Origin of the sequence: Nocardia flavorosea NBRC 108225, from assembly GCF_001613385.1 — a bacterium.
GTDB classification, from domain to species: domain Bacteria; phylum Actinomycetota; class Actinomycetes; order Mycobacteriales; family Mycobacteriaceae; genus Nocardia; species Nocardia flavorosea.
Map to the genome: position 1 here is coordinate 1 of NZ_BDCG01000002.1, position 57,671 is coordinate 57,671.

The window sequence follows — 57,671 nt, forward strand, 5'->3', positions numbered from 1 at the left end:
CGACCACCGAGAACGATATCGCCGTTCTACAGCTGACCTCCGGCACGACTGGAGTGCCGAAGGCAGTGGCGATCTCCTATGGAAACCTGTACCAGAATCACGCCGCCCTGGCTGCCCGGATGGGCTTCACCTCCGATGACGTGGGTATCGGCTGGTTGCCGCTGTACCATGACATGGGCATGATCGGTCTACTCGTGACCCCGATGCTTGCGCAGGCAACGACGGTTATCACCTCACCGGTCGCTTTTCTGAAGAATCCGCTGTCCTGGGCCGAGATGATCAGTCGATTCGGTGGAAACTTCACCGCGGCGCCCAACTTCGCCTATGCGGTGCTCGCCCGGCGACTGCGCCGCGCGCCGGAAGGCGCTTACGATTTGTCGTCCGTGCGGATCGCTGTCAACGGCGCGGAGGTCGTCGACGAAGCAGCCTTGCTTGAATTCCTTGATGTGGCGGGTCGATTCGGCTTCCGGGCGGAGGCTCTGATGCCTGCGTACGGGATGGCCGAGGCCACTCTCGCGGTGGCGTTCGCCGACGCCGACGCGCATTATTCGGTGGATGTCATCGACTCCGAGCGCGCCGAAGGTGAGGGCGTGGTAGACCGAGCTTCGGTGGAGAAGTCGTGGACGCTGATGCGATTGGGTACGCCCGTTCCCGGTATCGAGCTGAAGGTAGTTGATGGTGCCGGGGTGCGACTGCCTGCTGACCATATCGGCGAAATACTGATTCGCGGGGATGCGGTCGCTCGGCGGTATCTGCTTCCCGACGGTTATGTCACGGCTGTGGACAGTGAAGGCTGGCTCGCCACTGGCGACCTGGGGTATCTCACGGAAGCCGATGAGACCGTGGTGACCGGACGTAAGAAAGACATCATCATTGTTTCTGGTCGCAATATTGCGCCGACGACAGTGGAACGGGCGGCGGCGAATGTTGCTGGTGTGCGTTCCGGCGGCGTGGCGGCCTTGGCCGTGCGCTTGCCCGGGATGGCACGCGAGGGTATTGCTGTGATTGCGGAGTCTGATCACGCCGAGGATGCCGAGCAGTGTGAGCAGGTCCGTAAGGAAGTTGCGAGGGCGGTCTACGACGATATCGGAATCGCCCCAGTAGTCGTCACGATCGTGCACAAGGGTGCTCTGCCCAAGACTCCGTCGGGCAAGTTGCGCCGTTCGACGGCCGCAAGCCTTATTCCGTCTTGACCGAATGTCGCACAAGTTAGGATTGACTTGCCTAACTTGTGCGGCCTATTGTTGGACCGCCCGGAGGCCCGGGTTGGTTCGTTGTTTGGCTCGAAGGGACAGCCCATGCCGAAACTCATCAGGATCGTTTCCGCCTTAGTCTTCGCCGCTCTGCTCGGCCTCGGCCTGGCCCAGCCGGCCGCCGCCGATGTGTCGATCCGCGACGGTAAGGTCGGCGACCTCTACGTTCGCGACGAGGTCCCGAACCTCGGCCGGCTCGAGCGGCAGTTCGCTGCCTTCTGGAACCCGAATATCGGTGTCGAGCCCAAGCTCGAGGTCAGCTACAACGGCCCGCAGGCGCGTGGCGCGCTCGAACAGGTCATGGCGAACAGTCAGACCATGGACTTCTTCTCGATCCAGGGCCGTGCCGTCGGCGATATCAATATCTCCGGCAACACGATGTCGGTGCGAGTCGAGGGTGTGATGGCGGGCTTCCCGGCCACCTCCATCAACTACCACTTCATCCGTGAAGACGGTCTGTGGAAGTACGACTGGAAGGCGATCTGCGCCGAAATGCAGTGCGCGGGTGACCCGGACTTCGGGTACTGACAGCCGCAGGGACTTCCGGAGCGACTCCCCGCCGACGCCACGGCCGAACGGGGAGTCGTTCTGCGTCCGTGCCCGCTCACCAGCCACCCAGTCGTTCAGGAATGTATCGATGATCAGTATTCGCGGCGTGTCCAAACACTTCGGCGATATCCTCGCCGTAGACGATGTCAGCTTCGAGGCCGAACCCGGCTCGATCACCTATCTGCTCGGGCCCAACGGCGCCGGCAAAACCACCGTGATGCGGATGATCGCCGGCCTCACACGGCCCACCGGCGGCACACTCACCATCAACGGCAAAGGCCTACTGGAATTCCGCGACACCCTCCGCGAAATCGGTTTCGGTCTCGGCGCGTTCACTCGCAATCCCCAGCACACTGCGACGCAGCACCTCCTGTGGCAAGCCCGCCTGGGCGGACTGCCGTCGGCCGCCGTAGGCCGGGCCCTGGAGCGGGTCGGGCTGGACAAGGTCGCCAAGCGCCCGGTCGGCAAATTCTCCTACGGCATGCTGCAACGGCTCGGTATCGCCGCAGCGCTGCTGGGCGATCCGCGAACCCTGGTGCTCGACGAACCGGCCAACGGGCTCGACGTCGAAGGCACGCTGTGGCTGCGCGAACTCGTCACCGGGCTCGCCGCCGACGGGAAATGCCTGCTGGTGGCATCACACAACCTCACCGAGGTCGAGATCACCGGCGACCGGATCGTCGTCATGGGCAAGGGGAAGGTGTTGTCCGATACGAGCAAGGGCGAGTTGGTCGCCCGCGGCTCCGGCCCACGCCCACTGGAGTCCGCCTACCTCGAGATCACCGCGAACAGCGTCGAATACACCACTGATGGAGGGAAAGACTGATGCTCGCCCGCTATCTGGTCCGCGCAGTCCGCAGCGAACTCGCGAAGCTGTCGTGGCGTAACCCCCTGTGGTACACGGTCGTCCCGCTCGCGATACTGATCCCGGTGGCGCTCAACGTCGGAATCGCCAAGGCCTCCCAGGCCGAAGCCATCAACGGTTACGGCGGAATGGAGACCAGCAATGCCACCTACTGGGTGCTGATCTTCTCGACGTTCATCCTGATGTCGGGCGCGGTGTCCTCCCTCAGCAACGAATTCAAGGACAAGACCGTCGAGACCGTCGCCGGCATCCAGGCCCGCCGCTGGCTGCTGCCCGTCGCGAAGTTGCTCGTGTACGGCGTGCTCTCCGGCGCGGTCGCCGGTGCGACCACGTTCCTTCTGCTGGGTGGCTTTCCGCATCTGTTCCCGGATGTATGGGGTGACGTCGACGCCTTTTCCGGCGCCGGTATCCGCCTGCTGATCTGCGTGCCGATCTTCACCGTGCTGGTCTGTGCCCTCGGCCTCGGCCTGGCCGCACTGCTGCCGAAGCCGGGCCTGGTGGTGATGATCGTGCTGCTGTGGAAGTTCGGCATCGAGGTGTTCGTCACGTTCGTCAACAACGATGTCGGTCGTATGCTGCAACGGTTGTCGCCGTTCAAGAACGGTGAGCTCGGCGTCGGCCAGCTCTCCACCATCGAGACCTACTTCGGCGGCCCGAACGGATCATTGCTGTACTTTGCGGTCCCGTGCCTGGTCGTTTTCGTACTCGGAACCCTGCGCCTGGCCACGGGGGATATGAAGAGCGAATGATCGACGCAGGGGGAGCGGCCGGCGTTCTCAGCGGCGTTCCGCGGCATGGCGGTAGCCGCGGAACGCCACCGGGCCGAATACGACGACCAGCCCGATCGTCCAGAGCACCGTGGCGGCCAGTGGCGCCGCCACCGGACCACCCTCGGTCAGGCCACGCACAGTATCGATCGCCGGTGTCATCGGCTGATGCCGGACCACCGGCTGGAGCCAGCCGGGATATTCGCTGACGGGTGCGAACCCTCCGTTGAAGAACAGCAGCAGCAGGAAGAATCCATTGAGTTGCTGGATGGCCTGCCGGCCGGAGGCGACCGTTGCCATGGCGATCACCGGTACCGCGATACCGACGGCGAAGACCATGGCTACCAGCACCGCGCCGATTCCGGCAGCGATCCCCTGCTCGAACCGGAACCCGAGGGGAATCGCGACCGCGAACAGTACAAGGGTGGCGATCCCGGTGCGGACCGCTTCGGCGAGTAGTCGTCCGGCGAGAAAACCCGCGCGTGGCACCGGCAGCGTCCACATCCGGGCCAGCAGCCCGGTATCGCGTTCATGGATGAGGCTGATCGCTGTGGCCAGAGTGCCGAACAGTGCCCCCACCAGCGCCACCAGACCGGTGTTGCCGAAGATGCTGTCACCGCCACCCATGGAGGTCACGGTCTTGCCGAGGACCAATTGGAACATCAGCAGCAGGAAGGCGGGAAAGACTATCGACTGCACCACGATCCCCGGATCGCGCGACCAGGAACGCAGTAGCGCGCCTGCCTGGACGATCGATTGGCGCAGTACCGGCACGCTCTGCCGGTGTGGCCACGTTGCTGTGTAGGTCATCGTCTCCGTCATCGTTTCACCTGCGCTCGACCTGCGGCCACAATTGCCGCGCCACCGATGACGAGCAGCGCCACCGACCAGACTGTTACGGCAGTCAGTTCCGCCTCGGCACCCGTGGCCAGCGCACGGAGCGCATCGGCGTAGACCGACATCGGTTGATTACGTACGAACGGCTGCACCCAGTCGGGGAATGCCTGCGCCACGACCAGTCCGGTGGAGGCCATCACCAGGATCAGCTGCGGGATCATGAGAACGCTCGCAATCGACACCGAATTTCGCGCGACGGTGCCGATCGCATCGGTGATCAGGCTCATCGCCAGCCCGAAGACGATGACGAGAACGATGAAGCCGAGGGTTTCCACGGCTGTGCCCTGGAGCCGGAACCCCAGGGCACAGCCGATGGCGAGACCGCCACCGAGCGCCAGGGTCATCCGCACGACAACCCAGGCCATGCGACCGAGGAACGGGGCGATGCGCGGTATCGGCAGCGACATCATCCGCTCGTGCACACCGGCTCGCGCGTCGTGTCCGGCAGTCTCGGTTGCGGTGATGGCGGTGAAGAGACCGGCCTGCAAAAGTATTATCGGCGTGAGGAATTGCGCATAGTCGCCACCGCCGAGTTCGAACTGGCGGTGCAGCGGCGTATAGAAGCAGAGGAAGAATACGACCGGCCCGAAGACGGCGAAGACGACATCTCCCGAGCGGACCGCCGCGAGAATCTTCTGGCGGGCGAGGGTAGCGGTGGCCGGTACGAGCCCGACCGAACTCCGGGGGACGGTGCCCGGGAAGTTCGTGGCGGGCACGGGCCGGACAGTGGTCGCACTCATCAGCTCGTCTCTGTCAGTTGGAGGAACACCTCGTCCAGTGAGGGCTGCCGGAGACCGATATCGACCACATCAATTCCCGCGGAGTCCAATCGGTCGATAACGCCGGACACCGTTGCCATTCCGTTCGGTGCCCGGACCACCAGGCGCGGATGGGCCTGCGCCCCGGCGGCCGTGCCGTCCGCCGGTGATTCGACGAGTTCCAGTCCCTCGAGCAGTCCGACGACCCGGGTGGTATCGGCTCGATCCACGAGGGTTACCTCGCAAACAGCCGCGCCGGCCTGCTTCTTCAGCTGACCGGGGGTGCCGGCGGCAACCACCGAGCCCCGGTCGAGCATCACGATGCGATCGGCGAGGCGGTCGGCCTCCTCCAGATATTGGGTGGTCAGCAGAACCGTGATCCCTGCCTCCCGCAGGCCGGCGACGGTGTCCCACACCGAGGCGCGGCTGCGTGGATCCAAGCCGGTGGTCGGTTCGTCGAGGAACAGCACCTCGGGCCGGGTGACCAGGGCGCCGGCGATATCGACCCGGCGTCGCATCCCACCGGAAAGGGCACCGACCCGCCGGTTGCGCACCGCGGCGAGGTCGAACTGCTCGACGAGTTCGTCGATGCGGACGCGAAGACCCGGGCCACGTAAACCGGTGAGCCGGCCGAATACGGACAGGTTCTCCACGGCGGTCAGGCCCTCGTCCAGCGCGGCGTATTGCCCGGTGAGCGAGAGTGTTTCGCGTACCCGGGCCGCCTCGGTGACTACATCGTGACCGCAGATCCGGGCGCTACCGGAAGTCGGTCGTTGCAGGGTGGACAGCAGGGTGACCGTTGTGGTCTTACCGCTGCCGTTGGGGCCGAGGAGGCCGAGTACCTCTCCGCGGGCAACCTCGAACGAGATCCCGCTGAGGGCCGTCACCTCGCCGTATTTCTTGACGAGATCGACGACCTGGATCGCTGCCACATGTGCTCCTTCTATGGAGGTCATCGGATCGGCACCGGGTTCTGCGGCAGACCGGACGATTCTCCGGCCGGCCTCTCGGCGCGCGGTAGCCACTCGATCCGTGGTGACATGGATTTCTGCCTCCCCTCGGAGGGCCCGCCGGGACCTTTCCGGTACTTAGGGGAGGCTACACTACCTTTCGGTGGTGTGGTGGCAGCATCTCTTGCGTAGCGGTGGCGCCGGTACGGGCGGCTTTGCGGCTCTCCGCTCACCGGCAAGGTGGTGTCCATGAACGGGGACGAGGCCGGGCCGGGATTTCAGCGGCGGCCGCAACCGACGATTCGGAACAACGCACCGATGGAGCCGATCCGGACGACGCATAGCGATCCGGGCCGAGCACGCGGAAAGGTTCGACAGTTCTGAGAACCGGCACGGACCCGGCAATGAGTGTCCGATTGCGCGCGCTCTCGCGGTTCATTCGAATCGGGCTGATCCCAATCGGCCCGGCCGCACCGCGGGTGGCGCAATAGCCGCGAGTTCGCGTGTCCACGCTGGTCGCGCCCATCATCCATCCGGCGCATTCGCCAGCTCCCGTACCTACCATGACGCCGGTCGTCCGGGACCGTCGCGAAACGCCACTATCGTCACCGTTCATGCAGGTCAGTGAGACGAACACCGGGCGGTCGGGCGGCGGCGCGACCGCCCGCCGAACGCGTGCGGACCAGGCGAGACGGGTTGCCGATATCCTGCGCCACCAGATCCACGACGGCACCGTCGGTGACACCCTGCCCGGCGAACAGCAACTGGCCACGGAACACCGGACCTCACGTAACACCATCCGCGATGCGCTGGCTCTGCTGCGCGACGAAGGGCTGATCGACCGCGCCCCCCGGGTCGGAACCCGGGTGGCCGTACAGAAATTCGACCACGGGCTGGACGCGCTGCTGGGCCTGCAGGAAACCCTGGAGGGGCACGGAACAGTACGTAACGAAGTCCGGGTCGGCCAGCGCATCACCGCTCCGCCGGTGGTCGCTCGCCGGCTCGGCCTCGAACCGGGCAAGCAGGTGGTCTACCTGGAACGTCTGCGCTATCTCGGCGACCGGCCGTTGAGCCTCGACCTCACCTATCTCGCTCCCGATATCGGCGCCCGCGTCCTCGACCACGATCTCGCCCACACCGATGTGTTCGTCCTCCTCGAACAGCTCAGCGGACAACCCCTCGGTTCGGCGGACCTGGCCGTCGAGGCGATACCCGCCGACCGGCACACCGCCGCCAACCTCGACGTCCCCGCCGGCGCACCGTTGCTGATGCTCGAACGGCTCACCCGTCTCGACGACGGAACACCGGTCGACCTCGAGTACATCCGGATGCGCGGTGACCGGATCACCCTGCGCAGCAGTCTGTCCCGCACGAACCCCGAATGGAAGGTCCTGTAGATGGCCCTGGCGAACCAGCGCACCGATATCCCCGTGACCATCGACGAATCCCTGTGTATCGAAGGCTGCACCCTGTGCGTCGAAATCTGCCCGCTCGATTCCCTCGCGATCGACCCCGACAACGGTAAAGCGTTCATGCACGTGGACGAATGCTGGTACTGCGGCCCCTGCGCGGCCCGCTGTCCTACGGGCGCCGTCACCGTCAACATGCCGTATCTCCTGAGGTAGACCCGCCATGCCCACACTGAAACGCCTGGCCGCGTTGCTCGCGGCCGGGGCGCTCGCCCTCACCGGGTGCTCGCTGGAAGACGCGGCCACCGGCGATACGGTGCGCGTCGTCATCGGATACCAGTCCAAAACGATCAACACCGTCACCGCCGGCACCCTGCTGCGCGCCCAGGGATATCTGGAGCAGCGGCTGGCCCGGCTCACCGAGGACGGTGGACCGGCCTACGAGGTCGAATGGCAGGATTACGACACCGGCGCCCCGATCACCGCGCAGATGGTGGCGGAGAAGATCGATATCGGTTCGATGGGTGATTACCCCCTGCTGATCAACGGGTCACGCACACAGGCCAACGAGCGATCTCGCACCGCTTTCCTTTCGGTCACCGGATACAACGCCAGAGGTGCACTGAACATGGTGGTAGTGCCGCCGGATTCGCCGGCCACGGGCCTGCCGGACCTGGCGGGCAAGAAGATCTCGGCCAGCGTCGGATCCGCCGGCCACGGCACACTGGTGCAGGCGCTGACCCGTGCGGGTATCGACCCGGTCACCGGTGTCGAGGTGCTGAACCAGCAGCCGCAGGTAGGGGCGTCGGCATTGGAGTCGGGGCAGGTCAGCGGGCTGTCACAGTTCGTGGCGTGGCCTGGACTGCTCGTTTTCCAGGACAAGGCGAAGCTTCTCTACGACGGTGCCGAGCTGAATGTTCCGACGTTCCACGGGGTCGTCGCCCGGCAGAACTACACCGCGCAGCATCCCGAAGTGGTCGACGCCTTCCTGCAGGCGCAACTGGACGCCACCGAATTCCTGTGGCGGGAACCGCTGGAGGCGGCGCGGATCGTGGCGGAGGGTTCGCAACTGCCGCAGGAAGTGGTCTACCTCTACAACGGCCCCGGCGGTACCTCCTTCGACGCCACGCTCAAACCGGGCCTGCTCGCCGCGTTCGCAGACGATATGCGGTACCTGAAGTCGATCGGCGATTTCGCCGACCTCGACACTGCCGTTTTCGCCGACGACCGTCTGATCCGTGCGGCGTTCGCCGCCCGCGGCCGGGACTACGACGCGGCGCTGGCCGACACCACGAACCGCACCAGCGGTTCCGGTAACGAACTCTGGGTCGACGGGCAGGACACCACCCAGCCGGCCGGCAACCCCACCGACCTGCTGCGGGCAGTGAAATCGACTCGCGCACAGGGGAAGACGATCCGGGCCGCCTACGTGGTCGATTCCGAACTGGGCACCCGGTGGTTCGCCGACAAGGCCGTGTGGTTGCGTGACGGCGACACCTACTTCGCCTTCACCACCCCGGCGGCCGCCGGCCGCTACCAACAGGCGCACCCCGCCGCCCGCGCCATCGGCTACGACCAGGCCGTCGCGGAGGTGCGATCGTGACCGTCGCCGCCCCTGCCGATTCCGGCGCCGCGCTGCACGGCGACCGCCCCCGGTCCCGACGGGGAGCCCGTTCACCGTGGCCGGACCGGGCGCTACGGGTGGGATCGGTGGCCGGTGCCGTGCTGATCTGGCAGCTGCTGACTGCCGCCGATATCCGGCTGTGGCTGCGATTCGACACCCTGCCCACCGTCACCGAGGTACTCGCGGCCTTCGGGCGCCAGCTCGGTACCGAGGTCTACTACCTGGATCTCGCCCAATCGCTGATCCGGATCCTCACCGGGTTCGCCGTCGCGACCGTGCTCGGTGTCGCGAGCGGGATCGCGCTGGGCCGGTCCCGGGTGTTCGCCGGAATCCTCGGCCCGCTCACCGAACTCGCCCGGCCCATCCCCGCGATCGCGGTGGTGCCGATCGCGATCCTGCTGTTCCCCGACGACGAAGCGGGCATCGTATTCATCACCGGCCTCGCCGCCTACTTCCCGATCATGGTCAGCACCCGGCACGCGGTGCGCGCCCTGCCCACCTTGTGGGAGGACTCGGTGCGCACCCTCGGCGGCGACCGCTGGGATGTTCTGGTGCGCGTGGTGTTCCCCGGCGCGCTGCCCGGTATCTTCGGCGGGCTCTCCGTCGGACTCGGTGTCGCCTGGATCTGCCTGATCTCCGCGGAGATGATCTCGGGCCGTCTCGGTGTCGGCTACCGCACCTGGCAGGCCTACACCATCGTCGACTATCCCGGAGTGTTCGTCGGGATCATCACGATCGGCGCCCTCGGATTCGGCACCTCCGCGGCGATCGAACTGCTCGGCCGCCGCGTCACCCGCTGGCTGCCCAGAGGAGAGGAGAACACCCGATGACAAGCACCCTCACCGCCCGGGGCTCTCGTACGGACACCGGCCAACACGGGATGGCACTACTATTGGACGCTGTATCGCTGTCCTATACCGGTGATCCGGTGATCCACGATCTCACCCTGGATGTCCGGCCCGGCGAAATCCTGGTCCTCACCGGGCCGTCCGGCTGTGGGAAATCCACGGTCCTGCGGGCACTGGCCGGCCTGCTGACACCGGACTCCGGCCGGGTTCTTGCCGACGGCAGCCCGGTCACCACCACCTCCCGCGACCGCGCGGTCGTCTTCCAGGACAATGCGCTGCTGCCGTGGCGTACTGTGCGCGCGAATATCGAGCTGGCGCTGCGGTTACGGGGCGAACCGAAGCCCGGGTGCCGGACCGGCGCCGACCGCTGGATCGAGGAGGTGGGTCTCACCGGGTTCGGCGATTTCCTGCCCAAGAGCCTGTCCGGCGGTATGCGCCAGCGTGTGCAGCTGGCGCGCGGCCTGGCAGGTGCGCCGCGTGCGGTGATGATGGACGAACCCTTCGGCGCGCTGGACAGCCAGACCCGCGCCACCATGCAGCGACTGCTCGTCGAAACCTGGCAAACCCACCCGACCACCGTCGTATTCGTCACCCACGACGTGGACGAGGCGTTGGTGCTCGGTGACCGGGTCGCGGTGCTCGGCCGGGCCGGGCAGCCGCTGCGCGGCCTCGTCGATATTCCGAATCCGCGCGAAACCGCCGACCGGCGCGACGCTCGCGCCCGCATCATGGAGGCCCTGTCGTGACCGCTCCCGCCCTGTTCACGGCGCCGGACCTCGCCGATACCGTCCGCCTCGACTGCGATGTCCTCGTCATCGGCGGCGGCACCGCCGGCACGATGGCCGCGCTGACCGCCGCCGAACACGGCGCGAATGTGCTGCTGCTGGAGAAGGCCCACGTCCGGCACTCCGGCGCGCTCGCCATGGGAATGGACGGTGTGAACAACGCGGTGATCCCGGGCAAAGCCGAACCGGAGGATTACGTCGCCGAGATCACCCGCGCCAACGATGGAATCGTCGACCAGCGCACCGTCTACCAGACCGCGACGCGCGGTTTCGCCATGGTGCAGCGGCTGGAACGCTACGGCGTCAAGTTCGAGAAGGACGAATACGGGGAGTACGCGGTGCGCCGGGTACACCGGTCGGGCTCGTATGTACTGCCTATGCCCGAGGGCAAGGATGTGAAGAAGGCGCTGTACCGGGTGCTGCGGCAGCGCAAGAACCGGGAGCGGATCCGGATCGAGAACCGGTTGATGCCGGTGCGGGTTCTCACCGCCGGCGGCCGGGCGGTCGGTGCGGCCGCGCTGAACACCCGGACGGGCGAATTCGTCACGGTCGGAGCCAAGGCCGTTGTCCTGGCGACCGGCCCCTGCGGCCGCCTCGGATTACCGGCCTCCGGGTATCTGTACGGCACCTACGAGAACCCGACCAACGCCGGCGACGGCTATTCGATGGCGTATCACGCCGGCGCGGAGCTGAGCGGGATCGAATGTTTCCAGATCAACCCGCTGATCAAGGATTACAACGGACCCGCATGTGCGTATGTGGCGAACCCGTTCGGCGGTTACCAGGTGAACGCCCAAGGGGAGCGGTTCGTGGACTCCGACTACTGGTCGGGGCAGATGATCGCGGAGGTGAAACGTGAGATCGATTCCGCGCGTGGGCCCATCTACCTGAAGGTGTCACATCTGCCCGGCGAAACCCTGCGCACCCTCGAAGGAATTCTGCACACCACCGAACGCCCCACTCGGGGCACCTTCCACGCCAATCGCGGCCACGACTATCGCACCCACGATATCGAAATGCATATCTCCGAGATCGGTTTGTGTGGTGGTCATTCCGCGTCCGGAGTGTGGGTGGACGAGAATGCCCGGACCACCGTGCCGGGCCTGTACGCCGCCGGTGATCTGGCGTGCGTTCCGCACAATTACATGATCGGCGCCTTCGTCTTCGGCGAACTGGCCGGCGCCCACGCCGCCGGAACCCTCGCCGAGGTGCCCGCCCCGGAAACGCTGCCCACCGACCAGATCGCCGCCGCGCACGACCTCGTCTACCAGCCGTTGCGTAATCCCGACGGGCCGCCGCAACCGCAGGTCGAATACAAGTTGCGACGCTTCGTCAACGACTATGTGGCGCCCCCGAAAACCGCCGCCAAACTCTCGCTGGCGGTGGAAACTTTCGAACGGATGCGTGGCGATCTTGCCGATATGGGGGCGCGTACCCCACACGAACTCATGCGCGCCGTCGAGGTGTCGTTCATCCGCGACTGCGCGGAAATGGCCGCCCGCAGTTCGCTGACCCGGACCGAATCCCGGTGGGGTCTCTACCATGAACGCGCCGACCTCCCGGAACGCGACGACCGGCAGTGGCGCTACCATCTCAACCTCCGCAAACGCGCCGACGGTGCGATGGAGTTCCTGAAACGCCCGGTCGCACCCTATCTGGTGCCGGTACCCGGACTCGACGAGCTCCCCTCCTCGGACGAACCGGTCGTCATCGCCCAACCCGAACTCGTCGGGCATCGCCGCGCCCCGGAAACCACTGAGCCCGGACCGAACGGTGCCGCCGCACCCGCCTCCGCCGCCTCGCCACGGATCGTCGCCTTGCTCGCCCTGGACGCGCCCACTGCCACGCAACTCGTGGAATACCTGGACGACTCCGACGACCGGGTGCGGGTCGCGGCGATCGCGGTATTGACGGAGAACACCCCCGACGGCTACGCACCGCTCCTGGTGCAGGCCCTCGACGACGGGTCGGCCACTGTCCGCGCGGCCGCCGCGGCCGCACTGCGTGAACTCGTGGAAGTCCTGCCCTCCCCGGCGGGCCTCGCCGGCCGGCTCGGTTCCGGGGATCCGGTCGTCCGCGCGGCCGTGGTCGACCTGCTGCGCGCGCTCCGGGCGGGCGTGGTGGCGGACTACCGTGCGGCGCTGGCCGATCCCGATCACCGCGTCCGGATCGAAGGCGTGCGAGCGCTGGTCTCGCTCGACGAACGCGACGCGATCGCGGCCGCGGCCACCGACCCCAACCGCGAAGTACGCATCGTGGCCGCGCAGGGTCTGGCCACGATCGGGAACGGCGGCGCCGAAATCGTGCGCGCGCTGTCCGGTGACAGTGACCCACTGGTGCGGGCCGCCGCACTGGCCGCGTTCGCCGGCACCGGCGCCACGCCGGCCGATATCGATACCTGTATCGACGCGCTGCGGGACACCGCCTGGCAGGTCAGAGTCGGTGCCGCCCGAGGTTTGGCGGCGGCCGACTCCGGCTCGGCAACTTCCGCGCTGACCGGCGCGCTCGCGGACCCACACCTGGATGTACGCAAGGCAGCGGTGCTGACTCTGGCGACCTGGCCCGGGTTCGAACCGGCTCGCCTGGCATTGCAAGGTGCGGTGGACGATACCGACGCGGATGTCCGCGCTTACGCGCGCCGGGCCCTCATGGCGTGAGTTCGTCGCCGGTGATTTCGGTGGGGGAGACGCAGTACCGGAACCGGATCCGCTTGTGCCCGCCGCGTATTCGCCGGCGGCGGCGACCTTCAGCCCGAGCTCGTAGGGTGCTTCCGCGCTGTGCAGGAACGCGTGCCCGGCCTCGTCGAGATCCGCATCCGCCGGGTCCACGACGATATCGACGCCGGTCAACCTTCCCAGTGCCCGGAATTCAGGGGCACTGTAGGCCACCTGCAGCAGCCCGCGCCTGCCGAGGATCACGACCTCCCGGATCTCGCAGTCGATACAGGTGTCCGGGTCGATGTAGAGCATTTCGGCGGTCGCGAACTGCGGGTCCTCGGGGCCTGGCCGGATGCAGTCCACCGGGCATTCGGCCACGCAGCTCGCATCGTTGCAGCAGCGCTGCGTGATGACGCCATCAGTTCTCCCGGCGCCTGCGCCGATATCGCACCGTGCACGGCTGCTGCAACTGCACCACCATCTTGGAGTGGTCGTTGCGGTAGCTCTCCGAGGGCTGAACCATCTCGAATTCCCAGTCCCGCAGCAGCACCGAGAAGATGGCCTTCAACTGCATCAGCGCGAACGCGGCGCCCACGCAACGGTGCCGGCCGGCACCGAACGGGATCCAGGTCCAGCGGTTGACCAGATCTTCCTGGTTGGGGTCGATATAGCGGCCGGGGTCGAAACTGTCCGGGTTCGGGAAATCCTCCGGCAGCCGGTTGGAGATCGCGGGGGTCGCCGCGACATGGTCGCCTTCGGCGATGGTGTGCCCGCATACCTCGAATTCGCCCTGCGCCACCCGCATCAGGATGATCAGCGGTGGATGCAGCCGCAGTGTTTCCTTCAGCACCGCCTCCAGTTGGGGGATCTGGCGCAGCGCGTGGAAACTCACCTCCTGGCCGTCGGCGTAGAGCTCGTCGAGTTCCTTCACCACCCCCGACAGCACCTCCGGATGGCGCAGCAGTTCGATCACCGACCACGCGGCGGTACCGGAGGTGGTGTGATGGCCGGCGAACATCATCGAGATGAAGATGCCGGTGACTTCGCTGGCGCTGAAGTGCGGTGTGCCGTCTTCCTTCTTCACCGATACCAGCACATCGAGCAGATCGCGATCCTCCTTGTCGGCGGGCGGGTGCGCGATCCGGGTGTGCATGATCTCCTGGACCAGTTCCACCAGTTGCGCCCGGGATTCGTCGCGGATCCGGAAACTTTCGATCGGCATATACGGGTCCACGTAGGCCAGGGCATCGGTGCCGCGTTCCAGGTTGTGATATAGGTGCGCGAACCGGCTGTCGAGTTCTTCGCGGAACTTTGTGCCGATGAGACAGGCCGAGGACGTGTAGATGGTGAGTTCGGCGAAGAAATCGAGGAGGTCGATCTCGCCTTCGTCGCCCCAGTTCGCCAGCATCCGGTCGACTTCGCGTTCGATGGTGGCGGCGTGACCGCGCATCTGATCGCCGCGCAGCGCGGAGTTGTGCAGCATCTCTTTGCGGCGTTCCGGGCTTGCGTCGAAGACCACGCCTTCACCGAAGATCGGTTTCATGAACGGGTAGGCGGCGGCCTGGTCGAGGTCCTCGTCGGCGGCACGGAAGAAGAATTCGTTCGCCTCGGCTCCCGTGAGCAGGATGACGTGGCGGCCGGCGAGCTCGAACTGGCCGACGTCGCCGCATTCCTCCCGTACCCGGCGCATGAGCGCGATCGGGTCGGTGCGGAATTCCTCCAGATGGCCGTGTTCGTGTTCGCCTCCGGACACCCGCGGCGGTTTCACCGAAGTCATGTGGAAATCCTTCCCCAGATTACTGTCCAGGATCTATGGTAGACACCTGTCCAGACAGTACTACGGCACGCGGGCCGCAATCAAGGTGTGCACGGGCCGGGTTCGCGAACCGCCGCCCGGAATCACGCCAGGATGCCATACTGTCCGGACACCTGTACGGAATAGTGTTCGGTCGCGGTCGGTCGCCGGCCCCGGAAGTGAGAGCAGGTCCATGAGCGGTCAGCAATCCCTGTGGGGCCGCGGCGCCGTGGTCGTCGGCGCCACGAGCGGTATCGGTCACGCCGTCGCCCACGCCCTGGCGCGGCACGGCGCGGGAGTGGTCGTCAACGGTCGCAACGAATCCGCTGTCGAACGCACGGTCGACTCCCTCGTCCTCGGCGGGCGGCGCGCTATCGGTATCGCGGGAAGTGCCGCCGACGAAACGGTGGCCACCGAACTCGTCGACGCCTGCGTTCGCACCTTCGGCACCGTCGATATCCTCGTCAACTGCGCCGGAACCGCCGAACCCGCCGAATCCTCGATTTTGAACGTCACCACGCGCGAGTGGCGCGAACTGCTCGATTCCCACCTCACCACCACCTTCAACACCTGCCGCGCCGCCGTCCCGAAAATGGTGGCGCAACGCCGCGGCAGCATCATCAACACCAGCTCCTTCGCCTACCTCGGTGATTACGGTGGCACCGGCTACGCCGCCGGCAAAGGCGCGGTCAACAGTCTCACCCTCGCCATCGCCGCCGAACTCGCCGAACACGAAGTCCGTGCCAATGTCGTCTGCCCGGGCGCGAAAACCAGGCTCTCCAGTGGTTTCGCATACGAGGCCAAGATCATGGAGCTGTATCGCCGCGGCATGCTCGACGAAATGAGCAAGGACGCTGCCCTCGACGCGCCACCCGCCGAATACGTAGCCCAGCTCTACCTCTACCTCGCCGCCGCGGAAGCCCGGAACGTCACCGGTCAGATCTTCGTCGCCGCCGGCGGGTTCGTCGGCCGCTACGACCGGCCCACTCCGAGCATTCTCGGTTTCCGCGACCACAACGACACCCCGCCGTGGACACCGGAGGAACTGCACACAATGATCAGCGGCGACGGCGAACAGGCCGGGCAGGCATGAGCAGGCCGGTGCCGGACGTGCGTAACCAGGGAGAATCACCGGGTAGCCACGGTCCGGGCGAATTCCCGGAACTCGGCTGTTACGGGCTTGCCGGGCACGCCACCGACCCGCAGGCGCTGCTCGACGAAGCCCGTACCGCCGAACACCTCGGCCTGGGCACCTTGTTCCTGTCGGAACGTTTCAACACCAAGGAAGCCTTCGCTCTCGCGGGCGCCGCGGGCGCGGTCACCACCGGCCTGCGGATCTGCACCGCCGCCACCAACCACAACACCCGCCACCCGCTGGTCACCGCGGCCGGCGCCGTCACCCTGCACCGCCTCACCCGCGGCCGCTACAGTCTGGGTCTCGGGCGTGGTTTCGACGCCCTGTTCGATGTGATCGGCCTACCCCGTATCACCTCCGCGCAATTACGCGACGCCGTCGATATCTATCGTCGCCTCTGGCGCGGCGAGACCGTTCTCGGCCACGACGGCCCTGCCGGAAAATATCCGCTGCTGCAACTGGACCCGTCCTACGACGAGAACATCCCGGTCACCCTCACCGCCATCGGCCCCGCCACCCTGCGGCTCGCCGGGGAGATCGCGGACTCCGTCGTCCTGCACACCTTCTTCACCGACGACACCACCGCCCGCGCGGTGCACACCATCCGTACCGCCGCCGCAACCGCCGGCCGCGACCCTGCCGCTCTCCGGATCTGGTCCGTTCTGGCCGTCGTGGACGAATCGCAGGGCGAACTCGCGCGGCTGCGCAAGCTCGTCGGCCGCCTCGGTACCTACTTGCAGGGGTACGGCGATATCCTCGTCCGGGTCAACGGCTGGGAGCAGCGAGTACTCGACGACTTCCGCGCACACCCTCTGGTCACCGGTGCCGGTGGGGCGCTGGACGCGGTCGCGAGCCCGGAAACCCTGACCGCAGTCGAGGACCTGCTTCCCGAGGAATGGCTCGCCGCCTCGGCGACCGGCACCGCCACGCACTGCGCCGCAAGGATCGCCGATCAGTTCCGAGCCGGGGTCGACGGCGTCATCCTGCACGGCAACACACCTGCCGAGCTGAACCCCGTGCTCACCGCGTGGCAGGAGTACCGCAGGAACGAGGAGTCCGCGGGCCCGGCGGACCGATTCCCGGAGAAGTGATCGATGACCATCCCCACCACCGTCGCAGCGCTCACCCCCGAATGGCTCAGCACGGTGCTACGCCGACCGGTCGAGGAAGTTGTCGCGGAACCCGTCGGCACCGGCCAGATCGGGTCGGTCTACCGGCTGCGGCTCACCGGCGCCGGCGTTCCGGAACAGCTGCTGGCCAAACTTCCTGCCGCGGACCCGGGCACCCGGGCGATGCTCGCCGGTGCCTACCGGCAGGAAGTCCGGTTCTACAGCGAGATCGCCATGACGGTGGCAGTCCGCACCCCGCGCTGCCACTACGCCGGAATCCACGGCGACGGGAGCGAGTTCGTGCTGCTGCTGGAAGATCTCGCACCCGCCGCCCAGGGCGATCAGATCGCCGGCTGTCCGATCCCGCACGCCCACGAGGCCGTCGCGAACCTAGCCGGCCTGCACGCGCCGCGCTGGTGCGACGAGTCCCTGCTGGAAATCGACGGGTTCAGCCGTAACGGACCCGAAGAAGCCGCGACTCTGGGCGAACTCTACGGCCCCACCACCGCTCTCTTCTTCGACCGCCTCGGCGATCGCCTTACGCCGGAGGACCGCGATACCGTACGCGCCTGCGGTGCGGTGATCGCCGACTGGCTGGTCGCCCGGCCGGAACGGTTCGGCCTGGTCCACGGCGACTACCGCCTGGACAACCTCCTGTTCGCCGCGGGGGAGCCGGCGGTGGTGACCGCGGTCGACTGGCAGACGGTCAACCTCGGTCTGCCCGCCCGCGACCTCGCCTACTTCGTCACCACCGGCCTCGATCCGGAGATCCGGCGAGCAGAAGAGGAGGCGCTCCTCACCACTTATCACCGGCGTCTGCTCGAACTCGGGGTCACCGGCTACTCACTCGACGACTGCCGCCGGGACTACCGGTTCGCGACACTGCAAGGTCCGCTGGTCGCGGTATTCGGCGCCGCCTACGGCACGCCCACCGAACGGGGCGACGCCATGTTCGCGACCATGATCCGCCGCAGCTGCGCCGCCATCCGCGATCTGGATTCGCTCACCGCCCACCCGGCGCCCGTGCGCACTCCGCATCCCGGCGCCGGGGGAAGGCCGAAACGCCGGTAGTGTCGAAAACTCGGCCTTTTCGAGTCGAGATGGCCGATGCGTTTTTCGTGGTCCCGGCCTTCCAGCTGGTGGTGCCGGCGCCCTCGGGGCGATGGTGCGCGGTAACGCCAACGTCCGCCGCTTTGCCCGGCCGGGAACCCAGACGCGGCGCGCTTCACCCATAGCGCGCTGTACCCGCGGTTGCCGCAGACAGTCGATCTCGACCTGGCCTACACCGGCATCGAGCACGCGGACGTTTCCGGCAGGTGGTGTACCCGCGTCCGAGCAACGGGAAAGGTATGCCGCTGCCGCGGGCACTGGTCCCGAGGCGGCGCCGGCGCTGATGCGCGACGGCGGAGTGAATACCTGACCCGCCGGATGGCTGTGCGCCGGATCCCGCCACCCGGCGCACTCCGGAATAACCCCGCCGCACTCCCTGTTCAAGTAGATGCAAATGCATAGAACCTACGGCAGGAGTGACATCAATGCAGTTCGGAATCTTCTCGGTCAGCGATATCACGCGTGACCCCGTCACGGGCGTGACCCCCAGCGAGGCCGAACGGATCGAGGCGATCGTGCAGATCGCGAAGAAGACCGAGGAAGTGGGCCTGGATGTCTTCGCCATCGGGGAGCACCACAATCCGCCGTTCTTCTCGTCCTCGCCGACGACTCTGCTGGCCCATATCGCCGCCCTCACCGAGCGTCTGATCGTCACCACGGCGACCACTCTGATCACGACCAACGACCCGGTGAAGATCGCCGAGGACTACGCGATGCTGCAGCATCTGTCCAAAGGACGGATGGATCTCATGCTCGGCCGGGGCAACACCGGGCCCGTCTACCCGTGGTTCGGCAAGGACATCCGGGCCGGTCTGCCGCTGGCCCTGGAGAACTACAATCTGCTGCACCGGCTGTGGCGCGAAGACGTGGTGGACTGGGAAGGTGAATACCGCACCCCGCTGCAGGGCTTCACCGCCACCCCGCGGCCCCTCGACGGTGTGCCGCCGTTCGTGTGGCACGGTTCCATCCGCACCCCCGAGATCGCGGAACAGGCCGCCTACTACGGCAACGGGTTCTTCGCCAACCACATCTTCTGGCCGACCGCGCATTCGCTGCAGCTCATCGAGTTCTACCGGCAGCGGTTCGAGCACTACGGGCACGGCACCAAGAAGCAGGCCATCGTCGGACTCGGCGGGCAGGCGTATATCGCGAAGAAATCCCAGGACGCGTGGAACGAGTTCCGGCCCTATTTCAACGAGGCACCGGTCTACGGTCACGGACCTTCGCTGGAGGATTTCGCCGAGATGACCCCGCTATCGGTGGGCAGCCCGCAGGAAATCATCGACAAGACTCTCACCTTCCACGACACCTTCGGTGACTATCAGCGTCAGCTGTGGCTGATGGACCATGCCGGTCTGCCGCGCAAGACCGTGCTGAACCAGCTCGACCTGCTCGGCTCGGAAGTGGTGCCGGTCCTGCGCAAGGAACTCGAATCGCGCCGCGACCCGGCTTCGGCGCCCGCCCCCACACATGAGGCGCGGGTCGCCGCCGAGTACGGCGACACCCCGCCTCGGCAGGCCCGGCCGGGCGCCAACCGGGGTGACAACCTCGCCGGCGCCAGCCCGTACCTGGAAACGCGGGCGTGAGCGAGCCCGGCGTGGAGGCGGCAAGGCAGCGCGCGGACACATCCAGGACCAGCAGCCGGCTCGCCAACGATGCCTGGGAGTCTCTGCTGACCGCGCATGCCGCGCTGATGAAGCAGTTCGCCGCCGAAGACGTCTGGCACGGGCTGACCATGCGGGAATACGACGTGCTCTACACACTGTCGAAATGCCCGGAACCGATCCGGCCCGCCGAATTGAACCGCCACGTTCTGCTCACCCAGCCGGCACTGTCGCGGATGGTGGACCGGCTCGTCGAACGCGGATTCGTGCAACGCACGCGCGACCCGCACGACGGCCGCGGCGTCCGGCTCTCCCTCACCGCCGAGGGCCGGGCCCGGCAGCGCCGGGTGGGTGGCCGGCACGCGGTCGGCGTGGCACGCGCGCTGACCGGCGCACTCACCGACGACGAACTGCACGCACTCGAGCAGATCTGCGGAAAACTCGCCGACACCACGAACAGGAAGCAGCTATGACATCGAATGGACAGGGACACGACCCCTACCGGTTGGTGGTGGTCAGTGGCGGCACCAGCAACCCGTCCTCGACCCGGATGCTTGCCGACCGGATCTCCGCCCGCGTCGGCGCACTGGCCGCCCGCCGTGACGCCGAGGTCTCCGTCACCGTGATCGACCTGCGGGAACTGGCCACCGAGATCACCACCGCCCTGGTATCGCAGCTGATGGGCCCGAAGATGACCGCGGCGATCGACACCCTGGCCGCCGCCGACGGGCTGGTGGTGGCAGCTCCCGTCTACAAGGCCGCCCCGAGCGGGCTGCTCACTTCCTTCTTCCACGTTCTCGACAACGATCTGCTGATCGCCAAACCGGTGATTCTGGCCGCCACCGCCGGTACCTCCCGGCATGCCCTGGTCGTGGACGAGCAGATGCGCGCACTGTTCGCCTTCCTGCGGACCATGACCGTGCCCACCTCCCTGTTCGCCGCCGCCGAGGACTGGAACGACACCGACCTGAACAAGCGGATCGACCGGGCCGCCCTGGAACTGATGCTGCTCATGGAAAGTGAATTCGCGCATCGGGTGAAGGCCGAATCCTGGGACAGTTACCAGCACACCTTCGGCAGTGCGGGCGGCAGCGAAGTGGGTATCGATCTCGATACCGACCTCATGCGCCTCGCGGCCGGCGGATAACCCGGGGCAGGGCAGGGCGCCGTGTAGGTCACCACCGCCGGGCCCGGCCGGTCGGCCGCCGGGCCCTCTCGCGCCGCGGGGGCCGCGGCAGCGCGTGTTGGTTTGCTGCCGTCGTGGCACCTATCGACACCATCGGCCAGGTCACCCGGTGTCTGGATCTCGCAGGAGTCCCGGCGTCCGCCATGTTCGGCGGTGCGGTGTCCCGCAGTGAGGACCTCGACCTGTTCGGCTTTCTCGTCGTCTACCCCGGCCGCCGGGCTGGGCAACCGCGCGCATATTGTGGCACGATTTCTGCCGTGACCAGCAAACCCGGTGCCGATCCCCGGTTACGTGACCTGGCGCTGTTGCGGAGGGTCCGGGACCGGATGGACCGCGAGTTCGCGCAACCCCTCGACATCGCCGCACTCGCCCACGGCGTCAATATGTCGGCCGGCCACCTCAGCCGCCAATTCCGCCTCGCGTACGGCGAATCGCCCTACGGTTACCTGATGACGAGGCGGATCGAACGTGCCAAGGCGCTGCTGCGTCGCGGCGATATGAGCGTCACCGAGGTCTGCTTCGCCGTCGGCTGCTCCTCGCTGGGCACTTTCAGCACCCGCTTCACCGAACTGGTCGGCGTACCCCCCAGCACCTACCGGCAGCAGGCGGACGGTGAAGCGGCCGGGATGCCGAGCTGTGTCGCCAAACAGGTGACAAGACCGATCAGGAATCGAGAAGCGCAGGTCACCGCGGCGCGGCTAGCGTCGTCGTCATGAACCTCACCATCCACTCCAGCTACCTCCCGCACGACGACCCGGACGCGGCACTGGCCTTCTACCGCGATCTCCTCGGCTTCGAGGTACGCAAAGATGTCGGCTACGAAGGGCTGCGCTGGATCACCGTGGGGCCGGTCGGCCAGCCCAGTACTTCCATCGTGCTCACCCCGCCGGCGGTGGACCCCGGTATCACCGACGACGAACGCCGCGTCATCAGCGAGATGATGGCGAAAGGCACGTACGCCGGGATCAACTTCGCCACCGAGGATCTCGACGGCACTTTCGACCGGCTCCAGGCCGGTGACGTCGAAATCATCCAGGAACCCACCGACCAGCCATACGGTATCCGCGACTGCGCCGTCCGCGATCCCGCCGGAAATATGATCCGTATCCAGCAGGCCGGCTGACCGGACCGGGCGTCCGCATCTCGTGGTGGCGCCGGCAGCGAATCTGATACCCGAGCGGGTGGGCACCGGATCCACGAGGGGATCCGGTGCCCACCCGGGTGCAGCGGAACGCTCGCGACCACCACGACCACCCGGCCCGGCGCAACGAAAAATGTCACCGCGTTCTGGTTGGATCGACCGGACGACAACGGCGGTGGGGGTCCGCGCGGGCGGTATGAGCAGCAGAGGGAAACCAGGAGAGCAGATGAGTATGGCCACGAAGACCGGCAGGCAGACGTCCGAACCGCATCTCGCCGACAGTCACGATCTGATCCGGGTGTACGGCGCGCGGGAGAACAACCTCAAAGACGTCAGCGTCGAGATCCCGAAACGCCGGTTGACCGTTTTCACCGGTGTCTCCGGGTCGGGGAAGAGTTCCCTGGTCTTCAGCACCATCGCCGCCGAATCGCAGCGGCTGATCAACGAAACCTACAGCGCCTTCATCCAGGGTTTCATGCCCAATCAGGCCCGCCCCGATGTCGATGTCCTCGACGGGCTCACCACCGCCATCATCGTCGACCAGGAACGGATGGGGTCCGATCCCCGCTCCACCGTCGGTACCGCCACCGACGCCAACGCCATGTTGCGGATCCTGTTCAGCCGGCTCGGCACCCCACATATCGGGTCGCCGCAGGCGTTCTCCTTCAATGTCGCCTCGATCAGCGGCGCCGGCGCCGTCACCGTGGAAAAGGGCGGTCAGACCGTCCGGGAACGCCGCAGTTTCAGCATCACCGGTGGTATGTGCCCGCGCTGTGAGGGCCGCGGCTCGGTATCCGATTTCGACCTCACCGCCCTGTACGACGAAAACTTGTCACTCAACGAAGGCGCCCTCACCATCCCGGGGTACAGCATGGACGGCTGGTACGGCCGGATCTTCCGCGGTTGCGGTTTCTTCGACCCGGACAAGCCGATCGGGAAGTACACGAAGAAGCAGCTCAACGACCTCCTGTACAAGGAGCCCACGAAGATCAAGGTCGAGGGCGTCAACGTCACCTATGAGGGCCTCATCCCGCGCATCCAGAAATCCTTCCTGTCGAAGGACCGGGAAGCGATGCAACCGCATATCCGCGCGTTCGTCGACAAGGCGATCACCTTCGACACCTGCCCGGATTGTGGTGGTACCCGGCTCAGCGCCGAGGCCCGTTCCTCGAAGATCAAGGGCATCAGCATCGCCGACGCCTGCTCGATGCAGATCAGCGATCTCGCCGTCTGGGTGCGTGATCTGAACGAACCCTCGGTGGCGCCGCTGCTCACCGCGCTCGGGCAGACCCTCGACTCGTTCGTCGAGATCGGGCTCGGATACCTGTCGCTGGAACGCCCCGCCGGCACCCTGTCCGGTGGTGAAGCGCAGCGGACGAAGATGATCCGGCATCTCGGTTCCTCGCTCACCGATGTCACCTACGTGTTCGACGAACCCACCATCGGCCTGCACCCGCACGATATCCAGCGGATGAACGAACTACTGCTGCAACTGCGCGACAAAGGCAACACCGTGCTCGTCGTGGAGCACAAACCCGAAGTGATGGCCATCGCCGACCACATCATCGACCTCGGACCCCGCGCCGGCACCGAGGGCGGGCAGGTGATGTTCGAGGGCTCCATCGAGGGCCTGCGCGGCAGCGACACCATCACCGGCCGCCACCTCGACGACCGTGCCGCCCTCAAACCCTCGGTCCGCACCTCTTCCGGTGCGCTCGAGGTCCGCGGCGCCGACTCGCACAATCTGCAGAATGTGGACGTCGATATCCCGCTCGGTGTGCTGGTCGTGCTCACCGGTGTCGCCGGATCCGGTAAGAGTTCGCTGATCGACTGCGCCGTCGCCCGGCACGACGACGTCGCCATGGTCGACCAAACCCCCATCAAGGGATCGCGCCGCAGCAACCCCGCCACCTACACCGGGCTGCTCGACCCGATCCGCAAAGCCTTCGCGAAAGCCAACGGGGTGAAACCGGCCCTGTTCAGCTCCAACTCCGAAGGCGCCTGTCCGGCCTGCAACGGCGCCGGGGTCATCTACACCGATCTCGGGGTCATGGCCACCGTCGAATCGCCGTGCGAGGAATGCGAGGGCCGGCGTTTCCAGGCCGAAGTCCTGGACTACACCTTCGGCGGTCGCAATATCGCGGAGGTCTTCGAGATGTCGGTTGCCGAAGCCGAGGAGTTCTTCGGCGCCGGTGACGCCCGTATCCCCGCGGCGCACAAGATCCTCGACCGCCTGGTCGACGTCGGCCTGGGCTACATCAAGGTCGGGCAACCGCTCACCACCTTGTCCGGCGGCGAACGCCAGCGGCTGAAACTGGCGACCCGGATGGGGGAGAAAGGCGGAATCTACGTCCTCGACGAACCGACCACCGGCCTGCACCTCGCCGATGTAGAAAACCTGCTCGGCCTGCTGGACCGGCTCGTGGACTCGGGAAAATCGGTGATCGTCATCGAACACCACCAAGCGGTGATGGCACACGCCGACTGGATCATCGACCTCGGTCCAGGCGCGGGCCACGACGGCGGACGCGTCATCTTCGAAGGCACCCCCACCGATCTGGTCGCCGCCCGGTCCACTCTCACCGGCGAACATCTGGCGGCCTACGTCGGGAGCTGACCGAGTAAGGGAACCGATCGGTCACCGGCGGCGAATCACGCCGCCGGTGACCGGGTGGTTCGGCTGGGTGGTTCGGCTGGGTGGTTCGGCTGGGTGGTTCGGCGTTCGCAGGTCAGCGGGTGAAAGTGCCGAATCCGTCGGAATCGTAGAACTCCAGCCACAGGCGGTCGCCCTCGAATCGTGCCTGGGAGATCGTTCCCGGGTTCGCGGCCTCGCCGGTGGGGGTGAAGACGAATGTATCGCCGTCCCAGTGGCGCAGCGGTACGGTCACCTTCCGGGGGCCCAGGGTCAGCAGTAGATGGGCACCCTCCGCCGCGACCTCGGCCGGACCGAAGTAGTCGTTTCCGTACACCCCCGCATAGTTCTCCAGCGGCCCTGCGGGCGCCGGGTTCGGCGGGCGCTCCGCACCCACCAGCTCGCCCGTGGGCCCCTCGATCTGCGCGAAGGCTTCCTGGTACAGCCCCCACCAGTCTTCCCGGACCTCCCCGAACTGCACCAGATCGGCGAATTCGGCGTTCAGGGTCTCCGGCACCCCGATCGGCGCGGCGTTGGTCAGCGTCACGATCCCCACATTCGCCGACGGGATCACCGTGAACGCGGTCGCCGTGCCCGCGTTGAACGCCCCGGAATGGCTCAGTACCACCCGGCCCGCCGCCGAGGTGCCGACGTTGAACCCGAAGCCGTACATACCGGCGCGCGCGTCCGGGGTTTCCGGCGGTGACGATACGGACTGCGGTGATACTGCGGGCAGTAGCGCTTCCGGCGCGATCACTTCGCGGCCTTCGTACGCTCCGTCCCCGAGGATCATCGTCATCCAGCGCGCCATATCCGCCACCGACGAGCTGACCCCGCCCGCCGGGGACTGCGCGTCCGGTTGTCGTGGGGGTTCGGTGCGCCGGTAGTCCTCGCCCACGCGGGTATGGCCCACCGCGTGGTCGGGGGCCGCTGCGAAATCGGCGTAGCGGGAGCTGGTGGCCGTCATTCCCAGCGGCTCGTAGATCGAGCGTTTCGACAGGTCGGCCCAGTCCGTGTGCGCTGCGTCGGCGACCGCGGTGGCCGCCGCCGTCACCCCGAAGTTGGTGTACTCGTAGGTGTCCCGGAACGGTGCGAGCGGCAGTAGCGCCATCCGCTCCAGTATCTGCGCCCGGTCGAATCCGAGGTCCTCGAGCTGGTCCCCGGCGTGATCGGGCAGCCCGGATCGATGCGCATACAGATCGCCGATGGTCGCGTGATCGCTGACGTAGGGATCGTTCAGCGCGAACCAGGGCGCGAGCCGCCGAATCGGTGTATCCCATTCCAGGGGCCCGGCGGCGATTTCGCGGGCCACCACGCTCGCTCCGATCGGTTTCGACATCGACGCCAGCTGGAACACGGTACCGGGCTCGACTCGATCTTCGGTGCCCACCTCGCGGACTCCGAAGCCTTCCTGGTACACGACCTCGCCGTCGGCGACGATGGCAACCGCCATACCCGGGATACCGGTGCTGTTCATCAGCTCCTGCGCACGCTGATCCACCCGGTCCACGATATGTTCCACGCGCCCGTCGGGAATGGTGATCCCCGGGGCGCGGGCGGGCTGTGGTGCGGCCGGGCTCGTGCTGGTCGTGGCTCCGGGCACCGGTTCCTCGATCCCGCATCCGGTGGCCGCCGCGGCGGCGATCGCCACCGCGGCCCCGAGAGCCGTCAACCGACGTCTGTGCACAGCAGCCTCCGAGAGGTTGTCGCCGACACGAGCCCAGCTGCCCGAGCTTATCGCTGCCGGTGTCCGCTGCCCGGCAGCGCGGTCCGTGTGGCCGGGTCCGGTCGGCACCGGGTGGGTGGTTTCCGGTGCCGGCGATGGACGCGCCACCGTGCGCTGTGTTCTCAGGTCGCCGGCCTCAGCGGTCCTGAGATGCAGAAATAGAACAGTATTCTCGAAATATAGCGAAATGTGGTGTATCTGCGGCGGTAAGCACGTATCGTCGAGTTCGTAAACTAGAACAGTGTTTCAATAGTGAGATGGGAAGAGGATGCCGATGTCTGCACATGCTGTCGAGTCCGGCGAGCGGTACACGCTGATCTCAGCCGACTGCCATGCGGGCGCCGACCACGCCACCTACCGCGAGTACCTCGATCCCCGGTGGCACGAGGAATTCGATGCTTGGCGCAACCGGTACCGCAACCCGTATCGGGATCTGCAGGACGACGGCCGCACCCGCAACTGGGACAGCGACCGCCGGATCAACGAACAGGCGACCGACGGTGTCGTCGCCGAAGTCATCTATCCGAACACTGTGCCGCCGTTTTTTCCCAGTGCGGCCGTGATGGCGGCGCCGCCGGACAGCGAGGATTTCGAACGCCGGCTCGCGGGTATCCGCGCGCACAACCGCTGGCTGGCCGACTGGTGCGCCGATGCCCCGGCACAGCGTGCCGGTGTCGGCCAGATCTTCCTCAACGATGTGGACCGCGCAGTCGAGGATGTGCATTGGATCAAGGAGAACGGTCTGCGCGGCGGCATTCTGATACCGAATGTGGCGCCCGATGTGAAATGGGTGAAACCGCTGTACGACCCGGTCTACGACCCGATCTGGCGGGCGTGCGAAGAGCTCGGTGTCCCGGTGAACAGCCACGCCGGTAACGGGTTGCCCGATTACGGGCGGTACAAGACGGCCGGGTTGCTCTACATCACCGAGGTCTCGTTCTACGCGCAGCGGCCCCTCGTGCAGTTCATTCTGTCCGGCGTTTTCGAACGTTTCCCGAACCTGAAGTTCGCGATGTCCGAACAAGGATGCGCATGGGCCCCGCGGTTGCTGCGTGAGCTCGACCTGATCGATTACCGCATCAAACGGTCGGGACGGATCGGTGAGCTCGTGTACGGCCGGGACGAACAGTTGCCGCTGCGTCCGAGCGAGTATTTCCGCCGTAACTGCTGGATCGGTGTGAGTATGCCGTCCGCGGAAGATATGGCGGCCCGTGAGGTGCTCGGTTCCGGAAAATTCATGTGGGGTAGCGACTATCCCCATTCGGAGGGGACCTACCCGTTCACCCGGGAATGCCTCCGCCAGGTGATGCACGACGTCGATCCCGGCGAGTTGCGGCAGATGCTCGCCTGCAACGCGGCCGATTTGTACGATTTCGATCTCGACGCCCTGGCACCGCTGGCCGGGCAGTACGGTCCGACCGTGGCGGAAGTGGCGCAGCCGCTGGTGGAACTGCCCGATGAGCCCAACGACGTGCTGTTGCGCGAGTCGTTCGCCGCGGCGGTGCACGTATGACCGGCGAGCAGGAGGCGCGCGGCGGTTTCCGGGCCGGTCTCCCGGTCATCGATACCCATATCGGTTTCCGTGAGTCCGGGGCGAACGAGTACGACTTCATCACCCGGCAGACGAAGGACCGCGAAAGCAAGGAGTCGTTCTCCTTTCCCGCCGAGTACATGTTCAAGGGTGTACCGCAGGATCTGCCGACCGATGATCCCGTGGAGGTGACGCTGCGGGAAATGGACCGCCACGGGATAACGATGGGAATGGTCAGTGTCGCCGGCGAGTCGGGGCGCCGGGCGGTGAAGCAGCACCCGCAGCGTTTCATACCGCAGGGCAGCGCCGTGGATCCCAATGACATCATGGGAACCCTGCGGCGGATGGAAGCCGAATTCGAGGAGTTCGGAATCCGCTCCGTGAGTTCTTTTGCCGCGGGTACGTTTCCGCAGGTCGCGCTCAATGCCCCGCAGATGTACCCGATCTACGCCAAATGTGTGGAACTGGATATCCCGATCTTTGCCTGCGCCGGGATCCCGGGTCCGCGGTTGCGGGCCGCGGTGCAGCATGTCGAACTCATCGACGATGTGATGTTCGATTTCCCGGACCTGGTGTTCGTGACCAGGCACGGATGCGAGCCCTGGCAGGATCTGGCCGTAAAACTGATGCTCAAATGGCCGAACCTGTACTATTCGACCTCCGCGTTCGCGCCGAAGCATTACCCGAAGGCGATTATCGATTACGCCAATACCCGCGGCGCGGACAAGATCATCTACGCCGGTTATTTCCCGGCGGGGCTGTCGCTGGAGCGGATCGCGAACGAGATGCCGGATGTGCCGTTCCGTGACGAGGTGTGGCCGAAGTTCTTGTCCGGGAACGCGCGCCGTGTTCTGAAGCTGGAAGGTTAGCCGCGGATGGTAACGAATTGCGTAGGCCTGACCACCGAACACACCGACCTGATGGCGGCGATATCCGCACTGGCCGCGCAGGCCGCGCCGACCATGCTGACCCGCGAACATTCCGACCTCTCCGCCCGCGGTGTACGCCCGCCGATCTGGGACAAACTGTGCCACCAGGGTATTTCCGCGATCCACCTTCCGGCCGAGTTCGGCGGTGGGGGAGCCGGAATCGTCGAGCTCGCCGTGGCGCTCGACGCGGCGGGGTACGGATTGATCCCGGGACCCCTGCTGCCCACCGTGACAGCCGGCGCGCTCGTGGACCGGCACGGCCCACCCGCGGCCCGGCACGATCTGCTCGCCCGGTTCGTCGACGGCGCCACCGGGGCCTGCGCTCTCGACGCGACGGGTCCGGTGGCCACGTCAGACGGCGGTGTCCTGCGGGTTTCGGGTCTCAGCGGCCCGATTCTCGGTGGTGTGGGCGCGGATATTCTCGTATTGGGTGCTGCTGGACCCGAAGGTCCGGTGTGGTTCGTTGTTCCGCCGGATTCGCCGGGTATCACCCGGGAGCAGATGCCGGGTGTGGACCTCACCCGCGACCTCGGCCGGGTCGAGCTGGACGGCCTGGTGGTACCGGACGAGCATGTCCTGTCCTGCTCCACCCAGGGTGTCCGCAGCCTGGCCGCCGTCCTGTTCAGCGCCGAAGCTGTCGGCCTGGCTCGCTGGTGCCTGGACACGGCCGTGGCGTACGCGAAGGTGCGGGAACAATTCGGCCGGCCGATCGGATCGTTCCAGGCCGTCAAACACAAATGCGCCCAGCTGTTCCTGCGGGTGGAACTACTGGCCGCTGCGGCGTGGGACGGCGCGTGCGCGGCCGACGAGGACGGACCGGACGGGCCGCAGAGCGCGCTCGCCGCGGCGCGGGCCGCCGTGCAATGCCTGCCCGAGGCCGCCGGTATCGCCTTGGATGCGCTCACCGTGCTGGGCGGTATCGGTAATACCTGGGACCATGACCTGCACCTGTACTGGCGGCGTGCCACCGGCCTGTTCACCCTGCTCGGCCCGCACCGGGACTGGTCGCGTCGCGCGGGTGAGCTCGCCCTGGTCACCCAGCGGGCACCGGCTGTGGGGGTCGAGGATCGACCCGAGTTGCGGGCGGAGGTCGCGGCAGCGATCGCGGAAGCGGCGGGGCCGGATATCACCGACGAGAAGGCTGCGCGCCGGATCCTGGCCGGCCACGGCCTGGTGGCACCGCATTACCCGCCGCCTTACGGGCGCGCCGCCGACGCCACCGCCCAGGTGATCATCGCCGAGGAGTTCCGGCGGGCCGGGATGGCGCAACCCACCACGGTGATCGGGGAGTGGGCGCTGCCCACGATCCTGCAGCACGGCACCGATGCCCAGCGGGAACGGCTGGTGGGACCGACACTGCGTGGTGAGATCGAATGGTGCCAGCTGTTCAGCGAGCCGGGCGCCGGATCGGATCTCGCGGCCGTGCGGACCTTCGCGGAAAAGGTCGGCGGCGGCTGGTGTCTCAACGGCCAGAAGGTGTGGACCTCGCATGCCCGGGAGGCGCACTGGGCGGTCTGCCTCGCCCGTACCGACCGCAGCGCCGCGAAGCGGGCGGGGATCAGCTACTTCCTGGTCGATATGAGCACACCGGGTATCGAGGTGCGGCCGTTGCGGGAAGCCAACGGCGAGTCGATGTTCAACGAGGTGTTCCTCGACGACGTTTTCGTACCGGACGATTGCCTGGTCGGCGCGCCCGGGGACGGCTGGCGGCTGGCGCGCACCACATTGGGCAACGAACGGATCGCGATGGGTTCCGGTGCGGTGGGCGCCCGGATCCGGCTCGATCCGGTCGCCGCGGTGGCGGCGCTTCCGGCCGGGGAGCGGGCCGCCGCGTTGCCGGCGCTCGGCACGGTGACGGCGACCTCGGGGGCGCTGGAAGCGCTCGGCCGCCGCGCTCTGCGTAAACGGCTCTCCGGCCTGGAACCCGGCGCGGAAGGCAATGTCCTGAAATACCTGTCGGCGCAACATCAGGTCGAACTGTCCCGGACCATGATCGAATGGGCCGGTCCCGCCGCGGCGCAGGAGTCCGGGGAGGCCGGACGCACGCTCGCGGCGTATCTTTCGACACCGGCAATGCTGATCGGCGGCGGTACCGCGGAGATCCAGCTCAACGTCATCGGTGAGCGCATCCTCGGGTTGCCGCGGGAGCGGACGCAGTGAGGGCGGGTGCCACCCGTCCGGCTAGTATCACCACCGTGACCTCCCGTGGGGCCGAGTTGCCGATGACCACCGAATCGATGACTGCGGGCCAGTTGGGGCGCCGCAGCCGGTTGGCCGAGACGGTGATCGAGATGCTGCACGAGATGGAGCCCGATCGTATTCAGATGCGGGAGGTCTCCGAACGTTCCGGGGTCGCGCTGGGCACCCTGTACCGCTATTTTCCCACCAAACAGCAGCTGCTGGCGGCGGCGATGCTCGGCTGGAACAACCGGCTGTCGGAGAAACTGAAAGCCGAACGCCGCGCGCCCGGTCCGAAGGACGACAGCAGTATCTGCGAACGTGTGCTGGGGCTGTACCGGCGGGAGATGCGGGCGTTCCAGCGGGGCCCGCATTTCGCCCGTCTGGAGATCGAATTGTTCTCGTCCACGGACGAATACGTGATCGAGACCCTGGATCAGCGCGCCGCCGCCAACCGTGGCGCGCTGTTCGATCTCCTGGAGGGGGTGCCGCCGGAAACGGCTCGGGTGGCCTCGCTGGCCATCGGCGGCACCATGTTCACCGCACTCACTTCGTGGACGTCGGGGCGGATCAGTTTCGCGGAGGCGCTACGCAATGTGGAGGACGTGATCCGTCTCGTCCTCGCGGACTATGCCTGACCGCGTGGCCGATAACCGGGGTCGTCCTTCTCGGGCGTCGACGGTCTGCGGTGGCTGCCGTCGCGCTGCGCCACTGTTGTTCGCAGCGCGACGTCGCACGTAGTCTGCCCCTCCGGCATCGAAGATCGCGGGCCGGGGGGTCATCGAGGCCGGGCGCCGCTACTCGCCGGTGGAGCCGCTCAACCGGCGAGCGGCATCCCGGACGAGTTCCCCGGTCCGCGCGTACCGGTCGGGAGTGAGCCGGGTATCGGGCGCGCTGACGACGATCGCGCCCTGGGGTGCTCCGCCGATATCGAAGATCGCCGCGCCGATGCTGGTCGAGCCGTGCTGGACCGCGCCCTCGCACAGCGACCATCCGCGCGTGCGGATCCGGTCGTATTCGGTGGCGGAGGGTAGCGCGTCGGCCGATTCGGCGCGGTCGATGCGTTCGGCCGGGCGGAGGTGCGCGAAGATCGCGCGTCCGGCGGCGCTCGTCTCCGGCGGGTGAACCTGGCCGATCGGCAGGGCGGTTCGCACCGTATGGGTACCGTCCGCGACGGTCGCGACGACGATCTTCCCGCCTTCCAGGAGCGCGAGGTGAGTGGTCTCTCCGGTGGTATCGCGCAGGGCGGCCAGTACGGGACGCGCGCGAGCGAGTAGCGAGGACGTGCTGTGTGCTTGTCCTGCCATCGTGACGATTTTCGCCGAGAGTTCCCATCGCGGTGGGGAATCGGGAAGCGGCCGGATCCATCCGGCTTCGTGGAGGGTCGCCAGGACGCGCTGCATCGCGCTCTTGTCCTCCCCGAGTGTCCGGCAGAGCTCGGTCAGCCCGGCGGGCTGATCCGCGGCGATCGCTTCGACCACCTGCAGGCCGCGCAGCAGTCCGCTCAGAGTCTTGACCGGAATATGGATCACCCCTACCTTGGTATCAATAAGAAATACGACCGTATCGCATAGAGATACTTGAGTCAAGATGTGCGCCGTTTCCGGTAGCGCACCGCTGTGTGGAGGAGAACGTCGTGAAAGCACCGCAGCAGCAACTCGATCCCGAATTGTTCGATCCGGAACCCGAGCCGGCGGACGTCCGCTACACCGTGATCTCGGTCGACGATCATGTGGTCGAACCGCCGCACCTGTTCGACACCTGGATGCCGGCTGCGTTGCGGGAGCGCGGTCCACAGATCCGGGAGACCGCGGAAGGCGCGCAGATCTGGGAGTTCGAAGGGAAGACCTATTCCCAGGTGGGCATGAACGCGGTGGCGGGGCGGCGCTCGGAATCGGTGAAGTACGAGCCGTTCCGCTTCGAGCAGATGCGCCCCGGCTGCTACGACATCGATGCCCGGGTCAAGGATATGGATCTCGGCGGAATCTGGGCGATGCTCAATTTCCCGTCCCAGATCACCGGTTTCTGCGGCCGGGTGTTCGCCTTCGCCGCCGACCGCGAAGTCGGCAAGGCGGCGGTGCGGGCCTGGAACGACTGGCTCTACAACGAGTGGTATCTGGCCTATCCGTCACGCGTGATCCCCGGCGGTATCACCTACCTGGGCGATCCAATGGAGGCCGTCGCCGAGATCGAGCGCAATGCCGCCCGTGGATTCACCTCGGTCACCCTCCCCGAACGACCCCATGCGATCGGGCTGCCGTCGCTGTGGGAGCGCGAATACTGGGATCCGATCATCCGGGCCTGTGTCGAAACGGAGACGGTGATCTCCTTGCATGTGGGCAGTTCGGGAATGTACTCCTACCCGCAGGGCGCGCCCGGCCTCCAACTGGGCGCCACGATGTTCGGCCAGCTCTCGCTCGGGGCATGTAGCGAATGGTTGTGGTCGGGATATCCGAAGGACAATCCGACGCTGAAAATCGCGATGAGCGAAGGTGGTATCGGCTGGGTGCCGATGCTGATCGACCGGTTGAACAACATCATCGATCGTTCCGGCTACGGCCTGGGCTGGGACGAGCGCCCGGCCGATATCCTGCGCCGCAACTTCTGGTTCTGCACGCTCGACGATCCGTCCACGATCGCCCTGCGCGAGGTGATCGGTGTCGACCACATCATGCTCGAAACCGACTACCCGCACGGTGACGGCACATGGCCACATACCCAGGACGTGATCGGACAGTACTGGGCCGGGATCCCGGCGCCCGAGCTCCGCAAGATGTGTAGCGAGAACGCGGCACAGCTCTACCGCCATCCGCTGCCCGATATCGTGCTGCCGCGGGACTGAGGAGGTCCGGATGGTTTTCCGGCCGAGCGCCGACCGGCTCGTTCCCGAGCTCACACCGGCCGAGGAGATAGTGCTGCTGGCGCGCGCCCTGTGGCGCGAGGGTTATCGCGACCACCTGGCCGGCCATATCACCCGCAATATGGGTGACGGCACGCTGCTGTGCAATCCGTGGCTGCTGACCTGGGAGGAGTTCGGCCCCGGCGACGTTCTCCGTATCGGCCTCGACGGGACCTTGCTCGAAGGGGACTGGCCGGTGCCGCTGGGTATTCCCTTGCATCTCGCTCTGCATCACGCGCGCCCGGATGTGCAGTTCGCGGTGCACAACCACTCCGAATTCGGGACCGTCTGGGGCGATCTCGCGGAAGTGCCCCCGGCCTACGATCAGAGCTCGAGCCTCGGCGGCGGAGAGCTGGTACTGGTCGACGAATACGCGGGTGCCGTGAACAGCGCGCAGGCCGCGACCGCGGCGATCTCGGCGGTGGGCGATGCCGATCTCGCGCTGCTGGGCGGGCACGGTGTCCTGGTGATCGGTAGTACCGCGCGGGCGGTGTTCTTGCGGGCGGTCGCGCTGGAGCAGCGAGCGAAGAACGCGTGGATGGTGCGGGCGGCGCGCGGGCCGGAGAAGTCCGCACTGCCCGATTGGTGGATCGACCGGCAACGCCGCAGTGACGGGAACGGGTTCCACGGATTCTGGGAGGCCGCGGTCCGGGCGGAACTGCGTGAGGACCCGGAGCTGGAACAGCAGATTCTGTCGTTACAGGAGTAAGCGTTCGGTCTGGTGGCCTGTTCACGGCGGATCGGCGGAGATCTTGCGCCAACCAACTACCAAACAAGTGCTTGGTTGGATAGAATTGTGTTTCAGCAGTCCTTATCGATCGAAAAGGGCAGCACCTTCGGTTTTCGGTCAAGGAGGACTCCCATGGGCAATCCGGTTATCGTCGACACCGCGCGTTCACCTATCGGCCGCCGCGGCGGATGGTTGTCGGGGCTGCACGCCGCCGAACTGCTCGGGACGGTGCAGAAAGGCATCCTGGACCGGCTGGCGCTGGACCCCGCGCTGATCGAACAGGTCGTCGGCGGCTGCGTCACCCAAGCCGGTGAGCAGTCGGCGAATATCACCCGGACCGCATGGTTGTATTCGGGACTGCCCGAACGCACCGGCGCCACGACCATCGACGCCCAGTGCGGGTCCGGTCAGCAGTCGGTGAACATCGTGGCGGCCCAGATCGCCGCCGGAGTGATCGATGCGGGCCTGGCATGCGGCGTCGAGGCGATGTCGCGGGTGCCGCTGTTGTCGAACATCCCCGATAATGTCGGCCGGCCCCGTCCCGACGATTGGGCGCTGGATCTGCCCACGCAGTTCGTCGGCGCCGACCGGATCGCGCAGCGCCGTGGTTTCACCCGCGCCGATCTCGACGAATTCGGGCTGCGCTCCCAGCAGCGCGCCGCGCGGGCGTGGCAGGAGGGCCGGTTCGACCGGCAGATCATTCCCGTCGAGGTACCGGGCCGCGACGGGGCCGAACCCAGCACGGTATCCCGCGACCAAGGGTTACGGGACACCTCCCTGGAGGCGCTCGCGGCGCTCGCGCCCGTTCTGGAAGGTGGCCTGCACACCGCCGGGACGGCATCGCAGATCTCCGACGGCGCGGCGGCCGCCGTACTCATGGACGAAGACCTCGCGCGTTCGCTGGGATTGCGGCCGCGTGCCCGCATCGTCCGGCAGTGCCTGCTCGGCAGTGAAGTTCCCTATCTGCTCGACGGCCCGGTCCTGGCGATCGAACATCTGCTGGCGCGCACCGGGATGTCACTCGGTGATATCGACGTCGTAGAGGTCAACGAGGCATTCGCGGCGGTCGCCCTGTCCGCGGCGCGTACACACGGGATCGACGAGGATCTACTGAACGTCAACGGCGGGGCCATTGCCCTGGGACATCCGGTGGGCTCCTCGGGGGTCCGGCTGGTCGGGGCGGCGATCGACGAACTCGAACGCCGCGACGGCGGGTATGCGCTGGTCGCGGTCTGCGCGGGTGGCGCGATGGTCTCCGGTGCCATCATCGAAAGGATCTGACGCCATGCACCTCACCGGGTTCGACGGCAAGGTCGCCGTGGTCACCGGCGCCGGCCGGAAGCGATCCATCGGCCGGGAGACCGCGCTGGCGCTGGCCCGCGCCGGATGCGATGTGGTCGTCACCGGCACCGGACGCACTCCGGACCGGTACACCGAGGAGGAACGCGCCGGCGGCTGGCGCGATATCGACTCGGTCGCCGACGAGATCCGCGCACTGGGGTGCCGCGCTGCCGCCGTGGTCTGCGATATCGCCGACGAACAGGCAGTGGACACACTGGTTCGTCAGGTGCAGGACGAATACGGCCGCGTGGATATCGTCGTGAACAATGCCGCCGCCGCGCGTGCCGGGGACCGGGTTCCGGTGCTCGACCTTCCTACCGAGGCATGGGATGCGGTGATGCGGGTCAACCTGCGCGGCACCTTCCTGGTGAGTCGTGCGTCCGCCCGCGCCATGGTCGAGCAGGGTGCGGGCGGCAGTATCGTCAATATTTCGTCGATCGCCGGGAAACTCGGAGGCGCGAACACCGCCGCCTACGCCGCGTCCAAGGCCGGTGTGCAGGCGTTGACCTCGTCGATGGCGAAAGAGCTGGGTCCCGCCGGGATCCGGGTGAACGCGGTCTGCCCCGGGGTGACCGGGACCAGCCGCCTCGACGACCTGTCGGCGGAAGCGTGGCAGCGCTATGTCGAAGCGAATCTGCCGCTGCGGCGGGCCGGGGACGCGCGTGAAGTCGCCTGGGCGGTGGTATTTCTCGCCAGCGAACAAGCCGGCTGGGTCACCGGCCAATCCTGGAATATCGACGGTGGTCAGTTGACCGTTCGCTGACCGATCCGCCGTAGTACGTTCACCGCCCCGCGTGCGGTTTCCGAGGAAAGGGATCTTGCCCATGTCCGATCGATCGACACCAGACCCCCGCGCGGCCGTCATTGCCCGCCTCACCGCACCCGGCGCAGACCTCGAAATCGGCCAGGAGCCGGTCCGGGGAATTCCGATGCCGGTGTTCCGGAACCGCAAGCGCGCCCTGCCGCAGCTGCTGATCGAATCGGCCCGCTACGGCGACAGCGAATATCTCATCTGTGGTGAAACCCGTTGGAGCTTCGCCGAACATCTGGACCGCGTGGCATCCCTGAGCGAGGCCCTGCGCACCACCTACGGGATAGGCAAGGGCGACCGGGTGGCGATCCTCGCCGCCAACTGCGCCGAATGGATCCTCGCATTCTGGGCGACGACTTCGCTCGGCGCCATCACCGTCGGAATGAATTCGATGTGGTCGTCACGCGAAATCGCCTACGGGATCGAGCATTGCACCCCGAAGCTCGTCGTCGCCGACGAGGCCCGCCGGGCCCTGCTGGGCGAGGTCGAAGCTCCTGCCCTCTCGGTCGAGGCGGATATTCCGCGGCTGGCCACGGCCGCGCCCGGTACGCCGCTACCCGGCACCGAGATCGACGAGGACGATCCGGCGGTCATCCTCTACACCAGCGGCACCACCGGCCGCCCCAAGGGCGCCGTGCATTCGCATCGGAACATGATCGCCGCGGTCGACTTCTACCGGTACAACGATGCCGTCGCCACCGAAATGGGCAGCCCCCCGGGCGCCCGGCGGTTCCTGCTCGCCACGCCGCTGTTCCATATCGCGGCGTTGCACAATCTCGCCGTCCCGCGGCTCGCCTTCGGCGATACCGCGGTGATCCACACCGGCCGCTTCGATATCGACCGGGTGCTGCGGCTCGTCGCCACCGAACGCGTCACGAACTGGGGTGCGGTGCCGACCATGTTGCACCGGCTGCTGGAACACGGCGACCTGTCGGGCTACGACCTGTCGTCGCTGCGGACGATCTCGGTGAACAGCGCGCCCTCGTCCGCGTCGTTCAAAGAACGGCTCCGGACCGTACTCCCGGTCGCCGCGAAGTCGCTGGGAACCAGTTACGGGCTCACCGAATCCTCCACGGCAGCGACCTTCGCGACCGCCGCCGACCTGCAGGCCCGCCCCGAAACCGTCGGCACCCCGGTGCCGACGATGAGTGTGCAGATCCGCGACGAACACGGCGCGCCGGTGCCCGACGGGACCGAAGGCGAGATCTGCCTGCGCGGCCCGCTGGTGATGCTCGGCTATTGGAACAACCCGGAGGCCACCGCAGCCACGATCGCCGCCGACGGCTGGATGCACACCGGCGATCTGGGCACGATGAACGACGGATACCTCTGGGTGAGCAGCCGCCGATCCGATCTCATCCTGCGCGGCGGCGAGAACGTGTATCCGATCGAGGTCGAGAACGCGTTGAGCGAACACCCCGCGGTACGGGAATGCGCGGTGCTCGGCGTCGCGCACGCGGACCTCGGTCAGGAAGTGTGCGCGGTGGTGGTCACGGGCGACGCGGAGGCGGTGGATGCCGCTGAACTGGGCGCGTTCGTCGCCGAGCGGATCGCACGCTACAAGGTGCCCACGCGGTGGGAGATCACGACCGAACCGCTGCCCCGCAACGCCACCGGCAAGGTCAAGCGACTCGACGTGATCCAGGCATACGCGGGGGGCGGCGACTGAACGAAAACGCGCACGGCCGAGGCGGCGTATCGGCTTCTCGCGCGCAGCACGACCCGAGTGCGGACGGCTACGGTCCGGGCCGCCTGCACTCGGGTCCACGTGCTCCGCACTCAGTGAGGCGCAGAGCCCTCGCCCATCCGTGCGCGCAGCAGGTTCAGCGGATCCGACGTATCGCGGCGGCCGCGGGGGCCGCGACCTTCGGGAGCGATGAGCCGGCCGGCATCGGAGCGGGTCCATTCGCGGACCGCCCACCGTTCGGCGATGGCCCATCTGCCGTCGCGCAACTCCATTAGGTCGACATAGCGGCAGCCGCTCGTGAAATCGTCCCGCCCGGGCGCGCCCCAATGGGCCGCCGTGGAATACGATTCGCTGATCGCGAGGTTGCCGTGCAGTTCCACCAAGTGGTTGCCGATGTGATGCATGGTGCCGCCGAGCGCACGTAGTTTCGGGCGCACCCATTCGATGAACTCGTCCACCGTGCCGTCGAATCCGGTGTGGTGGTCGATGCCGTCGCGATGGTATGCGCCGCGCACCAAATCGAAGTCGAGCCGGTCGATACCGCGGCAATAGCGCAGCACCACCTCATAGATGGCCTGTTTGTGCAGTAGTTCCTGCAATGCGTCGGTCACCGAGGTACTCCTTCTGTCAGTCGTGCCCGAGCCCGATCATCCAGTCGAGAAGTTCGGGCAGCCGATCGGCTTCCCTGCCGAACGCGGTCGGTCGGAAGACGACGGCCGTGGCCCCGTGACGCCGGAACTGCTGTGCGGCCCGCGCGGTGGCGTCCAGATCGACGCTGCCGTCCGAGCGACGCACCGGCGTGAGGGACACCTGGATACGGAGCGTGCCGGGATCGCGGCCCTGTGCGGCGAACCTGTCACGCAGCAGTGCGACACTGCCGGTGAACCCGGGCAGGTCGGTGGGGTTGACCGACCAGCCGTCGGCGACGCGGGCGATACGGTCGAAGTTACGGGGGCTCGGACCGAGACCGAACAGGATCGGAATCCGGTCCTGCACCGGGAACGGCAGGCTGTGGAAGTTCTCGAAAGCGAAATCCCGTCCGGTGAACTGCGCCGGCGCCCGGGTCCACAGTTCCCGGCAGGCGCGCACGGTGTCCTCCATCCGCCCGAACCGGGCGTCGAACGGCATACCGGTGGCGGTGTACTCCGCTTCCTGCCAGCCCACACCGAAACCCATGGTGACCCGTCCGCGGGAGAGGCGGTCGAGGGTCGCGATCTGTTTGGCGAGCAGGGCGGCGGGCCGGACGGTGGCGATCAGCACCGATACGCCCAGCTGTGCGCGTTCGGTGACGGCGGCGACGGCCGACAGCAGGGAGATCGGTTCGTACCACGGGTGGTCGAGCGGGAACGGGAAGTTGTTGTCCCGCATGCGTTGTGCGTGGGCGTCCGCGGCGAAACCGAGATGGTCGCCGGTGGAGATCAGATCGATTCCGCGTCGATCCGCTTCGGCCGCCAGATCGGGGACAGCACTGATATCGCCGCCGAACAGCGCTTCGGCGCCGAGAATGTTGAGCCCGATTTCCATGGCCTCATCTCAGCCCGGCCGGACACGGAAGGGAACCGGTCTTTCCGTTGGGTGAGACCTCGGCAGACCCGCAACCGGTTCGCGGATTAGCGTCCGGACCACGTCGCGACAGCCGTGCACGGCATAGGAGAACCACGATGGATTTGCGGGAGTCACCCGAGCACCAGGAGCTCAGGCGGGAATTGCGTGCCTATTTCGCGAAGCTGCTGCCCGAGGACGAACGCCGCGCTGCCGGTGAACAGGGTGTAGGCGGCGACCGGTTCCGCGAGATCGTCGGGATGCTCGGCGCGGACGGCTGGCTGGGCATCGGCTGGCCGGTGGAGTTCGGTGGTCAGGGCCGCTCCATCGAGGAGCAGTTCGTCTTCTTCGACGAGGTCCAGCGTGCCGGGCTGCCCTTCCCGTTCGTCACCGTCAACACGGTGGGCCCGACCCTGCAGAAATACGGCACCGAGGAACAGAAGGCGAAGTATCTGCCCGGAATCCTGGCCGGCGATATCGTCTTCGCCATCGGCTACACCGAACCCGGTGCCGGTACCGATCTGGCGTCGCTGGAAACCCGCGCCGTGCGTGACGGCGACGACTGGGTGGTGGACGGCAACAAGATCTTCACCTCCGGCGCGAATACCGCCGACTACGTCTGGCTGGCGTGTCGCACCGATCCGGAAGCCCCGAAACACCGAGGCATCTCGATTCTCATCGTGCCGACCGACGCACCCGGATTCTCCTGGTCACCGATCCATACCGTCGGCGGTCTGACCGTCACCTCCACCTACTACTCCGGTATCCGCGTCGGCGCAGACGCCGTGGTGGGTGAGCCGAACGGCGGATGGCGGCTGATCACCGCGCAGCTCAACCACGAACGTATCGGGCTGGCCGCACTGGGTGGGCGTACCGAAGGCCTGTGGCATCAGGTCCTGGACTGGGCCCGCGATACGGGTGCCATCGACATACCGTGGGTGCGGCAGGAATTCGCGCGTACCCACGCGAAGCTGGTGGCGATGCGGTTGATGAACTGGAAGATGACCGCCGCCGTCGCAGCCGACACCCTCTCCGGTGCGGACGCGGGGGCCACGAAGGTGTTCGGCACCGAAACCCATATCGACGTCTACCGGACACTGCTCGGCATCCTCGGCGCCGCCGGCCGGATCCGCCCCGGAAGCCCGGGCGCCGTACTGGCCGGGCAGATCGAGCAGATCTCCCGGCAAGGGGTGGTCAACACCTTCGGCGGCGGGGTCAACGAGGTGCTGCGCGATATGGTCGCCACCCTGGGATTGGGGACCGTCAAGGCGGGCCGCGGCCGATGAACGTACTCGACACCCTGAACACACTGGTCGGCCGCGAACTGCAACCCACCACCTGGGCGCCGGACCCGGTGAACACCGCCATGATCCGGCATTGGGTCGAAGCCATGGGCGATACCAACCCGATCTACCTCGACGACGACGCCGCCCGCGCCAGCGGCCGCGACGGTCTCATCGCACCACCCACGATGGTGCAGGCGTGGACGATGCGGGGATACGCGGCGACCGCCGCCGGCGGCAGTGTCTCCGAGGTCGCCACTCAGCTGCTGGACACCCTGGCCGGGGCCGGGTTCACCTCGGTGGTCGCCACCGACTCCGAACAGGAGTATTTCGCCGAGCTGCGTCCCGGCACCCGGATCAATGTCACGGAAGTGATCGAATCGATCTCCCCGGAGAAGAACACCGCGCTCGGGCCCGGGCATTTCGTGACAACCGTCAAAACGTACCGGGACGCCGACGGCACGGTCGTCGCCACTCAGCGGTGGCGGATCCTGCGGTTCCGGCCCGCGGCGAAGGAAACGCCCCGCGCGCTACGACCACGCCCGGCGATCAACCAGGACAATGCCTTCTGGTTCGCCGCGGCCGAGGACCATCGCCTGGTGATCCAGCGCTGCGTGTCCTGCGGGACACTGCGGCACCCGACCGGACCGATGTGCGGGCACTGCCGGTCACTGGACTGGGACACCGTCGACGCCTGCGGCCGCGGCATCGTCTACAGCTTCGTGGTCAACCACCATCCGCGGCTCGACGCCTTCGACTACCCGCTGATCGTCGCGGTCGTCGAACTCGAGGAGGGCACCCGGCTCGTCGCGAACATGGTCGGTGCCGAACCCAGCGACATGCGGGTCGATATGCCGGTGGAACTGGACTGGATCGACGCCGACCCGGAGCTGACGCTGCCCGCGTTCCGTCCGGTCATACGCGAGGAGAACTGATGGATTTCGCCTTCACCGAGGAGCAGACCGCGATCCGCGACCTGGCCACCGATATCTTCACCGGCAAGTCGGGCCCGGAGCGGATCCGGGCCGTCGAAGCGTCCGCGGAACGGATCGACCGGGACCTGTGGCGCGAGCTCGCCCGCGCCGGATTGCTGGGGATCGCGCTCCCCGCCGAATCCGGCGGGGGCGGGCTCGGTTTCACCGAACTCTGTGTACTGCTCGAACAGCAGGGCCGCAGCGTGGCCCCCGTTCCGCTGTGGGAGACCGCGCTCGCTGCGGCCGCCATCGCCGAATTCGGCACCCCGGAGCAGCAGCGCAACTATGTGGCGCCGGCGGCGGCCGGCGAGCTGTTCCTCAGCGTCGGGCTGGAGGAGTTCGGCCCGGCCGACCCGGCGGCACCCGCGACGTCGGCGCACCGATCCAGCGCCGGAACATGGGTCTTGACCGGCGCGAAAGCAGTGGTCCCGGTGGCGCATATCGCGACCCGGGTGGTCGTCTCGGCCACGACAACGACCGGCACCGGACTGTTCCTGGTCGACCCCACCGGCGCCGGCGTCCGGGCCGAGACCAACGAAACCACGACGCGCGCGCTCGCGGCGAACCTCACCTTCGACAACGCCCCGGCCGAACACCTCGCCGACGGAGATTCCGTGCAGTGGCTGGTCTCCCGCGCCGAAATCGCACTGGCGGCACTACAGGCCGGCGTGGGTGCCGCCGCGACAGCGCAGGCGGTGACCTATCTCAACGAGCGTCGCCAGTTCGGGCGCCCACTGTCGACCTTCCAGGCCGTGAGTCATCAACTGGCCGACTGCTATATCGACCTCGAGGCGATGCAGGTCACGCTGTGGCAGGCGGCATGGCTGCTCGGTAACGGCGACGACCCGGGCACAGCGGTGCTGGTGGCCAAATGGTGGGCCACCGACGGTGGGCAACGCGTGGTACATCGCGTCCAGCATGTGCACGGCGGGATCGGGGTGGATATCGACTACCCCGTGCACCGGTACCTGCTGTGGGGTAAGCAGATCGCCGCAACCCTCGGGGCCGCGAGCGCCGACCTCGCCCGCCTCGGCGACCTGCTCGCCCGCCCGGAGGTGGCGGTATGAGCGCGGCGGCGGATATCACGGTCGGCGCGGTTCTGCCGGAACTCGCCATTCCTCTCACCCGCACTCTGATCGTATCGACGGCCATCGCGAGCCGCGACTACCAGGACGTCCACCACGACCCGGACCTGGCGGTCGAACGCGGCTCCAAGGATGTATTCATGAACATCCTCACCACCAACGGACTGGTGGGCCGCTACGTCACCGATTGGGCGGGGCCGCGGGCCTCGTTGCGTAAGGTCGCCATCCGGCTCGGCGCCCCCAACTATCCGGGCGACACGATGACCCTCAGCGGCGAGGTGACCCATATCGCCGACGGCGTGGTGTCGGTGCAGGTCCGCGGCGCCAACAGCCTGGGCGACCATGTCCGCGGCCTCGTCACCGTCGCTTTCATGGAAGGGAATGGGCGATGACAGCAGGCACACTGTCCGGCGCGGCCGCCATCGTCGGTATCGGCGCGACCGAGTTCTCCAAGAACTCCGGCCGCAGTGAGCTACAACTGGCCTGCGAAGCGATTGTCGCGGCGCTCGCCGACGCCGGGATCGACCCTTCGGAAGTGGACGGCCTGGCCACCTACACCGCCGAAACGAACGGTGAAGTACTCGTCGCCCGCAACTGCGGGCTGGGGGAGCTGAAATTCTTCTCCCGCGTCGGCTACGGCGGCGGCGCCGCCTGCGCGACCGTGCAGCAGGCGGCGATGGCCGTGGCCACCGGGGTCGCGGACGTCGTCGTCTGCTACCGGGCGTTCAACGAACGTTCCGGAGTCCGCTACGGTCTGGGGCAGCACGACCGGCCGATGGACAGCACCGCCGACCGGGCGGCATATGCGTGGCTGACCCCGCAGGGCCTGTCCACTCCCGCCCAGTGGGTGGCGATGTTCGCTCGGCGGTATATGCATCAGTACGCCGCCACCAGCGAAGATTTCGGCCGGGTCGCCGTGGCGGCCCGCGCATTCGCCGCGAACAACCCGAACGCGTGGTTCTACCGGCGGCCGATCACGCTCGCCGATCACCAGAATTCCCGCTGGATCGCCGAACCACTGCATCTTCTGGACTGCTGCCAGGAAACCGACGGCGGACAAGCCCTCGTCGTCGTTTCCGCCGACCGCGCCCGCACCCTCACCCACACACCGGCGCTGATCAAGGGCGCCGCGCAGGGCAGCGGTAAGGACCAGCACATGATGACGAGCTACTACCGGCCCGATATCACGCGCATTCCCGAAATAGGGCTGGTCGGCCGGCAACTGTACGGCCAGAGCGGCCTGCAACCCGCCGATATCGACGCCGCGATTCTCTACGACCATTTCACGCCGCTGGTGCTCCCGCAGCTCGAAGAACTCGGGTTCTGCGCACCCGGGGAGGCGAAGGATTTCATCGCCGACGGCAACCTCGAACTCGGCGGCCGGCTGCCTACCAACACCCACGGCGGTCAGGTCGGGGAGGCCTATCTGCACGGCGTCAACGGGATCGCGGAGGCCGTGCGTCTGCTGCGTGGTACATCGGCGAACCAGCCGGCCGGTGTGGAGAATGTCCTGGTCACTGCCGGAACCGCGGTGCCCACGAGTGGTCTGGTGCTCGGTGTTGCGTGAGGGTCGTGCGCGGCCGTCGCAGCCCCCGCCCGTTCCCACTCGCCGAGAGACGCCGGAAGGCGAATGGGGTAGGCACATCAAGCACCCAGTCCGCTCACTCACCACCTCCGGGAGACCGCGATGAATGACGACCCGCCCGCCCGGCCCACCGTGCGCACGGCGGCGGCCGGCAGCGTGCTGACCTCGGCACCCCAGCAGACACCGGTCGACCGGGCGACAGCGGCCGCGCGGCGGGTGATCGACGCGTTGCTGCGCACCGACCGCGCGAACGCGAACCTGGATCGGGTGGCCGAGGAGCTGGACAGTATCGCCGCCCATCTCGAGCAGCACGCCCCGGAGGTGGCCGAACGGCTGGTGGACATGTGGCACGGTGAGGGTGTCACACGTCATGACCCGGTCACCGGCCCGGAGAACGCGATCGCACCGCCACTGGTGCTCACCGGCCGTGCCGACGGTTCGGTCGACGGTGTGGTCACCCTGACCATCCCGTATCAGGGCCCGCCGGGGCATGTGCACGGCGGAGTGTCGGCTCAACTGCTCGATCACACGCTCGGCGTAGCCAACACGTGGGCCGGTTGCCACGGTCCCACCGCGCAATTGAATGTGCGGTACCACCGCCCGACACCGTTGTTCGTGCCGCTCACCGTGAGCGGCCGGCTGGTCTCGCAGAACGGCAACAAGATCAATTCCGTCGGCGCGATCCACACCGCGGACGGTGAGTTGTGTGTCTCCGCCGAGGGTTTGTTCATCGGCAAAACCGTGACGCGTCCACGGGGCGCGGGGGAGCCGGTACTTCGCTGGACTGCGCCCGAGTCGCCCGGCCTGGTGGTCGAATGACATCCTCGTGATGCCGGCGGTCAGGGTCGCGTGGGCGGTTGCGTGGCTGTGCGGTTCGTCAGCTTCGCGGCAGGCGCAGCTCCCGTACAGCTTCCTCGAGTTCACGGATATTGCGCTGTAGGTCGAGGAGCGCCGGCGCGCTGCCGGTGTTCTCGGCCGCGGGTGCCGATCGATCGGGCGTGATCCCGGGAGCGGGTGCGGCCGGCTCCCGGGCCGGACCGGCGGCGGCGAAACCGTCGAGGAAGACCGCGATCAGATCGTGGCGCAGCCGGTCGGCGCCGGTGGCCAGGGAGTCCCGGTGGAAACGGACGGTGAACCAGACGGATTCGCGCAGCAGGCGGTGGAAGTGGTGCGGGTCCACATCGGTCCGGAATTCCCCGGTGGCGATACCGCGGGCGATCGCGTCGGCCCAGTACTGGTTGGCGCGGCGTACGGCGGTGGCGATCCGGCTGTCGGCGGGTTGTGACGAGAGCGCGCTCTCGTTCTGGTAGATCTCCGTCGCGTAGGGGTGGTCGGTGGCCGATTCGAAGGAGACCGCGACCATCCGGTCGAGCCGCTCGCGTGCGGTTTCGCCGGGGACGAGCGCGGCTTCGTAGCGGTCGTTGAGATCGTCGATGAAGGTGGTGACGATTTCGAAGACGATGGCATGTTTGGAGGCGAAGTGGTGATAGAGGCTGCCCGAAAGGATCCCGACTTCGTCGGCGATATCGCGCACGGTGGTGCGGGCGACACCGCGTTCGCTGAACAGTTTCGCGGCGTGGAACAGGATGGCCTCTTTCCGAGTGGGTGACACCTGGCGTCTCCTCGCGTGCCGTGTTGTCCGGTTCCCGATCAAGCACTTGCTTGAATCGAAGGCTACACGAACGCCCGGACCTGTATTCCGCACGCGGGCGGCCTGGCAAGAGGGTGGTAGCGCCGCGAGCCTGCGGGGGAGCCGGCTGTGTAATAGGTATTTGCTCTGATTCGATGTGAGTTGCCTTGTTGCAGTTGGGTCTTCCGATGTCGCGTACTTCATGCATTCGGTGAGAGATATCCCGGCAAACCGTTGACAGGCCGCTGTGATCCATCTAACGTTCCAAGCAAGCGATTGCTTTGGAACGCCCTAATATTGCTTGGGCCCCTGGTGACCGCTGATAACCAAGCAGCATGCAAGGAGAGAGCATGGGTCTCGGTTCATTCGATGCGGCGATTCCGCCGATTTCCCCCTCGGTACAAGGGCACACCGAAGACCGCGGCAACCGGCGCGAACCGGTCCCGCCGCAGTCGGAATCGTGGTGAGCGCCCCCGGCGGCCGCCGGCACCGCGATACCCGGAAACCGGCCGGACCGGTCTTCCGGTGAACAACCCCCGGTAACCAACCGGGCCCCCGCCGGACCCCGGCGGCGCGAACGTGCGGAGCCGGACCGAATGACCGTGCCTACGCCGGCCGAGACCGCGACCCCGGAACATTCGACGACCACCGCCCCGAACCGGCCGGATACCTCTCGGACACCGCGCCCGAGCAGCCGCGCAACGGCAAATACCCCATGTGATCGGGCGATTTCCGATGTGAGCGCAGCCCGCACCCACCGGCAGCCCACCCCCGAAGCTCATATCGTGCGTGAAAGGAACTCCATGAACCGCAGAAGGTCTCGCCGTGCCCGGCATCTACTGGCCGCGGCCGTGGCGACGCTGGTCGTGGCCGGTTGCGGAGGCGGCCCCATCGACGGCGGTTTCGGCGGCCCGGTCGGCGATATCGATCCGGACGCCATCCTGCGGGTCACCAGCAGCTCCCCGACCAGGAACCTGGACCCCTACCTGCAGACCAGCTACGGCGGCTGGGGGTATCTGACCGTGATCTTCGACCGGCTCACCACCGTCGACAAAGACGGCAACCTCATTGCCGGACTGGCGAAATCCTGGCAGTTCGCGCGGGACGGCTCGTATCTGGAGCTGAAACTCCGCTCCGGCGTCTCCTTCCACAACGGGGCGGCCTTCGACGCCGCCGCGGTGGCCGCGAATATCCACCGCGGCCAGAACATGGAAGGCAGCACGGTCACCGACGCCCTGCAGAACATCACCTCGGTCGAGGAAGTCGACAACTACACCGTCCGCCTGCATCTGAAGCCCGGTACCGGTGTTGAACTGCCGGGGGTGTTCAGCACCAACGTCGGAATGATGGTCAGCCCGAAAACGATCGCCGCGGGTACCGATCTCCGCAACGACCCGGGCCTCTCCGGCTCCGGCGGCTACGTGGTCACCGAATACGTACCCGAGGAATCGCTATCGCTGGTGCGCGCCGGCGGCGGCCCCAACTGGGACCCGAAGGCCGGGCAACTCGCCGGGATCGAGTTCGAATGGATCCCCGACGCCCGGACCCGGTTGAACGGAATGAAAACGGGGATGACCGATCTGAGCTGGGTCAGTTCCGCCAACGAAGTGATCGAAGCCCAGACACTGGGACGCAACCGGACCGTCGGCGTCGACGAGGTCGTCTTCCGCAACGTGCTCGGCCTGTACATGCGGCCCGACGGCGATCTCGCGAAACCGGAAGTCCGGCAGGCCGTGGCCGCCGCCATCGATCCCGCAGCCGTCAGCGCCTTGTTCTCCGGAACCTGCACACCCCACCGGCAGCTGTACCCGGCCGGCAGCTGGCCCGCGGACGAGAACTACGAATACCCGTATCCCTACGACCCGGACAAGGCCCGTGCCCTGGTACAGGCGGCCGGCGGCGCCCGGATAGCGCTGACCTTCGCTGCCGGCACCAACACCGAGAACACCGCGAACGTCCTGCAATCGAGCCTGTCGCAAGCCGGTATCGACGCCGACCTCAACCCGGTCCCCAACACCCAGAACGAACCCCGCTATATCGCCGGCGATTTCGAATCGATGGTGGCCAACAGCTTCAACGCGAAAGTCGATCCCGCGGAAACCGTGAACACCTTCCTGTTCGGTGCCTACGCCCTCGCCAACGGCAATCAGCAGATCCGGGATCTGACGACCCGGGCCGCCGACCCCACCCTGACAGACGAACAGCGCGCACCGCTGTACCACCAGGCGTGGGACCTCACGCTGAAAGAAGCCATGTACGTCCCTATCTGCAATCAGACCAACGCCACGCTGTTCACCAGCCAGGTCGTCGGCGCACAAGACATCCCGTGGGCGGACCTCGGAATCTTCGACCTCCGCCACGTGGCAATGACCGAATAGTCCGCCGGAATCATGAGGAGAACCTGTGCTGCGTTATGCCGGGCAGCGGTTACTGGCGGCGATCCCGCTGCTGCTGATCGTTCCACTGTTGATATTTCTTTTGATGGATCTGGCTCCGGGCGATCCGGCGGTCGTACTGGCGGGAGAGAACGCGACACCGAAACGGCTGCGGGAACTACGCGAGAACCTCAACCTCGACGAAAACGTCCTGATGCGATACCTGGACTGGGTCGGGTCGGCGTTACGCGGCGACCTCGGTATGTCGCTGTGGTCGAACCAGACGGTGGCCGAACTGCTGCTGCGGCGGATGGCCACGACCCTGTCGCTGGTGTTGTTCGCGATCGTGCTGGCCGTGACGATCGGCGTGGTTCTGGGCATTCTGGGCGCGCTGCGGCCCGGCGGTGTGGTCGACCGGGGGATCAACGCCCTGGCCTCGGTAGCGATCGCCATCCCCGCCTTCTGGTTCGGACTGGTACTCGTCCTGGTGTTCGCGGTGACGCACCAGATATTTCCCGCCTTCGGCTATGTGCCGATATCGGAAGGAGTGGTGCCGTGGTTCCAGCATCTGGTGCTGCCCGGTGTCGCATTGGCGCTGCTGCCCGCCGCCGAGGTGACACTGCAACTGCGGTCCGCGCTCGGCCAGGTCCTCGGCAGTGACTACATCCTCAACGCCGAAGCCCGCGGACTGTCCCGGGCGAGCGTGATCGGGAAGCACGGGCTCAAGAACGCCTGCATCCCCGTGGTGACCGTGCTCGGCTTCCGGGTCTCCGAAGTACTCGGCGGCGCGGTCACCATCGAGATCATCTACAACATGCCCGGCCTGGGCAGCCTGGCGGTCAACAGCGTCCAGAATCACGACGTCCCGGTACTCCTCGGGTTCGTCCTGTTCACCACCCTCGTCGTCATCGTCGTCAATCTGCTCGTCGATATCTCCTACGGCTACTTCAACCCGAAGGTGCGTTCATGACCGCGACCACACCGGCAGACGCCGGTATCCGGCCCGGGGCGGGCCGCAGAGTATTCGACTTCCTGCGCCGCCGGCCCGCCACCGCGACCGCGGCGCTGTTCGTCGTTCTGCTGATCCTCGTCGCGCTCTTCGCACCCTGGATCGCCCCCCACGATCCGTACGCCCAGGATCTGCTGAACCGGCTCCAGCCCCCCGACGCCACGCACCTGCTGGGCACCGACGACTACGGCCGTGACGCGCTGAGCCGGTTGCTCTTCGGCGCCCGTATCTCGCTGACGGCCGCCCTGCAGGCGGTGGCCCTGGCACTGATCCTCGGACTGCCCCTCGGGGTGATCGCCGGCTACCGCGGCGGCTGGACCGACACCCTGCTCACCCGTCTCATGGAAGCCCTGATGAGTGCCCCGTCGCTGGTCCTGGCGATCACCATCGTCGCTGTCCTGGGCTCCGGAATCACCAACGCCATGTTCGCGGTGGGTCTGGTGATGGCGCCCCGGTTCTTCCGCGTCGCCCGCGCCTCCACGATGGACGTCCGCGGCGACACCTATATCGAGGCCTCCGTCGCCCTCGGGTGCACGCCATCACGGACCATCCTCCGGCACATCCTGCCGAATGTGATGCCCCCGATCGTCCTGGTCATCTCCGTCTCCCTGGGCACCGCGGTCGCCGCCGAGGCGAGCCTGAGTTTCCTGGGCCTGGGCGCGAAGGCCCCGGCCGCGAGTTGGGGATCGATGCTCAGCACCGCCGCCTCGAATATGCAACTCGCCCCGCACCTGGTGTGGCCACCGGGCGTGATGATCTTCCTGACCGTGCTCGCCTTCACCTACCTCGGTGACGGTGTGCGCCGAGCCCTGACAAGGAGCCGCAATGGCAGTAGCAACTGACGGACTCCAGCAGCCACAACCCGCTCCCGGCGCGGCCACCGGCACTCTGCTGCGAGTCCGCGATCTCACCGTGCAATTCCCTGTCGGCCGCGGCCGCTGGACCACCGTCGTCGACGGTGCCTCCTTCGATGTCGGTGCGGGCGAATCCGTCGCCCTGGTCGGCGAATCCGGCTCGGGGAAAACCGTGTCGTCCCTGGCGGTCATGGGCCTGACCGCACACACCGGCGGCCGCATCTCCGCCGGCTCCGTGGAATTCGAAGGCCGTGACCTCACCGCACTGCCGCCGCGCGAATGGCGCACACTGCGCGGCACCGGAATGGGCATGATCTTCCAGCAGCCCATCCGCAGCCTCAACCCCGCCTACACGGTGGGCGACCAGATCGCCGAATCCGTCCGCAGACACCTCGGCCTCGACCGCCGCGCCGCCATGGCCCGCGCGGTGGAAATGCTCGAGCTGGTCCAGGTACCCCGCGCCGCCGAACGGGTCCACGAATACCCGCACGCCTTCAGCGGCGGAATGTGCCAGCGCGTCATGATCGCCATGGTCATGGCCTGCAATCCGCGGCTGCTCATCGCCGACGAACCCACCACCGCACTCGACGTCACCGTCCAGGAAACCATCCTCCAACTCCTGCGAGACCTGCAGGAGCAAACCGGTATCGGCCTGCTGTTCATCACCCACGACCTCGCCGTGGTCGCCGAACTGTGCCGGCGCGTGGTCGTCATGTACGCCGGCGAAGTAATCGAGGAAGCCGGCGCCGAAGAGCTGTTCTACACACCCCGCCACCCGTACACCGCCGGTCTGCTCGCCTCGATTCCGCACCCGGGCCGCAACCGCGACCGGCGCCTCACCGCCATCGAAGGCCGGGTACCGGTCGCGGGCGAATGGCCGTCCGGATGCCGGTTCCGGGAACGCTGCCCACATGCCCGGCCCGGACTGTGCGACACCACCCACCCGGCGACCACCCCCACCGGGGACCGGAGCACCGCGCGGTGCCTGCGCACCACCGAGCTCGAACTACAAGGAGTGCAGCAACCATGAGCCTGCTCGAGGTATCCGATATTTCCAAGTCGTTCTCGACAGGCCGCGATATCCTCGGCCGCCGCTCCGGCTGGACCCACGCCGTCCAGAACGTCTCATTCCAGCTCGGCACCGGCGAATGCCTCGCCGTGGTCGGCGAATCCGGCGCCGGGAAATCGACCGTCGGCCGAATCGTGCTGCGGCTGATCGAACCCGACACCGGCAGCATCACCTTCGACGGCCACGACGTCCGCGCCGCCACACCCACCCGGCTCCGCGCCCTGCGCCGCGGTATGCAGATGATCTTCCAGGACCCGCACAGCTCACTCGACCCCCGGATGAGCATCCTCGACGCAGTCGCCGAACCACTCGTCGTCCACACCGACCTCGATCGCAAGTCCCGCACCGCCACCGTGCGAGCCCTGCTGGACAAGGTCGGCATCGGCGCCCGCTACCTCGCGCGCTACCCGGCCGAACTTTCCGGCGGACAGCTGCAACGCGTCGCGATCGCCCGCGCGCTCACCCTGCAACCCAAAATGATCGTCTGCGACGAACCCGTTGCCGCCCTCGACGTCTCCGTCCGGTCCCAAGTGCTCAACCTGCTGCGTGACCTCCAGGACGAACTCGGGTTGGCCTACTTGTTCGTCTGCCACGACCTCGCACTGATCGAAGTGATCGCCGACCGGGTCCTGGTCATGGCAGGCGGCAGAGTCGTCGAATCAGGCACCGTCGAGGACATCTACCACCACCCCCAGGAGGAATACACGCAGAAACTATTGGCAGCCATCCCCGTACCTGTCCCGCGCAGCGCGCGGCGCTGACCCGGGCGACGGAACACATCATGGCAATGATCGAACGGATCACCGTAATCCTCGATGTCTTCGACGACCGCACCTCCCGCTTGACCCTGGAGGAAATCAGCCGCCGGTCGCAACTGCCGCGTTCGACCGTGCACCGGATCCTGAAACAGCTGGTCCGGCTCCACTGGGTGGAGCACACCCCCTTCGGCTACACCATCGGACGCCGCGCCCTGCGAATGGGCGGAATCTCCGAAGGCTACAGCGCGATCCGCGCCGCGGCGGCCCCCGTACTGCAGGACCTGCACATGCAAACCGGGATGGTCGTGCACCTGGCTGTGCTGGAAGGAGGCGAAAACGTCTACCTCGACAAAGTAGGTGGACGTGACGCGTCCACGCTGCCGTCCCGGATCGGCGGCCGCGGACCCGCCTACGCGACGGCCTGCGGAAAATCCATGCTCGCATTCCTCGCCCCCGAATGGGTGGACGGCCTGTACGGGCAGCGCCTGCACCGGTGCACCGATCGCACGATCGGCGAGATCACCGCACTGCACCGGGAACTGAATCTTGTCCGGCGCCGCGGCCTCGCCTTCGACTGGAGCGAGGCCTTCCGGGGCCTGGCCTGCGCGGGGGCAGCCATCCGTGGTACCCGTGGCCCGCTCGCCGCGCTCTCGGTCTGCGGCCCCGCCGACGCCGCGCCGTTCGAGCGGGCAGCCCCGCTGGTGGTGGCAGCCGCCCGGGAGATCGCCCTGACACTCGGCCGGCGCCCGGCCCAGGTAACCGGTGCGGGCCCCCGGCGCCTCCGCGACGACGAGACGATCCACCTCTACGAAGGCCGGCGGTCCACCTCATGCCCTGACCCCTCACCGGCTTCGGCGCGCTGATCACCGGCGGCCGAGACGGGTTCGGCAGATCGGCCGCCACCCGCCCGGCCCGCGCCTCGATCACACTGCTGGGCCGCACAGAAACGAGCCTGCGCAGCGCGGCCACCTCGAAATCCTCGCCCGCAACGTGTGGCGCGCTGCGCGGAGAGCTTCGCGAGGGCGGAACGCCGACGTAGCAGGGCGAGGTAGGTGCGAAATCACTCGGGTGAGCGCAGGCGGTAGTGGGGGAGCGAGGAGTTCGCCGGCCGGTTCCGGCGGCTCGTCGTAGACGCGGGACGAGCACGTAGGGGACAGGAGCACCCGAGCGTTGGGATACAGCGGGCCGCCACCGCGGGCCGCGGCCGAACGCACGGACCCCGAAAACTCGTCCGAAATTCGGAAACAGCCGACCCGAACATTAAATAATCGTCCTACGACGATATGCGCATCTAACTATGTCTGACTCCATCAATCAGTTCGTACTGCCGACACACAAGAAAAAGACAAAGGAAGAGGCATATTGCACACAACTCGAACTGCACATCAGCGGTGGACTGACATGTCCGCGCTGGGGGAGCAGAAGCGATACGGCTGAGGTCTCGGCGACGAGGGACGCACACCCGTGACGCCGCCGTCGCCACCACCATCGGTCTCTCGGCCTTCGCAGGCACTCTCATCGGCGGTACCGCCGCCGACCATTACGACCGCCGGCTCGTGATCGTCGGTTCACGAGCCGCCGCAACCCTCGTCTTCGCCCTGCGGGCGGTAAACGCGATGCTCCCCGAACGAAACTGTGGGTGATCTTCCTCTGCACCGTGATCGACGGCACATCCTCGCGGTCGGCGACGCTGCGGTGTGGTGGCCGGGAGGTTGCTGCCACCGCCGTAGGTTAGTTCAGCCTCAGGTTACCCAGTGGTGGTGATGCCGCGCGCGGCCGTCGATCGCCACGCGGGCGGGCGGGGATTTCGTGGAGGATTCGGAGCTCGCGCTCCTCACCCCAGCACAGTGTGTCACTGTGATGAAATTCGGGGTACTGGCATACCTGAGAAGGGGGAGAGGGATATTCGTCAGTTCGCGGTCCTGGGCTCGTCCACGCGGGTGACCAGACCTCGGTCCCCGTCCACGCGTACGCGGTCGCCGGTCCGCAGCACTCGCGTGGCCACCAAAGTGTTGACCACGCACGGTAGACCGTACTCACGCGCCACCACCGCGCCGTGCGATACCGAACTGCCGATATCGGTGACAAGCGCAGCAATGACAGTGAAATAAGGGGTCCAACCCACATCGGTGACCGGCGCGACCAGAATCTCACCCCGCTGTACGTCACGTGCATCGACAATCGACTTCGCGACACGCACCACGCCTTCCACGGTTCCACGCCCGGCAGGCCGGCCTGAGATCTGGTCGCCGGTGATCCCCTGCAGCGGCACGACGACAAGAGGTTCCGGCCGGCCCACCGACACGTCATCGAACTCGAGCAATTCCTGGAACGCCAACGCCTCACGACGCTTCCGGGCACACTGCACCAGACCGGCGATGTCCTCCCCGCCGACGACGCGGTGCAATTCCCCACGATCGAAGAAGAAGACGAGATCGGCATCGGGTAGCCGCCCCGACGCGGCCAGCACCTCGCCCAGACGCCGGTAGCCGAGCTTGAGCGCATGCGCCATCAGCGCCATCTTCGACTTCGTCTCCTCGCGCCCACGCGCACCGCCCCGCGCCAGCCGGGCGAGAAATCCGACAACCCCCGATCGAGGCGCCTCGATACGCGTGTGCACCGCCCCACGGCCGGCCGGATCGAGAGCTGAGCGCAGCATGACCTGCATCATCGCTCCCAGACCCCCCGGGTCCTCCGCCCACGAAGGATCACGCATGCACAGCTCGCGGTACCCACGGTGGCCATGGCGGCCCAGGAAACGCCGCAACGCCCTCCCGCCGAGGCTGTCGGCGGCCTGCAACGTGCCGACAGCGCGGTCCGGCTCGTTCGCCAGGAACTCCTCGGCAGCCGCAGCGTCCGCGGCGACGATACGCACGACCGAATCCAGCTCCTCCAGCATCAGCGCACTCTCGACTTCGGAGGCGCCGGCCATGAGCCTGGCCGCTTCGGCCCGGCCCTCGTCCTCGCTGCGTCCGTTCTCGGCCGCCTGTCGTATGAGGACGCTTTCGAGAATGTTGGCGGCCACCGCGGCACGTGACGACGACCGCACATGAGTCAGGGTGATGTCGCAGTACTGTTCGACGCCGGATTCCAACTGGCGCATGATGAGCCGGGGGTCGTCACTCGCCGGAATGCGGAATTCGGCGATCCGGTCACCCAAACGGCGAATCGCCGGACCGGCGGACAGCGCATGCGTGGTGAGCCGGACGGTGTTGACGAGCTTGCGGGCGAACGGCTTCGGTGGTTTCGCCTGCAACTCGTCGACCACCCGACCGCAGATCGACATCGAGAACTGCTCCAGCGAATTCCCCAGAAGCCCCGAGCTCAGCGCCGTACCCTCGGTCAGGTTCAAGAACATATGGCCGTAGAAATAGCCGACCTGTAGCCACGGCTTCTCATAACCGGGCTGGGCCCGCGCCACCACCTGCGTCATCTGCATCGCGTAGTCGATGGCATAGCCGGATACCGATGCGGTCAGCGGGCAGAACGCCCCTGGCATCATCTCGCCGATATTGCAGCGCGTGTACACGTGATCCGCACCCGCGAGCGGTGAATCCATCTCGTTCAGATCGCCGGGCAGGGTGGTGATCGGCCGGGCCTGCAACCACCACAGTTTCCCGGAGCGGTCGATCGCCCATTCGAGATCCAGTGGCCGGCCCCAGTGTTCGGCGGCGCGCAGAGCGGCGGACCGGATATCCGCGATCTCCTCCGGCGACAGAACCGGCACCTCGCCCACCTCGTGCACCGCGGGCACACCGCGCGAATCCAGGACGATATGGTCGGGGGAGGCCGTACCGTCGACCAGCGCTTCGCCGAGCCCGGTGACGGCGTCGATCACCATGAGGTCGCGGCGGCCCGTCGTCGGGTCCGCGGTGAACACGACACCGGCGGCGCGCGCGTCGACCATCTGCTGAACCACTACATGCATCGTGGCGCTGCCTTGTCCGCTGTAGGACGAGGCTCGCCGGGAATGGACGGAGGCTGCGCAGGTGCGCACAGCCGCGGTGAAAGCGTCGACGGAATCGACACCCAGCACCGTGTCGTATTGCCCGGCGAAGGACTGGTCGGCCCCGTCTTCTCCGACCGCCGACGATCTGACCGCCACCGGGGCCGCTCCGGCGGCGGCCATCCGGACGAACCTCTCCGCCGCCGCCTCGATCGCGCCCGGTCCGGAAATATCGACGACGACGAATCCCACCGGCACAGCGAGCCCGAGACGGCGTAGCTGCGCGAGGCCGGCCGCCTTGCCGCCGTAGCGGTCGTCGGTGACGTCGTCGAACTCGATCGTGGTCACCGACATGGCGATCCCCCCAGCGCGTCAACGATCTCGGCGAGCGCGTCGATCGCGATGGGGCCCGGCTGATACAGACAGATCCGGTCCGACACACCGTCGACACGGTCCCGAATATGCGCGGCCACCTCGGCCGGGGTACCGCAGGCGGCGATGGTGTGCAGTATCTCGTCGTCGATCAGGGACGCCATCTCCTTCCAGCGCCCCTGCTTGGACATCGCATTGAGTTCCGGCTGCAGATCGCCCCAGCCGTGCGCATCGAGCACCGGCCGGTAGGCCGGGGTGGAACCGTAGAACGCCAGCAGCATCC

General features: G+C 67.1%; 50 protein-coding genes and 2 pseudogenes (1 of these 52 running past the window's edge). 40 read left to right on the plus strand and 12 right to left on the minus strand.

The features are described 5' to 3' along the window. The 4 genes from NFL01S_RS00680 to NFL01S_RS00695 all read left to right on the plus strand — a co-directional run. Positions 1-1,193 (plus strand): AMP-binding protein (locus NFL01S_RS00680; RefSeq protein WP_062970406.1); only part of this gene is annotated, 1,193 nt, incomplete at its 5' end. A gap of 105 nt (positions 1,194-1,298) precedes the next feature. Next, on the plus strand, positions 1,299-1,781 hold the full coding sequence (locus NFL01S_RS00685) for an MTB12 C-terminal domain-containing protein (protein ID WP_062970408.1): 483 nt from the start codon (positions 1,299-1,301) through the stop codon (positions 1,779-1,781). Positions 1,782-1,890: 109 nt separating this feature from the next. Beyond that, a complete protein-coding gene (locus NFL01S_RS00690) occupies positions 1,891-2,628 on the plus strand; it encodes an ABC transporter ATP-binding protein (RefSeq protein WP_062970410.1) in 738 nt (245 codons plus the stop codon). Further along, the gene (locus NFL01S_RS00695) at positions 2,628-3,416 is read left to right on the plus strand and encodes an ABC transporter permease (RefSeq protein WP_062970412.1); all 789 of its coding nucleotides are present in this window, start codon (positions 2,628-2,630) and stop codon (positions 3,414-3,416) included. The genes NFL01S_RS00690 and NFL01S_RS00695 overlap by 1 nt, the downstream gene beginning before the upstream one ends. A gap of 27 nt (positions 3,417-3,443) precedes the next feature. Here NFL01S_RS00695 and NFL01S_RS00700 read toward each other — a convergent pair whose 3' ends face one another. From NFL01S_RS00700 to NFL01S_RS00710, 3 genes are read right to left on the minus strand one after another with little or no spacing between them, the layout of a single operon-like run. Beyond that, on the minus strand, positions 3,444-4,256 hold the full coding sequence (locus NFL01S_RS00700; protein ID WP_063915780.1) for an ABC transporter permease: 813 nt from the start codon (positions 4,254-4,256) through the stop codon (positions 3,444-3,446). Further along, positions 4,253-5,071 carry an ABC transporter permease gene (locus NFL01S_RS00705; protein WP_062970416.1) on the minus strand — a complete coding sequence of 273 codons (819 nt, stop codon included), beginning with the start codon at positions 5,069-5,071 and terminating at the stop codon, positions 4,253-4,255. The genes NFL01S_RS00700 and NFL01S_RS00705 overlap by 4 nt, the downstream gene beginning before the upstream one ends. After that, the gene (locus NFL01S_RS00710; RefSeq protein WP_280507567.1) at positions 5,071-6,021 is read right to left on the minus strand and encodes an ATP-binding cassette domain-containing protein; all 951 of its coding nucleotides are present in this window, start codon (positions 6,019-6,021) and stop codon (positions 5,071-5,073) included. The genes NFL01S_RS00705 and NFL01S_RS00710 overlap by 1 nt, the downstream gene beginning before the upstream one ends. A 632-nt stretch (positions 6,022-6,653) precedes the next feature. Between NFL01S_RS00710 and NFL01S_RS00715 the strand changes: the two genes are divergently transcribed. The 6 genes from NFL01S_RS00715 to NFL01S_RS00740 are packed head-to-tail and all read left to right on the plus strand — an operon-like array spanning position 6,654 to position 13,362. Then, positions 6,654-7,436, plus strand: coding sequence for a GntR family transcriptional regulator (locus NFL01S_RS00715; RefSeq protein WP_062970420.1), 783 nt, complete (start codon positions 6,654-6,656; stop codon positions 7,434-7,436). After that, the gene (locus tag NFL01S_RS00720; protein ID WP_062970422.1) at positions 7,437-7,664 is read left to right on the plus strand and encodes a 4Fe-4S dicluster domain-containing protein; all 228 of its coding nucleotides are present in this window, start codon (positions 7,437-7,439) and stop codon (positions 7,662-7,664) included. A 7-nt stretch (positions 7,665-7,671) separates the two neighbouring features. Then, positions 7,672-9,051, plus strand: a complete 1,380-nt coding sequence (locus tag NFL01S_RS00725; protein ID WP_062970424.1) for an ABC transporter substrate-binding protein — start codon at positions 7,672-7,674, stop codon at positions 9,049-9,051. 32 nt (positions 9,052-9,083) lie between these two features. Further along, a complete protein-coding gene (locus tag NFL01S_RS00730) occupies positions 9,084-9,902 on the plus strand; it encodes an ABC transporter permease (protein WP_062971220.1) in 819 nt (272 codons plus the stop codon). Next, positions 9,899-10,666 (plus strand): ABC transporter ATP-binding protein, encoded by a 768-nt coding sequence (locus NFL01S_RS00735; protein ID WP_062970426.1) that lies wholly within the window; start codon positions 9,899-9,901, stop codon positions 10,664-10,666. Before NFL01S_RS00730 ends, NFL01S_RS00735 begins: the two co-directional genes overlap by 4 nt. Continuing rightward, the gene (locus tag NFL01S_RS00740) at positions 10,663-13,362 is read left to right on the plus strand and encodes a fumarate reductase/succinate dehydrogenase flavoprotein subunit (RefSeq protein ID WP_062970428.1); all 2,700 of its coding nucleotides are present in this window, start codon (positions 10,663-10,665) and stop codon (positions 13,360-13,362) included. The genes NFL01S_RS00735 and NFL01S_RS00740 overlap by 4 nt, the downstream gene beginning before the upstream one ends. Positions 13,363-13,638: 276 nt before the next feature. Here NFL01S_RS00740 and NFL01S_RS36660 read toward each other — a convergent pair. Both NFL01S_RS36660 and cyp51 read right to left on the minus strand, forming a co-directional pair. Next, positions 13,639-13,806, minus strand: a pseudogene (locus tag NFL01S_RS36660) (4Fe-4S dicluster domain-containing protein); the annotation flags it as partial. After that, complete coding sequence (gene cyp51, locus NFL01S_RS00745; RefSeq protein ID WP_062970430.1) at positions 13,781-15,139, minus strand: lanosterol 14-alpha demethylase; 1,359 nt, start codon at positions 15,137-15,139, stop codon at positions 13,781-13,783. The pseudogene NFL01S_RS36660 and the gene cyp51, both read right to left, overlap by 26 nt. Positions 15,140-15,350: 211 nt before the next feature. Here cyp51 and NFL01S_RS00750 point away from each other — a divergent pair, with 211 nt between their 5' ends. The 9 genes from NFL01S_RS00750 to NFL01S_RS00790 all read left to right on the plus strand — a co-directional run bounded on the left by NFL01S_RS00750 (position 15,351) and on the right by NFL01S_RS00790 (position 25,059). Further along, complete coding sequence (locus NFL01S_RS00750; RefSeq protein ID WP_062970432.1) at positions 15,351-16,250, plus strand: SDR family NAD(P)-dependent oxidoreductase; 900 nt, start codon at positions 15,351-15,353, stop codon at positions 16,248-16,250. A gap of 17 nt (positions 16,251-16,267) precedes the next feature. Beyond that, positions 16,268-17,383 carry a TIGR03857 family LLM class F420-dependent oxidoreductase gene (locus tag NFL01S_RS00755; protein WP_062970434.1) on the plus strand — a complete coding sequence of 372 codons (1,116 nt, stop codon included), beginning with the start codon at positions 16,268-16,270 and terminating at the stop codon, positions 17,381-17,383. Positions 17,384-17,386: 3 nt separating this feature from the next. Then, complete coding sequence (locus NFL01S_RS00760) at positions 17,387-18,472, plus strand: phosphotransferase (RefSeq protein WP_062970436.1); 1,086 nt, start codon at positions 17,387-17,389, stop codon at positions 18,470-18,472. A gap of 464 nt (positions 18,473-18,936) precedes the next feature. Beyond that, a complete protein-coding gene (locus NFL01S_RS00765) occupies positions 18,937-20,097 on the plus strand; it encodes an LLM class flavin-dependent oxidoreductase (protein ID WP_062970438.1) in 1,161 nt (386 codons plus the stop codon). Continuing rightward, the gene (locus NFL01S_RS00770) at positions 20,094-20,588 is read left to right on the plus strand and encodes a MarR family winged helix-turn-helix transcriptional regulator (protein WP_245670464.1); all 495 of its coding nucleotides are present in this window, start codon (positions 20,094-20,096) and stop codon (positions 20,586-20,588) included. The genes NFL01S_RS00765 and NFL01S_RS00770 overlap by 4 nt, the downstream gene beginning before the upstream one ends. Further along, positions 20,585-21,262 (plus strand): CE1759 family FMN reductase, encoded by a 678-nt coding sequence (locus tag NFL01S_RS00775; RefSeq protein ID WP_062970440.1) that lies wholly within the window; start codon positions 20,585-20,587, stop codon positions 21,260-21,262. Before NFL01S_RS00770 ends, NFL01S_RS00775 begins: the two co-directional genes overlap by 4 nt. Positions 21,263-21,627: 365 nt before the next feature. Further along, positions 21,628-22,017, plus strand: coding sequence for a helix-turn-helix transcriptional regulator (locus NFL01S_RS00780; RefSeq protein ID WP_245670493.1), 390 nt, complete (start codon positions 21,628-21,630; stop codon positions 22,015-22,017). Next, positions 22,014-22,424: a VOC family protein gene (locus NFL01S_RS00785; RefSeq protein WP_062970442.1), complete on the plus strand. Its 411-nt coding sequence runs from the start codon at positions 22,014-22,016 to the stop codon at positions 22,422-22,424. The genes NFL01S_RS00780 and NFL01S_RS00785 overlap by 4 nt, the downstream gene beginning before the upstream one ends. A 244-nt stretch (positions 22,425-22,668) precedes the next feature. Beyond that, entirely contained in the window at positions 22,669-25,059 is a 2,391-nt protein-coding gene (locus tag NFL01S_RS00790) for an ATP-binding cassette domain-containing protein (protein WP_062970444.1), read from the plus strand. 112 nt (positions 25,060-25,171) lie between these two features. On the opposite strand, the gene NFL01S_RS00795 is transcribed toward NFL01S_RS00790, so the two are convergent. Continuing rightward, positions 25,172-26,746, minus strand: a complete 1,575-nt coding sequence (locus NFL01S_RS00795; protein WP_210744343.1) for a serine hydrolase — start codon at positions 26,744-26,746, stop codon at positions 25,172-25,174. Positions 26,747-27,074: 328 nt separating this feature from the next. On the opposite strand from NFL01S_RS00795, the gene NFL01S_RS00800 reads away from it, so the two are divergent. The 4 genes from NFL01S_RS00800 to NFL01S_RS00815 all read left to right on the plus strand — a co-directional run bounded on the left by NFL01S_RS00800 (position 27,075) and on the right by NFL01S_RS00815 (position 32,076). Continuing rightward, positions 27,075-28,313, plus strand: a complete 1,239-nt coding sequence (locus tag NFL01S_RS00800) for an amidohydrolase family protein (protein ID WP_062971226.1) — start codon at positions 27,075-27,077, stop codon at positions 28,311-28,313. Then, on the plus strand, positions 28,310-29,200 hold the full coding sequence (locus tag NFL01S_RS00805) for an amidohydrolase family protein (RefSeq protein WP_062970448.1): 891 nt from the start codon (positions 28,310-28,312) through the stop codon (positions 29,198-29,200). Before NFL01S_RS00800 ends, NFL01S_RS00805 begins: the two co-directional genes overlap by 4 nt. A 6-nt stretch (positions 29,201-29,206) precedes the next feature. After that, positions 29,207-31,420, plus strand: a complete 2,214-nt coding sequence (locus NFL01S_RS00810) for an acyl-CoA dehydrogenase family protein (RefSeq protein WP_062970450.1) — start codon at positions 29,207-29,209, stop codon at positions 31,418-31,420. 62 nt (positions 31,421-31,482) lie between these two features. Then, positions 31,483-32,076 carry a TetR family transcriptional regulator gene (locus tag NFL01S_RS00815; protein WP_062970453.1) on the plus strand — a complete coding sequence of 198 codons (594 nt, stop codon included), beginning with the start codon at positions 31,483-31,485 and terminating at the stop codon, positions 32,074-32,076. Between the two features lie 159 nt (positions 32,077-32,235). Here NFL01S_RS00815 and NFL01S_RS00820 read toward each other — a convergent pair whose 3' ends face one another. Continuing rightward, on the minus strand, positions 32,236-32,970 hold the full coding sequence (locus NFL01S_RS00820) for an IclR family transcriptional regulator (protein WP_062970454.1): 735 nt from the start codon (positions 32,968-32,970) through the stop codon (positions 32,236-32,238). 104 nt (positions 32,971-33,074) lie between these two features. Between NFL01S_RS00820 and NFL01S_RS00825 the strand changes: the two genes are divergently transcribed. The 5 genes from NFL01S_RS00825 to casG all read left to right on the plus strand — a co-directional run bounded on the left by NFL01S_RS00825 (position 33,075) and on the right by casG (position 38,888). Next, positions 33,075-34,280: an amidohydrolase family protein gene (locus tag NFL01S_RS00825; protein WP_062971228.1), complete on the plus strand. Its 1,206-nt coding sequence runs from the start codon at positions 33,075-33,077 to the stop codon at positions 34,278-34,280. A gap of 10 nt (positions 34,281-34,290) precedes the next feature. Beyond that, positions 34,291-35,046, plus strand: a complete 756-nt coding sequence (locus tag NFL01S_RS00830; RefSeq protein ID WP_062970455.1) for a class II aldolase/adducin family protein — start codon at positions 34,291-34,293, stop codon at positions 35,044-35,046. Between the two features lie 153 nt (positions 35,047-35,199). Further along, positions 35,200-36,348, plus strand: coding sequence for a steroid 3-ketoacyl-CoA thiolase (locus NFL01S_RS00835; protein WP_062970457.1), 1,149 nt, complete (start codon positions 35,200-35,202; stop codon positions 36,346-36,348). 4 nt (positions 36,349-36,352) lie between these two features. Further along, complete coding sequence (locus NFL01S_RS00840) at positions 36,353-37,171, plus strand: SDR family NAD(P)-dependent oxidoreductase (protein ID WP_062970459.1); 819 nt, start codon at positions 36,353-36,355, stop codon at positions 37,169-37,171. A 61-nt stretch (positions 37,172-37,232) separates the two neighbouring features. Further along, complete coding sequence (casG, locus tag NFL01S_RS00845; RefSeq protein ID WP_062970461.1) at positions 37,233-38,888, plus strand: steroid-24-oyl-CoA synthetase; 1,656 nt, start codon at positions 37,233-37,235, stop codon at positions 38,886-38,888. A gap of 110 nt (positions 38,889-38,998) precedes the next feature. Here the strand turns inward: casG and NFL01S_RS00850 are convergent, their stop codons facing one another. Next, positions 38,999-39,517 (minus strand): nuclear transport factor 2 family protein, encoded by a 519-nt coding sequence (locus tag NFL01S_RS00850; protein ID WP_062970463.1) that lies wholly within the window; start codon positions 39,515-39,517, stop codon positions 38,999-39,001. A gap of 16 nt (positions 39,518-39,533) precedes the next feature. Beyond that, positions 39,534-40,430, minus strand: coding sequence for a TIGR03619 family F420-dependent LLM class oxidoreductase (locus tag NFL01S_RS00855; RefSeq protein WP_062970465.1), 897 nt, complete (start codon positions 40,428-40,430; stop codon positions 39,534-39,536). Between the two features lie 137 nt (positions 40,431-40,567). Here NFL01S_RS00855 and NFL01S_RS00860 point away from each other — a divergent pair, with 137 nt between their 5' ends. The 6 genes and pseudogenes from NFL01S_RS00860 to NFL01S_RS00885 all read left to right on the plus strand — a co-directional run. Next, the gene (locus tag NFL01S_RS00860) at positions 40,568-41,734 is read left to right on the plus strand and encodes an acyl-CoA dehydrogenase family protein (RefSeq protein WP_062970467.1); all 1,167 of its coding nucleotides are present in this window, start codon (positions 40,568-40,570) and stop codon (positions 41,732-41,734) included. Continuing rightward, positions 41,731-42,666 (plus strand): bifunctional MaoC family dehydratase N-terminal/OB-fold nucleic acid binding domain-containing protein, encoded by a 936-nt coding sequence (locus tag NFL01S_RS00865; protein WP_062970469.1) that lies wholly within the window; start codon positions 41,731-41,733, stop codon positions 42,664-42,666. The genes NFL01S_RS00860 and NFL01S_RS00865 overlap by 4 nt, the downstream gene beginning before the upstream one ends. Next, entirely contained in the window at positions 42,666-43,772 is a 1,107-nt protein-coding gene (locus NFL01S_RS00870) for an acyl-CoA dehydrogenase family protein (protein WP_062970471.1), read from the plus strand. The genes NFL01S_RS00865 and NFL01S_RS00870 overlap by 1 nt, the downstream gene beginning before the upstream one ends. Further along, positions 43,769-44,182: a MaoC family dehydratase gene (locus tag NFL01S_RS00875; RefSeq protein WP_062970472.1), complete on the plus strand. Its 414-nt coding sequence runs from the start codon at positions 43,769-43,771 to the stop codon at positions 44,180-44,182. Before NFL01S_RS00870 ends, NFL01S_RS00875 begins: the two co-directional genes overlap by 4 nt. Continuing rightward, positions 44,179-45,357, plus strand: coding sequence for a lipid-transfer protein (locus NFL01S_RS00880; RefSeq protein ID WP_062970474.1), 1,179 nt, complete (start codon positions 44,179-44,181; stop codon positions 45,355-45,357). The genes NFL01S_RS00875 and NFL01S_RS00880 overlap by 4 nt, the downstream gene beginning before the upstream one ends. Before the next feature lie 120 nt (positions 45,358-45,477). Next, positions 45,478-46,131, plus strand: a pseudogene (locus NFL01S_RS00885) (PaaI family thioesterase); the annotation flags it as partial. Positions 46,132-46,252: 121 nt separating this feature from the next. Here NFL01S_RS00885 and NFL01S_RS00890 read toward each other — a convergent pair. Beyond that, complete coding sequence (locus NFL01S_RS00890; RefSeq protein WP_062970475.1) at positions 46,253-46,987, minus strand: TetR/AcrR family transcriptional regulator; 735 nt, start codon at positions 46,985-46,987, stop codon at positions 46,253-46,255. Positions 46,988-47,808: 821 nt separating this feature from the next. Between NFL01S_RS00890 and NFL01S_RS00895 the strand changes: the two genes are divergently transcribed. Genes NFL01S_RS00895 through NFL01S_RS00920 form a run of 6 tightly spaced genes read left to right on the plus strand, consistent with a single transcriptional unit; the run spans position 47,809 to position 53,933 of the window. Continuing rightward, positions 47,809-49,383 carry an ABC transporter substrate-binding protein gene (locus NFL01S_RS00895; protein ID WP_062970477.1) on the plus strand — a complete coding sequence of 525 codons (1,575 nt, stop codon included), beginning with the start codon at positions 47,809-47,811 and terminating at the stop codon, positions 49,381-49,383. A gap of 25 nt (positions 49,384-49,408) precedes the next feature. After that, the gene (locus NFL01S_RS00900; RefSeq protein WP_062970478.1) at positions 49,409-50,350 is read left to right on the plus strand and encodes an ABC transporter permease; all 942 of its coding nucleotides are present in this window, start codon (positions 49,409-49,411) and stop codon (positions 50,348-50,350) included. Next, positions 50,347-51,231 carry an ABC transporter permease gene (locus NFL01S_RS00905; protein WP_062970480.1) on the plus strand — a complete coding sequence of 295 codons (885 nt, stop codon included), beginning with the start codon at positions 50,347-50,349 and terminating at the stop codon, positions 51,229-51,231. Before NFL01S_RS00900 ends, NFL01S_RS00905 begins: the two co-directional genes overlap by 4 nt. After that, on the plus strand, positions 51,215-52,273 hold the full coding sequence (locus NFL01S_RS00910) for an ABC transporter ATP-binding protein (RefSeq protein WP_084492300.1): 1,059 nt from the start codon (positions 51,215-51,217) through the stop codon (positions 52,271-52,273). Before NFL01S_RS00905 ends, NFL01S_RS00910 begins: the two co-directional genes overlap by 17 nt. After that, complete coding sequence (locus tag NFL01S_RS00915) at positions 52,270-53,073, plus strand: ATP-binding cassette domain-containing protein (protein WP_062970482.1); 804 nt, start codon at positions 52,270-52,272, stop codon at positions 53,071-53,073. The genes NFL01S_RS00910 and NFL01S_RS00915 overlap by 4 nt, the downstream gene beginning before the upstream one ends. Positions 53,074-53,093: 20 nt before the next feature. Further along, positions 53,094-53,933, plus strand: a complete 840-nt coding sequence (locus tag NFL01S_RS00920; RefSeq protein ID WP_245670465.1) for an IclR family transcriptional regulator — start codon at positions 53,094-53,096, stop codon at positions 53,931-53,933. Positions 53,934-54,979: 1,046 nt separating this feature from the next. Here the strand turns inward: NFL01S_RS00920 and NFL01S_RS00925 are convergent. Both NFL01S_RS00925 and NFL01S_RS00930 read right to left on the minus strand, forming a co-directional pair. Then, complete coding sequence (locus tag NFL01S_RS00925; protein WP_062970486.1) at positions 54,980-57,370, minus strand: PEP/pyruvate-binding domain-containing protein; 2,391 nt, start codon at positions 57,368-57,370, stop codon at positions 54,980-54,982. After that, positions 57,361-57,671, minus strand: the 3' end of a protein-coding gene (locus NFL01S_RS00930; protein ID WP_062970488.1) for a TIGR03617 family F420-dependent LLM class oxidoreductase. It continues 694 nt past the right edge of the window; the window shows 311 of its 1,005 coding nt (coding positions 695-1,005); the start codon falls outside the window, past its right edge — the gene reads right to left on this strand; it ends in the stop codon at positions 57,361-57,363. The genes NFL01S_RS00925 and NFL01S_RS00930 overlap by 10 nt, the downstream gene beginning before the upstream one ends.

Bases quoted from the DNA above. Each gene is read 5' to 3' on its own strand.
- NFL01S_RS00685 (WP_062970408.1), top strand. From the start codon at position 1,299: ATGCCGAAACTCATCAGGATCGTTTCCGCCTTAGTCTTCGCCGCTCTG.
- NFL01S_RS00690 (WP_062970410.1), top strand. From the start codon at position 1,891: ATGATCAGTATTCGCGGCGTGTCCAAACACTTCGGCGATATCCTCGCC.
- NFL01S_RS00695 (WP_062970412.1), top strand. From the start codon at position 2,628: ATGCTCGCCCGCTATCTGGTCCGCGCAGTCCGCAGCGAACTCGCGAAG.
- NFL01S_RS00700 (WP_063915780.1), bottom strand. From the start codon at position 4,256: ATGACGGAGACGATGACCTACACAGCAACGTGGCCACACCGGCAGAGC.
- NFL01S_RS00705 (WP_062970416.1), bottom strand. From the start codon at position 5,071: ATGAGTGCGACCACTGTCCGGCCCGTGCCCGCCACGAACTTCCCGGGC.
- NFL01S_RS00715 (WP_062970420.1), top strand. From the start codon at position 6,654: ATGCAGGTCAGTGAGACGAACACCGGGCGGTCGGGCGGCGGCGCGACC.
- NFL01S_RS00720 (WP_062970422.1), top strand. From the start codon at position 7,437: ATGGCCCTGGCGAACCAGCGCACCGATATCCCCGTGACCATCGACGAA.
- NFL01S_RS00725 (WP_062970424.1), top strand. From the start codon at position 7,672: ATGCCCACACTGAAACGCCTGGCCGCGTTGCTCGCGGCCGGGGCGCTC.
- NFL01S_RS00735 (WP_062970426.1), top strand. From the start codon at position 9,899: ATGACAAGCACCCTCACCGCCCGGGGCTCTCGTACGGACACCGGCCAA.
- cyp51 (WP_062970430.1), bottom strand. From the start codon at position 15,139: ATGACTTCGGTGAAACCGCCGCGGGTGTCCGGAGGCGAACACGAACAC.
- NFL01S_RS00750 (WP_062970432.1), top strand. From the start codon at position 15,351: ATGAGCGGTCAGCAATCCCTGTGGGGCCGCGGCGCCGTGGTCGTCGGC.
- NFL01S_RS00760 (WP_062970436.1), top strand. From the start codon at position 17,387: ATGACCATCCCCACCACCGTCGCAGCGCTCACCCCCGAATGGCTCAGC.
- NFL01S_RS00765 (WP_062970438.1), top strand. From the start codon at position 18,937: ATGCAGTTCGGAATCTTCTCGGTCAGCGATATCACGCGTGACCCCGTC.
- NFL01S_RS00775 (WP_062970440.1), top strand. From the start codon at position 20,585: ATGACATCGAATGGACAGGGACACGACCCCTACCGGTTGGTGGTGGTC.
- NFL01S_RS00780 (WP_245670493.1), top strand. From the start codon at position 21,628: ATGGACCGCGAGTTCGCGCAACCCCTCGACATCGCCGCACTCGCCCAC.
- NFL01S_RS00785 (WP_062970442.1), top strand. From the start codon at position 22,014: ATGAACCTCACCATCCACTCCAGCTACCTCCCGCACGACGACCCGGAC.
- NFL01S_RS00790 (WP_062970444.1), top strand. From the start codon at position 22,669: ATGAGTATGGCCACGAAGACCGGCAGGCAGACGTCCGAACCGCATCTC.
- NFL01S_RS00800 (WP_062971226.1), top strand. From the start codon at position 27,075: ATGTCTGCACATGCTGTCGAGTCCGGCGAGCGGTACACGCTGATCTCA.
- NFL01S_RS00805 (WP_062970448.1), top strand. From the start codon at position 28,310: ATGACCGGCGAGCAGGAGGCGCGCGGCGGTTTCCGGGCCGGTCTCCCG.
- NFL01S_RS00810 (WP_062970450.1), top strand. From the start codon at position 29,207: ATGGTAACGAATTGCGTAGGCCTGACCACCGAACACACCGACCTGATG.
- NFL01S_RS00815 (WP_062970453.1), top strand. From the start codon at position 31,483: ATGACCACCGAATCGATGACTGCGGGCCAGTTGGGGCGCCGCAGCCGG.
- NFL01S_RS00830 (WP_062970455.1), top strand. From the start codon at position 34,291: ATGGTTTTCCGGCCGAGCGCCGACCGGCTCGTTCCCGAGCTCACACCG.
- NFL01S_RS00835 (WP_062970457.1), top strand. From the start codon at position 35,200: ATGGGCAATCCGGTTATCGTCGACACCGCGCGTTCACCTATCGGCCGC.
- NFL01S_RS00840 (WP_062970459.1), top strand. From the start codon at position 36,353: ATGCACCTCACCGGGTTCGACGGCAAGGTCGCCGTGGTCACCGGCGCC.
- casG (WP_062970461.1), top strand. From the start codon at position 37,233: ATGTCCGATCGATCGACACCAGACCCCCGCGCGGCCGTCATTGCCCGC.
- NFL01S_RS00855 (WP_062970465.1), bottom strand. From the start codon at position 40,430: ATGGAAATCGGGCTCAACATTCTCGGCGCCGAAGCGCTGTTCGGCGGC.
- NFL01S_RS00860 (WP_062970467.1), top strand. From the start codon at position 40,568: ATGGATTTGCGGGAGTCACCCGAGCACCAGGAGCTCAGGCGGGAATTG.
- NFL01S_RS00865 (WP_062970469.1), top strand. From the start codon at position 41,731: ATGAACGTACTCGACACCCTGAACACACTGGTCGGCCGCGAACTGCAA.
- NFL01S_RS00870 (WP_062970471.1), top strand. From the start codon at position 42,666: ATGGATTTCGCCTTCACCGAGGAGCAGACCGCGATCCGCGACCTGGCC.
- NFL01S_RS00875 (WP_062970472.1), top strand. From the start codon at position 43,769: ATGAGCGCGGCGGCGGATATCACGGTCGGCGCGGTTCTGCCGGAACTC.
- NFL01S_RS00880 (WP_062970474.1), top strand. From the start codon at position 44,179: ATGACAGCAGGCACACTGTCCGGCGCGGCCGCCATCGTCGGTATCGGC.
- NFL01S_RS00895 (WP_062970477.1), top strand. From the start codon at position 47,809: ATGAACCGCAGAAGGTCTCGCCGTGCCCGGCATCTACTGGCCGCGGCC.
- NFL01S_RS00905 (WP_062970480.1), top strand. From the start codon at position 50,347: ATGACCGCGACCACACCGGCAGACGCCGGTATCCGGCCCGGGGCGGGC.
- NFL01S_RS00910 (WP_084492300.1), top strand. From the start codon at position 51,215: ATGGCAGTAGCAACTGACGGACTCCAGCAGCCACAACCCGCTCCCGGC.
- NFL01S_RS00915 (WP_062970482.1), top strand. From the start codon at position 52,270: ATGAGCCTGCTCGAGGTATCCGATATTTCCAAGTCGTTCTCGACAGGC.
- NFL01S_RS00920 (WP_245670465.1), top strand. From the start codon at position 53,094: ATGGCAATGATCGAACGGATCACCGTAATCCTCGATGTCTTCGACGAC.
- NFL01S_RS00925 (WP_062970486.1), bottom strand. From the start codon at position 57,370: ATGTCGGTGACCACGATCGAGTTCGACGACGTCACCGACGACCGCTAC.